At 52.6% G+C, this 44,423-nt stretch carries 48 protein-coding genes and 1 rRNA gene; 31 read left to right on the top strand and 18 right to left on the bottom strand.

What is annotated here, in order from left to right; genetic code table 11:
• Positions 1 to 86: ribosomal RNA gene (rrf, locus tag MOY_RS06545) — 5S ribosomal RNA — on the top strand; the annotation flags it as partial.
• 107 nt (positions 87 to 193) lie between these two features.
• Here the strand turns inward: rrf and MOY_RS06540 are convergent.
• The 4 genes from MOY_RS06540 to flgA all read right to left on the bottom strand — a co-directional run bounded on the left by MOY_RS06540 (position 194) and on the right by flgA (position 2,565).
• Entirely contained in the window at positions 194 to 934 is a 741-nt protein-coding gene (locus tag MOY_RS06540; RefSeq protein ID WP_009097849.1) for an SDR family NAD(P)-dependent oxidoreductase, read from the bottom strand.
• A gap of 87 nt (positions 935 to 1,021) precedes the next feature.
• Positions 1,022 to 1,471 (bottom strand): flagella synthesis protein FlgN, encoded by a 450-nt coding sequence (locus MOY_RS06535; protein ID WP_009097847.1) that lies wholly within the window; start codon positions 1,469 to 1,471, stop codon positions 1,022 to 1,024.
• Between the two features lie 10 nt (positions 1,472 to 1,481).
• The gene (gene flgM / locus MOY_RS06530; RefSeq protein WP_009097845.1) at positions 1,482 to 1,748 is read right to left on the bottom strand and encodes a flagellar biosynthesis anti-sigma factor FlgM; all 267 of its coding nucleotides are present in this window, start codon (positions 1,746 to 1,748) and stop codon (positions 1,482 to 1,484) included.
• A gap of 85 nt (positions 1,749 to 1,833) precedes the next feature.
• Entirely contained in the window at positions 1,834 to 2,565 is a 732-nt protein-coding gene (gene flgA, locus MOY_RS06525; RefSeq protein WP_009097843.1) for a flagellar basal body P-ring formation chaperone FlgA, read from the bottom strand.
• Between the two features lie 194 nt (positions 2,566 to 2,759).
• Here flgA and flgB point away from each other — a divergent pair, with 194 nt between their 5' ends.
• The 11 genes from flgB to flgL all read left to right on the top strand — a co-directional run bounded on the left by flgB (position 2,760) and on the right by flgL (position 13,197).
• Positions 2,760 to 3,188, top strand: a complete 429-nt coding sequence (gene flgB, locus MOY_RS06520; RefSeq protein WP_009097840.1) for a flagellar basal body rod protein FlgB — start codon at positions 2,760 to 2,762, stop codon at positions 3,186 to 3,188.
• 25 nt (positions 3,189 to 3,213) lie between these two features.
• Positions 3,214 to 3,624, top strand: coding sequence for a flagellar basal body rod protein FlgC (flgC, locus tag MOY_RS06515; protein WP_009097838.1), 411 nt, complete (start codon positions 3,214 to 3,216; stop codon positions 3,622 to 3,624).
• Between the two features lie 3 nt (positions 3,625 to 3,627).
• The gene (locus tag MOY_RS06510; protein ID WP_009097836.1) at positions 3,628 to 4,326 is read left to right on the top strand and encodes a flagellar hook assembly protein FlgD; all 699 of its coding nucleotides are present in this window, start codon (positions 3,628 to 3,630) and stop codon (positions 4,324 to 4,326) included.
• A 58-nt stretch (positions 4,327 to 4,384) separates the two neighbouring features.
• The gene (flgE, locus tag MOY_RS06505; protein WP_009097833.1) at positions 4,385 to 5,623 is read left to right on the top strand and encodes a flagellar hook protein FlgE; all 1,239 of its coding nucleotides are present in this window, start codon (positions 4,385 to 4,387) and stop codon (positions 5,621 to 5,623) included.
• 36 nt (positions 5,624 to 5,659) lie between these two features.
• Positions 5,660 to 6,418: a flagellar basal body rod protein FlgF gene (locus MOY_RS06500; protein ID WP_009097831.1), complete on the top strand. Its 759-nt coding sequence runs from the start codon at positions 5,660 to 5,662 to the stop codon at positions 6,416 to 6,418.
• A gap of 30 nt (positions 6,419 to 6,448) precedes the next feature.
• A complete protein-coding gene (gene flgG / locus MOY_RS06495; protein ID WP_009097828.1) occupies positions 6,449 to 7,231 on the top strand; it encodes a flagellar basal-body rod protein FlgG in 783 nt (260 codons plus the stop codon).
• A gap of 36 nt (positions 7,232 to 7,267) precedes the next feature.
• On the top strand, positions 7,268 to 7,957 hold the full coding sequence (locus MOY_RS06490) for a flagellar basal body L-ring protein FlgH (protein WP_035540252.1): 690 nt from the start codon (positions 7,268 to 7,270) through the stop codon (positions 7,955 to 7,957).
• Positions 7,958 to 7,988: 31 nt separating this feature from the next.
• The gene (locus MOY_RS06485) at positions 7,989 to 9,125 is read left to right on the top strand and encodes a flagellar basal body P-ring protein FlgI (protein WP_009097824.1); all 1,137 of its coding nucleotides are present in this window, start codon (positions 7,989 to 7,991) and stop codon (positions 9,123 to 9,125) included.
• Entirely contained in the window at positions 9,125 to 10,162 is a 1,038-nt protein-coding gene (gene flgJ / locus MOY_RS06480; RefSeq protein WP_009097822.1) for a flagellar assembly peptidoglycan hydrolase FlgJ, read from the top strand. Before MOY_RS06485 ends, flgJ begins: the two co-directional genes overlap by 1 nt.
• A 67-nt stretch (positions 10,163 to 10,229) precedes the next feature.
• Complete coding sequence (gene flgK, locus MOY_RS06475; RefSeq protein WP_009097820.1) at positions 10,230 to 11,888, top strand: flagellar hook-associated protein FlgK; 1,659 nt, start codon at positions 10,230 to 10,232, stop codon at positions 11,886 to 11,888.
• Positions 11,889 to 11,907: 19 nt separating this feature from the next.
• Entirely contained in the window at positions 11,908 to 13,197 is a 1,290-nt protein-coding gene (gene flgL / locus MOY_RS06470; RefSeq protein WP_009097817.1) for a flagellar hook-associated protein FlgL, read from the top strand.
• Positions 13,198 to 13,247: 50 nt separating this feature from the next.
• Here the strand turns inward: flgL and fliR are convergent, their stop codons facing one another.
• The 13 genes from fliR to fliF all read right to left on the bottom strand — a co-directional run bounded on the left by fliR (position 13,248) and on the right by fliF (position 24,482).
• Positions 13,248 to 14,039 (bottom strand): flagellar biosynthetic protein FliR, encoded by a 792-nt coding sequence (fliR, locus tag MOY_RS06465; RefSeq protein WP_009097815.1) that lies wholly within the window; start codon positions 14,037 to 14,039, stop codon positions 13,248 to 13,250.
• A gap of 5 nt (positions 14,040 to 14,044) precedes the next feature.
• Positions 14,045 to 14,314: a flagellar biosynthesis protein FliQ gene (fliQ, locus tag MOY_RS06460; RefSeq protein WP_009097813.1), complete on the bottom strand. Its 270-nt coding sequence runs from the start codon at positions 14,312 to 14,314 to the stop codon at positions 14,045 to 14,047.
• Positions 14,315 to 14,343: 29 nt separating this feature from the next.
• The gene (gene fliP, locus MOY_RS06455) at positions 14,344 to 15,048 is read right to left on the bottom strand and encodes a flagellar type III secretion system pore protein FliP (protein ID WP_443134859.1); all 705 of its coding nucleotides are present in this window, start codon (positions 15,046 to 15,048) and stop codon (positions 14,344 to 14,346) included.
• Between the two features lie 74 nt (positions 15,049 to 15,122).
• A complete protein-coding gene (gene fliO / locus MOY_RS16675) occupies positions 15,123 to 15,575 on the bottom strand; it encodes a flagellar biosynthetic protein FliO (RefSeq protein ID WP_009097810.1) in 453 nt (150 codons plus the stop codon).
• Positions 15,572 to 16,150 (bottom strand): flagellar motor switch protein FliN, encoded by a 579-nt coding sequence (gene fliN / locus MOY_RS06445; protein ID WP_009097808.1) that lies wholly within the window; start codon positions 16,148 to 16,150, stop codon positions 15,572 to 15,574. Before fliN ends, fliO begins: the two co-directional genes overlap by 4 nt.
• Positions 16,147 to 17,202, bottom strand: a complete 1,056-nt coding sequence (gene fliM / locus MOY_RS06440; protein ID WP_009097805.1) for a flagellar motor switch protein FliM — start codon at positions 17,200 to 17,202, stop codon at positions 16,147 to 16,149. Before fliM ends, fliN begins: the two co-directional genes overlap by 4 nt.
• Before the next feature lie 21 nt (positions 17,203 to 17,223).
• On the bottom strand, positions 17,224 to 17,697 hold the full coding sequence (fliL, locus tag MOY_RS06435) for a flagellar basal body-associated protein FliL (RefSeq protein ID WP_009097803.1): 474 nt from the start codon (positions 17,695 to 17,697) through the stop codon (positions 17,224 to 17,226).
• 160 nt (positions 17,698 to 17,857) lie between these two features.
• Positions 17,858 to 19,183 (bottom strand): flagellar hook-length control protein FliK, encoded by a 1,326-nt coding sequence (locus MOY_RS16670; RefSeq protein WP_082429672.1) that lies wholly within the window; start codon positions 19,181 to 19,183, stop codon positions 17,858 to 17,860.
• On the bottom strand, positions 19,113 to 19,565 hold the full coding sequence (gene fliJ / locus MOY_RS06425; RefSeq protein WP_009097799.1) for a flagellar export protein FliJ: 453 nt from the start codon (positions 19,563 to 19,565) through the stop codon (positions 19,113 to 19,115). The genes MOY_RS16670 and fliJ overlap by 71 nt, the downstream gene beginning before the upstream one ends.
• A 2-nt stretch (positions 19,566 to 19,567) precedes the next feature.
• On the bottom strand, positions 19,568 to 20,956 hold the full coding sequence (gene fliI / locus MOY_RS06420; RefSeq protein ID WP_009097797.1) for a flagellar protein export ATPase FliI: 1,389 nt from the start codon (positions 20,954 to 20,956) through the stop codon (positions 19,568 to 19,570).
• A gap of 8 nt (positions 20,957 to 20,964) precedes the next feature.
• Entirely contained in the window at positions 20,965 to 21,732 is a 768-nt protein-coding gene (gene fliH / locus MOY_RS06415; protein ID WP_009097795.1) for a flagellar assembly protein FliH, read from the bottom strand.
• The gene (gene fliG, locus MOY_RS06410) at positions 21,725 to 22,732 is read right to left on the bottom strand and encodes a flagellar motor switch protein FliG (protein WP_009097794.1); all 1,008 of its coding nucleotides are present in this window, start codon (positions 22,730 to 22,732) and stop codon (positions 21,725 to 21,727) included. The genes fliH and fliG overlap by 8 nt, the downstream gene beginning before the upstream one ends.
• Positions 22,725 to 24,482, bottom strand: a complete 1,758-nt coding sequence (gene fliF, locus MOY_RS06405; RefSeq protein ID WP_009097792.1) for a flagellar basal-body MS-ring/collar protein FliF — start codon at positions 24,480 to 24,482, stop codon at positions 22,725 to 22,727. The genes fliG and fliF overlap by 8 nt, the downstream gene beginning before the upstream one ends.
• Positions 24,483 to 24,738: 256 nt before the next feature.
• Here fliF and fliE point away from each other — a divergent pair, with 256 nt between their 5' ends.
• Positions 24,739 to 25,065 (top strand): flagellar hook-basal body complex protein FliE, encoded by a 327-nt coding sequence (gene fliE, locus MOY_RS06400; RefSeq protein WP_009097791.1) that lies wholly within the window; start codon positions 24,739 to 24,741, stop codon positions 25,063 to 25,065.
• 131 nt (positions 25,066 to 25,196) lie between these two features.
• On the opposite strand, the gene MOY_RS06395 is transcribed toward fliE, so the two are convergent.
• A complete protein-coding gene (locus MOY_RS06395; RefSeq protein WP_009097788.1) occupies positions 25,197 to 25,556 on the bottom strand; it encodes a flagellar protein FlaG in 360 nt (119 codons plus the stop codon).
• A gap of 307 nt (positions 25,557 to 25,863) precedes the next feature.
• Between MOY_RS06395 and MOY_RS06390 the strand changes: the two genes are divergently transcribed.
• The 18 genes from MOY_RS06390 to cheZ all read left to right on the top strand — a co-directional run bounded on the left by MOY_RS06390 (position 25,864) and on the right by cheZ (position 44,364).
• A complete protein-coding gene (locus MOY_RS06390; RefSeq protein WP_009097786.1) occupies positions 25,864 to 27,555 on the top strand; it encodes an HD domain-containing phosphohydrolase in 1,692 nt (563 codons plus the stop codon).
• A 217-nt stretch (positions 27,556 to 27,772) separates the two neighbouring features.
• The gene (fliS, locus tag MOY_RS06385) at positions 27,773 to 28,189 is read left to right on the top strand and encodes a flagellar export chaperone FliS (RefSeq protein WP_009097785.1); all 417 of its coding nucleotides are present in this window, start codon (positions 27,773 to 27,775) and stop codon (positions 28,187 to 28,189) included.
• A gap of 7 nt (positions 28,190 to 28,196) precedes the next feature.
• Positions 28,197 to 28,604: a flagellar protein FliT gene (gene fliT, locus MOY_RS06380; RefSeq protein ID WP_009097783.1), complete on the top strand. Its 408-nt coding sequence runs from the start codon at positions 28,197 to 28,199 to the stop codon at positions 28,602 to 28,604.
• Positions 28,601 to 29,815 carry a flagellar hook-length control protein FliK gene (locus MOY_RS06375; RefSeq protein ID WP_009097781.1) on the top strand — a complete coding sequence of 405 codons (1,215 nt, stop codon included), beginning with the start codon at positions 28,601 to 28,603 and terminating at the stop codon, positions 29,813 to 29,815. The genes fliT and MOY_RS06375 overlap by 4 nt, the downstream gene beginning before the upstream one ends.
• Positions 29,799 to 30,092 carry an EscU/YscU/HrcU family type III secretion system export apparatus switch protein gene (locus tag MOY_RS06370; protein WP_009097778.1) on the top strand — a complete coding sequence of 98 codons (294 nt, stop codon included), beginning with the start codon at positions 29,799 to 29,801 and terminating at the stop codon, positions 30,090 to 30,092. The genes MOY_RS06375 and MOY_RS06370 overlap by 17 nt, the downstream gene beginning before the upstream one ends.
• A 103-nt stretch (positions 30,093 to 30,195) precedes the next feature.
• A complete protein-coding gene (gene flhD, locus MOY_RS06365) occupies positions 30,196 to 30,528 on the top strand; it encodes a flagellar transcriptional regulator FlhD (RefSeq protein ID WP_009097776.1) in 333 nt (110 codons plus the stop codon).
• The gene (gene flhC / locus MOY_RS06360; protein WP_009097774.1) at positions 30,525 to 31,070 is read left to right on the top strand and encodes a flagellar transcriptional regulator FlhC; all 546 of its coding nucleotides are present in this window, start codon (positions 30,525 to 30,527) and stop codon (positions 31,068 to 31,070) included. Before flhD ends, flhC begins: the two co-directional genes overlap by 4 nt.
• A gap of 219 nt (positions 31,071 to 31,289) precedes the next feature.
• Positions 31,290 to 32,159, top strand: coding sequence for a flagellar motor stator protein MotA (gene motA / locus MOY_RS06355; RefSeq protein ID WP_009097772.1), 870 nt, complete (start codon positions 31,290 to 31,292; stop codon positions 32,157 to 32,159).
• The gene (gene motB / locus MOY_RS06350) at positions 32,156 to 33,073 is read left to right on the top strand and encodes a flagellar motor protein MotB (RefSeq protein ID WP_009097768.1); all 918 of its coding nucleotides are present in this window, start codon (positions 32,156 to 32,158) and stop codon (positions 33,071 to 33,073) included. The genes motA and motB overlap by 4 nt, the downstream gene beginning before the upstream one ends.
• Before the next feature lie 43 nt (positions 33,074 to 33,116).
• Positions 33,117 to 35,228 (top strand): chemotaxis protein CheA, encoded by a 2,112-nt coding sequence (cheA, locus tag MOY_RS06345; RefSeq protein ID WP_009097765.1) that lies wholly within the window; start codon positions 33,117 to 33,119, stop codon positions 35,226 to 35,228.
• Complete coding sequence (gene cheW / locus MOY_RS06340) at positions 35,225 to 35,725, top strand: chemotaxis protein CheW (RefSeq protein ID WP_009097763.1); 501 nt, start codon at positions 35,225 to 35,227, stop codon at positions 35,723 to 35,725. Before cheA ends, cheW begins: the two co-directional genes overlap by 4 nt.
• Before the next feature lie 97 nt (positions 35,726 to 35,822).
• A complete protein-coding gene (locus tag MOY_RS06335) occupies positions 35,823 to 37,118 on the top strand; it encodes a methyl-accepting chemotaxis protein (protein WP_050949557.1) in 1,296 nt (431 codons plus the stop codon).
• Between the two features lie 70 nt (positions 37,119 to 37,188).
• The gene (locus MOY_RS06330) at positions 37,189 to 39,354 is read left to right on the top strand and encodes a methyl-accepting chemotaxis protein (RefSeq protein WP_009097758.1); all 2,166 of its coding nucleotides are present in this window, start codon (positions 37,189 to 37,191) and stop codon (positions 39,352 to 39,354) included.
• Positions 39,351 to 40,223, top strand: coding sequence for a CheR family methyltransferase (locus MOY_RS06325; RefSeq protein WP_009097756.1), 873 nt, complete (start codon positions 39,351 to 39,353; stop codon positions 40,221 to 40,223). Before MOY_RS06330 ends, MOY_RS06325 begins: the two co-directional genes overlap by 4 nt.
• Before the next feature lie 92 nt (positions 40,224 to 40,315).
• The gene (locus tag MOY_RS06320; protein WP_009097754.1) at positions 40,316 to 41,377 is read left to right on the top strand and encodes a protein-glutamate methylesterase/protein-glutamine glutaminase; all 1,062 of its coding nucleotides are present in this window, start codon (positions 40,316 to 40,318) and stop codon (positions 41,375 to 41,377) included.
• Positions 41,378 to 41,482: 105 nt separating this feature from the next.
• Positions 41,483 to 43,171 carry a methyl-accepting chemotaxis protein gene (locus tag MOY_RS06315; RefSeq protein WP_009097749.1) on the top strand — a complete coding sequence of 563 codons (1,689 nt, stop codon included), beginning with the start codon at positions 41,483 to 41,485 and terminating at the stop codon, positions 43,169 to 43,171.
• A 64-nt stretch (positions 43,172 to 43,235) separates the two neighbouring features.
• A complete protein-coding gene (cheY, locus tag MOY_RS06310) occupies positions 43,236 to 43,625 on the top strand; it encodes a chemotaxis response regulator CheY (protein ID WP_009097747.1) in 390 nt (129 codons plus the stop codon).
• A gap of 43 nt (positions 43,626 to 43,668) precedes the next feature.
• Positions 43,669 to 44,364, top strand: coding sequence for a protein phosphatase CheZ (gene cheZ / locus MOY_RS06305; protein ID WP_009097745.1), 696 nt, complete (start codon positions 43,669 to 43,671; stop codon positions 44,362 to 44,364).
• Positions 44,365 to 44,423 lie beyond the last annotated feature (59 nt).

Genomic DNA, 44,423 nt, shown 5'->3' with positions numbered 1-44,423 from the left:
GATCCCTTGCCGAACTCAGCAGTGAAACCGCTTAGCGCCGATGGTAGTGTGGGGTCTCCCCATGCGAGAGTAGGTCATCGTCAGGCACTTATTAAGAAAAATCCCCCAGGGCTGATGCCTTGGGGGATTTTTTTATGCGTGAGGGGTAAAAAAGAAGGGGGAAGGGAGAATCGTGAGCCGGAAATGCCACACCTCACCACTCAATGGCTTCACCCGCCCAATCCCAAAAACTGCCGGTGTCTTCTGGGGTGCGTTGGGAAATAACCTTCAATAGTTGCTCTGCAACGAAGTCAGGCGTGAATAATTTGTCATTGGGTACGCGGGCTTGAAAGGGTTTTGAAAGAGCAGTGTCGGTAGTGCCTGGGTGTAAGCATAGCACTATGGATTGCTTGTTAAGTCTAGTCAGCTCAATTGAGGCCGTTTTCATAAGCATATTATGGGCCGCTTTACTGGCTCGATAGCTATACCAGCCCCCGTAACCGTTATCGGTAATCGAGCCAACACGAGCCGAGAGGCTAGCGATGATCGCTGGATGTGAGCCTTGTAATGATGGCTTAAGAGCTGCAATTAATAGCGCAGGGGTAGCTGCATTAATATGCATTACATGATTAAGAGAAGCTGCATCAAGCTGTTCAAGGCGTTTCTCAGGCTGTAGACCGTGGCTATCGTCGTGAAGAGTACCTATTGCATTGAATAAGAAGTGGACTGGGCGTCCGCTTACTTGCTGGGCAACAACTGACCTGCCGTGCTCGGTAGTTATATCTGCAATAAGTGATTTTAGGCGTGGATGATCAGATGCTAAGAAAGAGCGGCTGATGGCAATGACTTCACCAGTTTTCTCTGATGCCAGCAGCGCATTAACCATTGCGCTACCAATACCACCACTGGCGCCAGTAACAACGGCTATAAAATCTTTTGGAAGATGGGAAAGCATAAATACGCTCCAGAAAGGGAGAACAATATGGTTCTCATTGAAGCGCGTTGTACAGTTGTTGTCTAGGCATTGCTGAGGGTATAAAACTTAAGCAGAGGCATTAATACGTCCTGGTTGAGCATTGTTACGCCCATCAGGCTTATACAGGGTCTTTTCAGCAATTTGCCGAATGTAATCCAGCATTTGCTGGTTGTGTTTCATGCGCAGCGTAAGCATTTGGCCTGTCAGCTCGTTCATACGAGCAACACGCTCACTTTTATCCAGTAGGCTTTCCCAAGCAGCTTTGCAATTAGCGTCAGTCGCCGCTGCAAGGGCGCCAGCCGCACCATCATCATAGCCTAGCCGTTTTTGTACTGAGCGGCGCACTACCTCAATACGCTCCAGCTCGCCAAGCAGCGCTTGTTTGGTGTGCGCAATGTCAGTCAGCGCATCGCCATCAATATCGCCTTTAGTCAGCTGTGCTTGCTCACTAGATAGCAGAGCGACTAGTTCATCAAGGCGGTTTTGCTGGTCATTGAGTAAGCGTACAAGGCTCATGGTTCGCCTCTTAAGACTCGTTTAAATTAGCAATTAAGCCATCAGCGATGCGATCAGCACGTATTTCTAAACGGCCTTCTCGAATAGCGTCGCGAATTTCCTGCACTTTTGCCATATCAATATCTTGAGAGCTATCAACACGAGATTGGCTAAGCTGCGTAGACTCTTTAGCCGCGCTAGCTGCCTCTACCGGTTTGGCTCCACTTACTTTCTGTACGTCATCACGCTGCTGGGCTTGATTTGAGCGAAGCAGCGGATTGATATTGTCAATTTTCACGTTGTTTGCCTCATCGTCAACGTTGGGGCGGCATGCGCTGTGATATTAACTATCGGCCGGTATAGAGAAGACTTTAGGCGCTGCGTTAAAAATCCACTATTAGTACGCCTTGCCCAACCACGCGCGCTGTCACCATTTCGCGGGTATCGAAGCGTACCCTAATACGTTCACCTTGGGCACCATTAGCCATTGCCTCGCCTTCGCGGGATACACGAAAGCCCGACCCTTGTGCGATAACAGTAACGCGCTGTCCCCTTTCAACTAGATGGGGCGCTTGTAGATAGTGGGCATGGAAAGTGCTACCACTACGGATAGGCCGTTGAGCGATCATGCCAATAATATCACTTTGCTCAGTGAGCGCTTGAGCCGCCAAGTCACCAAGATTACCTTCACGCTGGCTCAACATATCGCTGGTAATCAGTGTGCCGCGTTCGATATCGTGCCTAGCGACTGAATAACTACCAATGATATCAATCTGAGCCTGAATATAGCGCACTTGCCGCCGTTCTTCGCCACATCGCACACCTATAGAGACACGCCCAATAGGCGTTTGGTTCGCATTAGGGAAAAAGGGTTCAGGCGCTATACAGGCAGGCAGGTGGGGCGAGGGAGGGGATATGTCGATGACAACTTCTTGACCCAGCGCTTGAGAGTGCTCGTAAAGGAACTGCTGTACTACGTCAGTAAGTGACTGATTAGTAGTGTCTAGGTCGTTAGCCTGCACCTGTAAGGAGGTGCAAAGGGTTAAAAAGCAGACAAACAGAAAGTGTTTGAAAGTTGCCAAGCAGCCCGATGCTGGGCGCGATGGGTAAGGCATGTATAAATCGCTCAATCATAAAGGCTGATGATAAACATCGACGGTGAAGTGTAGTCCAAAAGTGCCCTAGGCATCATGCGAAATGCTGGTGTAAATAGCAGCTGTTCCATGCTTTAGGCTGACGTAGCGGGGCCTATTATTCATCATCAATAATTTCCGACTTATTTTTTGCCTCTCAGCGAGCGAGGGACGGCATGATCGACCAACTTAGTTCCGCCTTTAATTACCACCAGCAGGCACTGAACTTACGGCGCGAACGGCACGATGTGCTTGCTGCTAATATAGCCAATGCCGATACGCCTAATTACAAAGCGCGGGATATCGATTTTGCGGGCGAGCTTAAAAAAGCAGTAGGCAACGGCTCTGCTCAGCAGCAGAGCGGCGGTGTTGCATTGTCACGAACATCCGAACGCCACCTTTCTGGCCAAGGGCCCGCCTGGCGTGGCGCTGGCAGCTCTGACCTGTTGTATCGCATCCCGGATCAGCCAAGTCTAGACGGTAATACGGTCGATATGGATCGAGAGCGTACCCAGTTTGCCGATAATGCCGTTCGTTACCAAGCCGCACTGACGATTACGAACAGCCGCATTCAAGGGCTGAAAAACGCGATGCAGCCTGAATAACCGAGTTACAGGAGAAGAGTAAGCTATGTCGATGTTTTCAGCGTTTGATATTGCGGGTTCCGCTATGAGCGCCCAAGCGCAGCGTATGAATGTTACCGCTAGCAACATGGCCAATGCTGACAGTATTGCTGGGCCAGATGGGGAAACCTACCGGGCCAAGCAAGTCATGTTCCAAGCCCAGGCGCAGAATAACCGCTACGGCGTTGGCGGTGTTCGCGTGACGGAGGTGGTGGAAGACGACTCACCCCTACGCTTGGTATACATGCCGAACCATCCGGCGGCCGATGAAGAGGGCTACGTTGCTAAGCCTAATGTTGAACCCGTGCATGAAATGGTCAATATGATTTCTGCATCGCGTTCGTATCAGGCCAATGTTGAAGTTTTCAACACAACAAAGCAGATGATGATGCAGACACTCTCGCTTGGTGAGGGCTAAGCCATGATGAACAGTATTGATACCTCCACGCTCAGCAATATCAACGGCAGTAGAGGCGGCGCCCAGCTTAGCCAGAGTCAATCTGACGAGCTACGCCAGAGCTTTCTGACCCTGTTGATTACTCAACTTGAAAACCAAGACCCGCTTAATCCGATGGATAACGCTGAGATGACGTCTCAGCTAGCACAGATCAATACGGTCAGTGGAATCGAGCAGCTCAACGATACGCTAAACGGCATTACCGAGCAGATGAACGCCTCTCAAATGATTCAGGCGTCTGGCCTCATTGGTAACGCTGTACTTGTGCCGGGTAACAACGTCAAAGTAAATGTTGACGAAGAAGGCAATAGCTTTGCTACGCCGTTTGGCATTGAGCTTGATAAGCCTGCTGCGAGCGTTGAAATCGTCATTCGCAGTCGCGGTGGTGAGGTAGTGTATCGCAATGAAGTTAGCGGTGTGAGCGCAGGCGTTGAATCCTTCCAGTGGGATGGCAAAACGAACAATGGCGAAGCGCTTCCCGCGGGCGACTACCGCGTTAGCTATAACGCTAAAGATGCTAAAGGTGAAGCGGTAAGCGCTCAGCCGCTGAACTATGCCCTGGTGCAGGGTGTAACGCCGCAAGAGAAGGGTCAAGACGTACGTCTGGATCTAGGCGCCATTTATGGCCAGGTCACCCTCGAACAAATTAAACAAATTCTTTGATTGCGTTGCGCTTAGCGCCCCACATAACGCATCACATTGCTAAATTCAGGGGAATAAAATGAGCTTTTCACAAGCACTGAGTGGCCTCAACGCACAGCAGCAGAAACTAGGCGCTGTTGGTAACAATATCGCTAACTCCCAAACCGTGGGCTTTAAAAGTTCTAGTGTGCAATTTGCCGATGTATTTGCTGAGTCGCGCATTGGTCTAGGTACGCGCACATCAGCTGTGTTGCAAAATTTTAGTCAAGGCAATATCGAGTCTACTAACCGAAATATGGATTTGGCTATTGCCGGCGAGGGGTTTTTCCGCTTTCAGCAGCCCAATGGTGAAGTAGGCTACTCACGCAATGGCCAACTTACCATGACCGCTGATGGACGCATGGTGAATGCGCAAGGGGCGCAAATTATGGGTTACGCCGCTGATGCAGAGGGTAACGTTCAAGCAGGTGGTGATGTTGTAGGCCTTAGAGTTGATGCTGATGATTTAGGTGCAAGTGCGACTACTGAGTTAGACATATCTTTAAACTTAGATGCAGGTGAAGCTGAGTTGGTTGCCCCGACTGAAGCAGAAATATTAGCAGGTTTAGGGTCTAATGATTACTCATACTCAACCAACGCCACAATTTACGACTCACAAGGTAATGCGCGAAATCTAACGCTTTATTTCACTAAAATTGATGCGGCGGAAAATCAGTGGGACGTAGGTCTCAGAATGAGCGGTGGTCCAGAAGGCGCTGGTACCTATACTGTGGAAAGTTTTACCACGCTAGACTTTGATGCCAGCGGTAGGCTTGAGGGTGGCGGCCAGGCAAGCTTTACCTTCGACGATGGTGAGTTTAATGGTGATCAGCTTGAAGAGCTAACAGTAGCGTTGGATTTTGCTGGTGCCACTCAGTTTGCAAATAATTCCACGGTTAACGATATAACGCAAAACGGCTATACGGCAGGCTCGTTAGTGGGTGTCACCATTGAAGATGACGGCACCATTATGCGCAACTACTCCAACGAAGAGTCACGTGCAGCGGGGCAAATTGCGTTGGTTAGCTTCCGTAACCCTGAGGGTTTAAGGCCTGATGGTGACAACCTTTGGAGTGCTACAGGCGCGTCGGGGCAAGAGTTAGTCGGTGCGCCGGGTACGGGGCTGCGTGGTCTGATTGCCCCAAGCGCGATTGAAACCTCTAATGTAGATCTGGCCCGTGAGCTGGTAGATATGATTGTGTCACAACGTGCCTACCAAGCGAACTCGCAAACCATCAGCACCCAGGATGAACTCCTGCAGACCATTATTAATCTTTGATATTTAATAATGGCGTAACGTTGTAAGGAGTTAGTTGTGGATCGCATGCTATATACCGCCATGAGCGGCGCTAAGCACACGATGGATCAGCAGTCGGTGATTAGCCAAAATTTGTCGAATGTATCCACCGCAGGTTTTCGTGCCCAGCTGCAGGCGGCGCGTTCGGTGCCAGTGATGGGGGATGGTGCGCTGGCAACCCGCGTATCGGCGGTGACGACTACGCCTGGTACTGATTTCTCCCAAGGTCCTATCGAGCGGACGGGTCGCTCCCTGGACGTCGCCATGCAGGATAGTGCCTGGATGGCGGTATTGGCGGATGACGGCTCCGAGACTTATACCCGTCGCGGCGACCTACAGCTAGATAACGATGGTGTACTGTTAAGCGTCGGCCGGCCGGTGATGGGCGACGGTGGCCCCATAGCCTTGCCGCAAGGAGCGCAAATATCGATTGGTGCTGATGGCACGATTAGTGCGATCCCCCAAGGCGAAGGGCCAGAGGCGCTGGTGGATGTTGGCCGTATTAAGCTGGTAACGCCGGATGAGCAAGGACTAACACGCGGCGATGACGGTCTCTTTCGCGCGCCTGTTGATGAAGAGGGGGCGCCAGGAGTATTACCGGCAGATGACGAAGCGCGGATAGTCAGCGGTGCGCTAGAGGGCAGCAACGTTAGCGCTGTGGATGCCATGGTGTCGATGATTGACGTGGCGCGCCGTTACGATATGCAGATGAAAATACTTAGTACCGCCGATGAAAATGCTCAGCGGGCTAACAGTATTCTATCGATTCAAGGCTGATTAACGCCTCTCAGTTAAGGGAACACGAATATGATTTCGTCCTTGTGGACCGCTAAGACGGGGCTTGAGTCTCAGCAAACCAAACTCGATGTTATTTCGAATAACTTGGCCAACGTAAGCACTAACGGGTTCAAGCGTTCGCGCCCTGTTTTTGAAGATCTTTTGTACCAAAATATGCGTCAACCGGGTGCCCAGAATAACATTCAGGATCGGCTGCCTTCTGGCATGCAAGTGGGTACTGGTGTGCGTGCTGTGGCCACTGAACGCTTACATACCCAGGGTGGGTTGGAAGAGACTGGTAACTCCCGTGACTTGGCCATCAACGGCGATGGTTTTTTTCAGGTTTTACTACCTGACGGCACGGTGGGTTATACCCGTGATGGTAGTTTTCAGCTCAATGAAAATGGTCAGATGGTGACGGCAAATGGCTATCCGTTAGAGCCAGCCATTTTTATACCTGAAAACGCTTTATCTGTGACTATCGGTGAAGATGGAACAGTGAGCGTTCGTCAGCCGGGCATTGCACAAGATGCAGATATTGGCCAAATCAACGTTGCTTCGTTTATTAACCCTGCGGGCCTGGAAAGCATTGGTGGCAACCTTTATTTAGAAACCGGCGCGTCTGGTGCCCCTAACCAAGATGTACCCGGCAATAACGGTGCCGGTAGGCTATTTCAGGGCTACGTAGAGACGTCCAACGTCAACGTGGTGGAAGAAATGGTGAGTATGATTCAGACCCAGCGCGCCTATGAAATTAATAGCCGGGCTGTCTCCACCAGTGATGAAATGTTGGCGCGCTTAAGCCAGCTCTAAAACGTTAATAAACAGGGCTTTTAAACAGGGCGCACCATGCTGGAGCTGCACGCTATGTCTCGCCGAATAACGCTGATGGGTTTGGCGTTTTTTATCGTACTCGTTGCTGGGTGCGCGCAAATTCCTCGCGCTTCCGTGGTTGGTGAACAAGAGCAAATTACGATTGTTGATCGTCCCCCGCCGGTTGCCAATGGTTCCATTTATCAAGTGCGCCGGGGCTATCAACCGCTGTTTGAAGATCGCCGCCCACGCTCTATCGGTGACATTCTGACTATCGTGTTGGATGAAGAAGTCAGCGCGAGCAAAAGTTCCCAGTCGAACGCCAATCGCAGTGGTTCAGCAGGGCTGGATATAGGGCAAATCCCAGATATTATCGACTTCCTTGAAGATTATGGGTTTGACGTCTCCTCGGACAGTAGCTTTTCAGGTGGCGGTGGCTCCCAGGCGACCAACTCCTTTACTGGAACGATTACTGTCTCCGTACTGGAAGTGATGAATAACGGTAACTTGCGCGTGCGTGGCGAAAAGCAAATTGCGATCAACCAGGGAACAGAATTCATTCGTTTCTCGGGCGTGGTCAACCCCCGGACGATTACCGCACAAAATACCGTGCCATCAACACAGGTAGCGGATGCGCGAATTGAGTATGTGGGCGATGGTTACATCAACGAAGCGCAGCATATGGGCTGGTTGCAGCGCTTCTTCTTAAATGTGTCGCCATTCTAGGCGCAATCAAGGCCGACAATAGAGGCTTAAAATGGCTATGCAGCAACGTAAAGAACAGGCATTGAAACGGTGGGGGCTACGCTTAGTAACGCTGTTGGTGCTAAGCATTATCACTTCTTCCGCGTCTGCAGAGCGCGTGCGAGAATTAGCAGGGTTTGCGGGCGTGCGCGATAACCAGCTGGTGGGCTATGGCTTAGTGGTGGGACTTGATAGCACCGGTGACCAAACCACTCAGGCGCCTTTTACTAGCCAAAGTCTGACCAACATGTTGTCGCAGCTAGGCGTCACCGTACCGCCGGGAACTAATCTTCAACTACGTAACGTAGCGGCGGTAATGGTCACGGCAGACCTGCCCCCCTTTTCTCGCCCTGGCCAGCGCCTGGATGTGGTGGTGTCGTCTATTGCAAACGCCCGCAGCCTTCGCGGTGGCACTCTGTTAATGACCCCTTTAAAAGGGGCTGATGGCGATACCTATGCCATTGCCCAGGGCAATATGCTGGTAGGTGGTGCCGGCGCTCAGGCAGGTGGAAGCAGCGTACAGGTCAATCAGCAAGCATCAGGACGGATCCCTAACGGTGCCCTGGTAGAGCGAGAAGTTGCACTTAATTTAGGTGCTAATGGCGGGCGCCTTGAGCTGCAATTGAATGATTCAGATTTTGGAACGGCACAGCGTGTGGTGACGGCGATTAATAACGAGTTTGGGCAAACGGTTGCCTATGCACTTAATGGCCGGGTGATCGCGCTGGACGGCCCCATGGATGAAAACGCGCGAGTTAACTTTATGGCGCGGGTAGAAAATGTCCAAGTAACGCCGATGGATGCGCCAGCGCGTGTGGTGCTTAATGCGCGTACAGGCTCAGTAGTTATGAATAGCGCGGTCACGTTGCGCCAAGCAGCCGTTGCTCATGGCAATCTCTCTATTATGATTAACACGCAGTTTGGTGTTAGCCAGCCAGCGCCTTTTGGCGGAGGCGAAACGGTGGTCGTGCCTGATACGGATATAGAGATTGAACAGCAAGAGGCCTTTCTACAGATTGTTGAAGGCGCGCAGCTTAACGAAGTGGTCAATGCGCTTAATGCACTGGGTGCGACCCCTCAGGATTTAATGTCTATTTTAGAAGCGCTCAAAGCCTCAGGCTCGCTGCGTGCTGAGCTGGAGGTCATCTGATGAGCATGAACAATATCTCCAGTCAGTTTGCGCTTGATATGAATGGCTTTCAACGCCTGCAGCACAATGCGCGCATTGACCCAGAAGGCGGTGTGCATGGCGCGGCCCAGCAGTTTGAAGCGCTATTTGTGCAAATGATGATGAAAAGCATGCGCGATGCGGTGCCTTCCTCGGACTTGTTCAATAGCACGACGACGGATACCTACCAGCAGATGCTGGATCAGCAGTGGTCGCAAGTGGTCTCATCTAGAGGAATGGGATTGGCGGATATGCTGGTGGAACAGCTACAGCGACAAGGTGCTGTTGGCAGATCTGCAAATGAGGCGGACCAAGAAATTCAGGCGCTGATTGCTGGCATTCCCCGGGGAACGCCACGCGTTTTAGAGGGCGCTTTGCAGCCGTCAGGTGAAAGTGAAACTGGCGGGCGCTTCCTGTCCGAGCTTGAAGCCATCCAGCAGCGCTCCTCTCCTGATGCTCGCGCTGACACAAATGTAGGCACGGGCGGTTCAAAACAGGCCATAGAATTATCTGCCTTCTCTAACGCGCCTGAGCATGTGCAGAGGTTTATGACAAAACTTGCAGCACCTGCTCAGGCTGCGAGCCAAGAAAGCGGCGTGCCCGCTGAGCTGATTTTAGCCCAGGCAGCCCTAGAAACAGGCTGGGGGCGCCATGAGATTGCTACCCGACAAGGCAGCAATAGCCATAACTTATTCGGTATCAAAGCAGGCAGTCACTGGCAGGGTAAAACCACCGATGTGGTGACCCATGAGTACATTAATGGCCGCCGCACGCAGATAGTAGATACGTTCCGCGTATATGATTCGTTCGAACACGCATTTACCGACTACGCCAACCTGATCGGCAATAACCCGCGTTATGCTGGTGTTGTGCAGGCTGGCAGTGCCGAGCAGGCCGCGCGCGAGCTTCAGCAGGGCGGCTATGCGACAGACCCTCGCTATGCGGATAAGCTAGTGGCCATCATGAATACGATGGGGCCGCTGGATCAAGGTCGTAACCTTTTGGCAGACGTACGTTAACGCTATTGGCCACTCAAGTTTTTTTGCTCACTGCCGATAATTAATCATCGGCCTAAGGAAGTGAACCATGAGCATGTTTTCAGTAGGGCTAAGCGGTCTTAATGCTGCACAAAGTGCCCTGAACACGACCAGTAATAATATCAGCAACGTTTATACGCCTGGCTATAACCGGGAAGTGACTAAGCTGGGCGAAGGTTTTGCGTCAACGGGCGGCGTTCAGGTCAATGCAATTGAGCGTCAGTTCAACCAGTACGTAGCTGCTCAGCTGAATAGTGCTAAAACCCAGTCAAGCGCACTTAGCACTTACTACAATCAGGTATCGCAAATTGATAACCTGCTGGCTGACCGAGAAGCAGGCCTTGCGCCACTAATGCAGAACTTCTTCTCTTCGCTTGAAGACCTGGCAAGCGCACCTTCTGATCCTGCCGCCCGCCAGGGCGTGCTAGGTACGGCCAACACATTAAGTGCCCAGTTCCGCTCTTTTGATGGCTACCTGCAGGACATGCAGAGCAACATCAATAATCAGATTAAAGATGAAGTTACCCAGATTAATAACACCACTGAGCAAATAGCGGGCTTGAATCGGGAGATTGCGCTAGCACGGGCGCGCACAGGCGAGGCCCCTAACAGTCTGCTTAACCAGCGCGATCAGCTGGTTTCCGAGCTGAACGAGCGAATGGATCTTCGGCTAAATATTCAGGATGGTAAAACCTATAATATCAGCCTGCCCAATGGCCAGCCATTGGTGACCGGAACCGACTCTTTCAAGTTAGAGGCTGTGGAGTCGCCCAGTGACCCTCAGCGCATTGTAGTAGGTTATAGAGACGGTGGTGGCAACCTATCAGCACTGAATGAAAATGTGATTTCAGGCGGTGCGTTAGGCGGGCTGATGTCCTTCCGCTCAGAAACGCTGGATAAAACGCAGAACCAAATTGGCCAGCTGGCAGTGTCGCTCTCCGTGGCGTTTAACGAGCAGCATAAGCAGGGAGTAGATCTTAACGGTGAGCAGGGCGAGGACTTCTTTAATGTTCGTCCACCCCAGGCATATAGCCATGAAAATAACGTCAATTCTAACGTAGTGCCTTCCGTTGCCTTTGATGCGGAGACGATCGATAAATTACGCGCCACAGACTATACCGTGCGTATTGTAGGTGGTGAGCCTATTGTTACTCGTAATGATAATGGGGCTGAACTAAACAGCTCTGATCCTAACAGCGCCAGCTACGTTGATCTCGCAAACTGGGCCGATGGAGAGATTACGTTTGGCGGTGTGACTGTCACGTTTGATCCAGCAAAACTTCCCCAAGCTGGTGACCGCTTTGAGATTCAGCCCGTCCGTCGTGCCGGTGAAGGTATGGAAGCGAATATAAGCGACTTGGATAAAATCGCGGCGGGGGAAGAAGCTTTTGCTGGCGATAACCGAAATGCCCTAGCGCTTCAGAACTTACAGTCGCAATCAATCGTGGGCGGCAACGCTTCTGTTAGCGGTGCTTATGGCGCGATGGTGAGCGATGTGGGTAATCGCACTAACATTACTCAGGTCAACTTAGATGCCCGCCAGGGGCTGACCGATCAGTTGCGGGCTGTGCAGCAGTCGGAGTCTGGCGTTAATCTCGATGAGGAAGCGGCTAACCTGATTCGCTTCCAGCAGTTTTATCAAGCGAATGCTCGTGTTATTGACACCGCTTCCAACATTTTCGATACGATTTTAGGCTTGCGTAGCTAACGTTTAGGAGTACCGCGACATGCGAATTAGTACCGTCACCATGTTTGAGCAGAGTACCGCGTCTCTTAACCGTCAGCAGGGCGATTTTTTAAAAGTCAGCCAGCAGATTGCTAGCGGCAGGCGAGTCGTTAACCCCTCGGATGACCCGCAGGCGGCCTCGCGCGCAGTGGGTGTTGACCAAGCCAAAGCGGTCACCCAACAGTATGCGGATTCGCGGGTATCTGCCCGTAACTCGCTTGCTCAAACAGAAAGTATTTTAAACAGCGTTAGCGATGCGGTGACTAGTGCTAAAACACTGTTAATTCAGGCATCAAGCGATACCTTGAGTGATGTCGACCGCCAGTCTATCGCGAGCGAGCTCAAGGGCATTTATGAAACGATGATCGGCCAAGCTAACGCGACCGATGGCAACGGCCGCTATCTGTTTGGTGGTTACGCAGACAACGCTCCGCCCTTCGTTAAAGATGCCGATGGTAATGTGCAATATAAGGGTGACAGTAACGCCCGGGAACAGCGCGTGGACGCTTCGCGGCTAATGCCCGTTACGGAAAACGGTAAGTCTATTTTCCAAAGCGTGCCCAGCGGGGCAGGTTACATTGCTGAAGCGGTTAAAACGAATGTAGCCGATGGTGAAAGCGTCAGAAATGCAGGCAGCGTGACGTTTAGCGGGCCGCAGGTTACCGATGTTACTGACGATGACTATGGTGAAAGTTATCGTGTTGTGTTTGCTGACAATCCTGATCTAGCTTCAGAGAATGACTTTATTTATCAGGTTCAGCGTTTTGAAAGCGGTGCTTGGCTTACTGACGACGATGACTTGGTTGCAACGGGTGAATATACAGGTGAGGGTCAGCAGCTATCCTTTGGTGGCATCTCTATTTCGCTGCAGGGTCAACCTGAAGAGGGCGATGAAATTCTCGTCGCGCGCTCAGGCAGCGAGCAGCGCGAGCCAGATCTCTTCCGTACCATGGAAGAGGCGATTCGCGTCCTAGAAAATCCCGCTGATAACGATACTAAAAAAGCCGATTTACGCAACACTCTCAACACGTCGATGCGCGATTTAGACAATGCGTTAGATAACGTGCTGACGGTACGCGCTTCAGCAGGCGCACGCCTGAACGAGCTGGATGTGATTGACGCCGTTGGCGGCAACCGGATGCTGAACTATGAGCAGACGCTGTCGGACTTGGTTGATCTTGATTACGCCTCGGCGATTTCTGAGTACAGTCTGCGCCAAATTGGCCTGCAGGCTTCTCAAAAAGCCTTTGTGGATATAAAAGGCATGTCGCTGTTTGACTTCATGCGCTAGGCTAAGCGCATGAAAACTAAACCCCCTGTGCCATGAGGTGCAGGGGGTTTTTAGCTTAATGGCGCCATGGTTTCGATAAGGCTCTGCATAAATGCTAGCCCCTGGCTGAAGAGGCCTTGTAGGAAACGTCCAATGTCGGTCATCAGCACCATTAGTAGCGTTAGCCCGACGGTGAGAGAAGTGGGAAAGCCGATATTAAACACGGTCAACTGGGGTGCTGAGCGGTTAAGAATACCCAGCGAGAGGCTGATGATAAGCAGCGAGCCGGCAAGCGGTAAGGCGAGCAGCATGCCGGATGCGAAAATGGTGCCTGCATAGCGAGCCAATAGCTCAAAGGCATTGGGGTTCAGCGTGCCGATGCCAATTGGCAGGGTTTGGAAACTCATTACCAGGGTTTCTAACACCATCAAGTGGCCGTTAAGCGCCACAAACATCAGCAACGTAATCATATATAGAATGCGCGATAACACCATAATGTTGGTGCCACTTGAGAGGTCAAAAAAGCTCGCAAATGCTAGCCCCATCTGTAAACCGATAAATTCCCCGGCAGCCTGCACAACCGCAAAAATAATGTGCATCACCAAGCCGATGGCGATGCCAATCAATATTTGCTCCACCATAATGCCTACCCCCGCCCAAGACATCAGGGGAACTGCTGGCATAGCCGGTAAAAGAGGAGCGATTACCACCGCAACCAACGCCGCTAGCACTACCTTCACTTGGTTGGGTATGCTTGAATGCCCCCAAAGGGGAGAAGCTGCCATAAAGGCGGTTATTCGTGCGAATGGCCAAAGAAAGGCCACTAACCAGCCCTGTAGCTGCGCAAAAGTGACTTCAACCATACGGTTTACATCACCATGCTAGGAATGCTGGTGAATAAGCGGTGGGTGAAATCGGTGATTAACCCAAGTAGCCACGGCCCTGCGATGACCAGTACAGCAAAAACGGCCAATACCTTAGGGATAAACGTCAGTGTCATTTCGTTGATTTGTGTAGCGGCCTGAAACAAGCTGATCAGCAGGCCCGTAAAGAGGGCTGCCAGTAGCATCGGGCCTGCAAGAAACAGGGTCACGCGCATGCCCTGGTAAGCGATGCTCATTACCATTTCCGGGGTCATGGTTTGCTCCTAGTCGCCCGTTGCGACAATTAAATCATGTAAAAGCTTTCAGCTAACGAGCCAATAATTAGCTGCCAGCCGTCTACAAGGATGAACAGCATCAGTTTGAAGGGTAACGAAATAGTAATGGGAGGTACCATCATCATCCCTAGTGCCATTAAGGTGCTCGCAACGACAAGGTCAATAATTAAAAATGGGATAAAAATGGTGAAGCCAATCTGAAACGCGGTTTTCAGTTCACTGGTAACAAAAGCGGGTAGTAAGACGCGCATGGGCAGTTCTTCAGGTCCTTGCATGGGGCCGACGTCGGCTAAGCGCACGAACAGTGCCAAATCTGGCTCGCGGGTTTGTGCGAGCATAAATTCGCGAAAAGGCCCTTGGGCAAGAAGCAAAAACTCTTCAAAATCAATTGTTTCTTCTGTGAGAGGCACCCATGCGGTGTCATACACTTGGGCGATGACGGGGGACATAATAAAAAATGTTAAGAAAAGGGCGATGCCTAGTAGCACTTGATTAGGCGGTGTTGCCTGCGTACCCATTGCTGTTCTCAGCAAGCTAAGCACAATGATGATGCGCGTAAAGCTAGTCATCATTAGTAGCATCGCTGGCAGAAACGCCAGCGAGCTTAAAAATAGCAGCGTTTGTAGTGATAGCGACCACTGCTGACCGCCATCTTCCAATGGTTGCGATACTAACCCTGGTAGCTGTTGCGCATGAGCAGGGAAAGCCAGCATTAAGCAGCCGGCAATGACAGCGCTAAAAAGCCACCAGCGGAGCTGGTAAGGCCAGGAGAGGTGCATCACATATCTCATGGTGTTTTCGTTGGGTCAGAAGAGGGAGGGGCTTCACTGCCTCGTTTGTCACGGTAGCTTGCTAGTGCCTGAGCTAGGCGGTGTGAAAAGCGTGCCGGTGGTTCAGGCGAGGTGGGAAGAGGACGGTCGTTAGGAGCATCACGCTCATGTAACTTGGTAATTCGGCCTCCGCTAACGCCTAGCACTAGCCACGTATCTTCGATTTCGACCACAACGATGCGCTCGCGACTGCCAACTGCGGTATTGCCCACAATGCGTAAGTGGGCGCCTTGATGATGACGTCCCGTTTGCCAGCGCTTTAACAGCGCGGTACATAGCAAAATAATCGCTATTACGAGCGCTAGCGCTGCTGCCGTTTTGCCTAGAACCGCCATCCCTATTAAGGCATCACCGCTGCCGCTAAGGGCATCAATGGACGTGTTCTGTGTGGAAGAGGTAGCGACGCTCATCGATTTAGTTTGTGGATGCGCTCAGAGGGGGTGATGATCTCTGTAATACGAATGCCATACTTATCTTCGACGACGACGACTTCGCCTTGAGCAATCAAGTAGCCATTGATCAAGATATCCATTGGTTCGCCAGCTAACCCTTCAAGTTCAATGACCGACCCTTGAGCAAGCTCAAGCAGTTGTTTAATCGTAAGCTTGGTGCGGCCCAGCTCTACGGTAAGCTTAACCGGAATATCCATGATCATTTCAAGATCACGGGATTGAGCGCTGCCACTTTCCGGGCCGAGCGGACGAAACACTTCGTCACTTGCTGATTTTGCTACGGGTGCTGGGGTCTTGTGCTCAGGCTCCTCGGCTTGGGTTTGCTCTTCTGCCTCTTGCTCTGCCATCGCAGCCGCCCAAGGATCCTCTTCGCTGCTAGTGGCGCTTGCCTCTTCTTGTTCCGCCATCGCAGCGGACCATAGATCGTCTTCACCGGTATTATCGGCGTTGGCAGTAGGTTCTTCTTGCTCAGACATGGCGTCCGCCCAATCGTCGTTAGAAATTTTTGGATCGGGTTTGTTAGGATCAGTCATGCTTTTGGTTCCTTGGCTTTCTGTCGCGTTGAACCTTTAATAAAGTCCTTGGACGACACGTTATTCAATGCGGCATGGTCGATCATATGCAGGACACGTAAAGCGCGCTGCTGAAGCTGGCTGCCATACTCACACTCCATGACAGGCACTCCATCCACACTAGCGGTGATGGTTTGTGGAATGTCCATGGGCAGTACGTCGCCTTTTTTCAGCCCCATCACATGGGCAATACGGCTTGGTATTTGAGCAAACTCTGCCACTAGCTCGACCTCAGAATGGCGCAGTTCGCTGGCCATACGCCGCGACCATGTACCGTCGTGGTCATGGTTACTGTCGTTAATAGGATTGACCAGCAAGTCACGCAGCGGCTCAATCATCGCGTAGGGCATGCATATTTGGAAGTTGCTGGAAAGGTTGCCAACCTCGATATTGAACTTTGTGTTGACCACAATCTCATTAGGCGAGTTAGTGATATTGGCAAACTTTGACTGCACTTCAGAGCGTAAAAAATGTGCCTCGATAGGGTAAACCACTTTCCACGCTTCTTGATAGGCTTCAAGCGCGAGGTTCAGAAGCCGTTGAATAATGCGCTGCTCGGTATTGGTGAATTCGCGCCCATCGGATTTTGTGACAAAGCGACCGTCGCCGCCGAACAGATTATCCACCACCATAAAGACAAGATTAGGTGGAAAGACCACCAGCGCTGAGCCACGCAGCGGCTTCAGGGACACCAGGTTCAAGTTGGTGGGCACTGGCACGTTACGTGAAAAATCACTAAAGCTTTGGTAGCGAACTGATTCAACGGTGATATCGGCGCTACGGCGAATCAAGTTAAATAAACTGTTACGGAAATAGCGCGCAAAACGCTCGTTAATAAAGTCAAGCGCGTGCAAGCGTTCGCGTATGACCCTGTGCTGCGTGGCTGGGTCATAGGGGCGAATACGCGCTTCATTCTCAGAGTGGGAGGTCGAAGCCGATGGCTCGTCATCTCCGCTGACGCCCTTAAGAAGGGCATCAATTTCTTCCTGGGACAGTAGATCGTCCTGTGACATGAACGGCTCCAGTTCCCGGGGTTATTGCACAATGAATTCAGTAAATAGCACTTCTCGTAAGTCGAGAGGCGGCTGATTTTCTGTCAAAGGTACGGTGAGCCGGCTGATGATTGCCTGGGCAAGCTCTTCTTTACCTTCCGTAGAGGTAAGCTCACTAGCTTGTTTACCTGACAACAAAATCAGTAGGCGGCTACGTACTTGAGGCATGTGCTCCTCAATAATGGTCTTACTTTGCTCGTTGCCAACGAGTAACGTAATGCCCGTATAAAGAAGGCGTGAGCCGTAGCGGTCATCTGCGAGGTTGACAGTAAAAGGCTCAATGCGCGTGAAAACAGGCGTTTCGCGCTCTGCGACCCGCTGAATTTCACCACCCTCCGTAGTTCCTCGCTGGTCTAACACCATATATATCGCTGCCGCTGCGCCCGCAGACGACAGCACTACTAGAATAATCATTATCCAGAGCAGTTTTTTGGATCCGCTGCTTGTTTCTGCCATTTATTGTTCCCATGATCATGACGCATGACACTAGCCAAGCATTATGCCTAACGCAGGTGCTGATGATGAAATGAACAGACTCCTTTGGAGAGTCTATCTTTTGGTTTAGCTATCTAACCGTAGCGATGTCAGTATTTTCATACGACCACTCAGGCGTGGCTTAAGCATATAGATCGACACGTCCGTCAAGAACTAAAGGGTTACCACCCTCAAGGAGCTTAATTGCGCTGTCGCCTTCTTCTTTGCTTCCGCTGTCACCACTACTGTTGGGGGTGTTAGAGCCTTGTTGAGCAAAGGCCTGCTCGTTAGGGTTGTTATGCTCCCCTACGGATGTTTCACCAAGTGAAATCCCTTGTTCAGCCAAGGCTTCACGTAACTGTGGGATCGCTAGTTCAAGTGCTTGGCGAACTTGGGCGTGGGCTGATAAAAAATGCGCCTGTGTTCCGTGTTCGCTCACTTTAAGGGAAATAGAGAGTGGCCCTAACTCTGCCGGGTGGAGTTGCATTTTAACTTGGTGCTCTCCTCCTCGTTGTGCAAGTTGAATAAGCTGCTGGCCAAGCTGAGAAGGCCATGCGGGGCTGCTAACGGGCGTGCCGATTGACGCTGAGGTCATTAAGCTACCTGTCGCTGGCGTAAGGATGCTGGGCTGAGTTGAAATGGGTGACTCTGCTCCCCTGCCGGTGCTTGGCGTAAGCTCAGCCAGAGCGGTTGCAATGTTTGGCGCATCGCCACCCATGCGTAGCGAACTAGCATTTATATCTACAGGTAGTGCTATGTTGCTGCTTCGATAAGCAGTAAGCGACTGGCTACCTTCTGTGGTATTTGCGCTGGGCAGCAGGTTGGCCACTTGTCGGTGAAGCTCCGTGAGGGTTGTACCCTGCGGTGTGGCGTCACTAAGGGAGTTGAAAGCAGTCAGCAGCTCGGCGGCTTGGCTTTCACTAACAGCCAACTGCTGGGCAATATCTCGTACTTGGGGTGCTGACTGTAGCTCTGGCGCTACTGGTGCTTCGGAGAATGCGGCGACTAACGATAAACGTGCCGCGATCTCATCAAGAGGCGTGAGCGCTGATGCTTCGCTCAGCGAACTCTCATTAACCATTGGATGTGCTGAGTTTAAGTCGACAGCCTGGAGTCGAGTGAGTAAGTCAGCCAACGCGTCCTCATCCAATTCGATATCTAGTGACGTTAGCAGTTGAGCAAAGCTGGCTAGCGGATCTGAAGAGCTAGCCTCTGTTGGCGAGCTGGTTAACCGCTGCAGCTGGGCGCCGCTTGCCTGCGTTAATGCCTGTTGAAAAAGAGCTTGCGGCGTCCCTTTGGAGCCCAGCATCTGTGCTGGAGCGGATGAAAGGGCGCTTTGACCCTGATTCGCTGAAAGCAGCAGCTGAATATTCATAAGTAAGTTCCCCAGCGCGATGCTAGTGCGGTTTATCAGTAAGTTGGCGAGCCAGGCGGCCAGTGACAAAATCATCGCTAGCTTTTTGCTCATGGCGCTCTTGGCGGCGGTGCTCTTCTAATAACCGGCGCGAGGCTAGTGTATCGTAGGAGGAGAGCTTACGCTGCTCTTGCTGCCAATGTTGTTGGCTTTGCTGAACGCGTTTTTGCTGTGCAGCCAGTGCTTGCCTAGCGCGGCTCAGGGCGGCGTCCAGCGAAGCTAAAAATTGTTGATAGTTGTACATAGTAGCTGGGTCAATACCGTCGCGCATGGCCAGCTGTAAACGTTCGGCATACTCGGCGCGGTAGCGGTTGAGCGACTCAAGTTGGGCTTCGGTCTGCTGTTGTGTTTGGCGTTCTTCGGCCAGCAGTTTTCCTGCTTGGTCTCTGGCGTCTCGTGCTAAGCCGGTTAATATGTCGAGCTGCGAATGGCTCATGGTTAGCCTCCCACGGTGGCATGCAGCGCTTGGCGTGATGCTTCAAGCGTTGCGCATTCATCAATATTTTGTTGAAGAAAACGCTCTAGGGCTGGAAAGCGATTCACTGCTTCATCCAGTTTCGGGTCGTGGCCTGGACTATAGGCGCCTACGCTAATCAGGTCACGATTACGCTGATAACGTGAAAAAAGTTGCTTAAACGTTCGTGCAGCTTGCAGTTGCTCAGGCGTTGCAATGGCGGTCATAGCGCGGCTAATAGAGGCTTCAATATCAATGGCAGGGTAGTGACCTGCTTCAGCAAGCCCCCGTGAGAGCACGATATGACCATCCAGAATCGCCCTTGCTGAATCAGCAATAGGATCCTGTTGGTCATCACCTTCGGTGAGCACGGTATAAAAAGCGGTAATGGAGCCACCACCCCGCTCGGCATTGCCTGCTCGCTCCACTAGCCCGGGCAGTTTGGCAAACACCGAGGGTGGATAGCCCTTGGTAGCGGGCGGTTCGCCGATCGCCAGGGCAATCTCGCGTTGTGCCATGGCATAACGCGTTAATGAATCCATGATAAGCAGCACATTGCGGCCCGCATCACGGAACCCTTCTGCTAGCCGTGTTGCATAGGCCGCCCCCTGGAGGCGCTGAAGCGGCGATGTATCAGCAGGGGCTGCAACGACAACAGCGCGCCTTCTGCCTTCTGGGCCTAAAATATTATCGATGAAGTCCTGTACTTCTCGGCCACGCTCACCAATTAGCCCGACAACGATGACATCCGCTTGGGTGTAGCGCGCCATCATGCCAAGCAGAACAGATTTACCCACCCCTGAGCCTGCAAATAACCCCATCCGCTGGCCTCGGCCAACGCTTAGCAGGGCGTTGATGGCGCGGATGCCCACATCAATCGGAGCATCGATAGGCGCGCGGGAGAGTGGGTTAAGCAGCGTGGCTTGGAGTGTCGCGCGGGGAACGTCATCGATGCTTTCCCTGTCATCCAGCGGGTTGCCGTTGCCATCCAGTACACGCCCTAGGAGTTCATCACCAATCGGGAAGCGTCGTGCGCTGTGTCCACTGCCATCGCTAAGGGGTGTTACCCTAGCCCCCGGCATTAAGCCGGTGATTTCTTCTAAGGGCATAAGAAATAGCTTATCGCCTGAGAAGCCAACGACCTCAGCTTCTGCGTGCTTTTCGCTGTCGTTAAGCCTTCCGTCTGCACCGGGTAATTCAATTCGGCATGCACTGCCTACCGCTACTCGCAATCCCACTACCTCGATCACCATGCCCGTGGCGCGAATCACCCTGCCGTTAGTGCGGTAGTGGGGTAAATGACCAACACGCTGCGTGGTGCGGTTCAGCGCTTTACGCCAGCGGTAGTGGTGAGGGCAAGTGGCATCGCTCATAATAGTGCCTACAAAGAGGTCGAAGGGTCGCTGACGTGATGGCGCTTGCGAAGTTGGGCATGTACGGCCTGCCAGCGGCTTTCAAAAGTGGCGTCTAGCTCGCCCTGGGCGCTAGTGACGCGACAGCCGCCGCGGGCAAGCTGGTCATCAGGTTGGAGTTGCCAGTTAGCGGCGCTTAGTTCGCTACCTAGGTGCTCTTTTACTAACGCATGATCTTCTGGGTTAAGCCACAAGCGCTGTTGTCCAACCAGCGGTGGCTCGGTGTGCAGAAGATCGCGCACAATTGTCAGAATTTGCTCAGGGGTCTCTCGGAGAGCATTACCCGCCAGCTGCTTGCCAGTGGCGAGTGCTAGTTCGGTAAGGTCGTGGGCTATCGTTTCATCCATTCGCTCAAGGGCGTCCGAGAACTGTTTAGCGAGAGCTTGAAGCGGAGTGACGGTTTGGCGAACCTGCTGTTTAAGCGTTTCTTCGGCCTGAGCGTGGCCCTCTTGGAGGCCTTGCGCTAGCCCCTCTTGATGGCCACGTGCCAAGCCTGCCTGGTAGCCCTCTTCCTCAGCCTGTTGGCGAATACGCTCATAGAGCGCTTGACGCTCCTGCTCTTCTCGCTGTCGTGCTTGCTCCGCAGCGCGCTGTGCTGCCTCGACTTTGCGTTGTTGCGCGGAGGGAGCAGAGAAGTCGCTCTCTTGGAAGTTGGCGCTCTGCTCATTTAGCTCATCCATCTGCCAGCGCCGCCAGGTGCCATGGCGGTCAAATTCGGGGGAGTGAGTATTAGACATACTCATCATCCCCACCTGACAAGACGACCTCACCAGAATCCGCTAAACGACGAACCACCTGTAGAATGGCCTTTTGCTCCGTCTCTACCTGGGAAACCCGGATAGGGCCGCGGGCTTCCATATCTTCGCGAACCAAATCTGCAGCCCGTTGCGACATATTGCGCAGGAACTTGTCGACCAGTGCATCCTGGGCGCCTTTGAGGGCCACCACCAGGGAGTTGGTTTCGACTTCTTGCAGCACCATTTGAATTGCACGGTTGTCCAGGTCGAGTAGGTTCTCGAATAGGAACATTTCGTCGATAATTTTCTGTGCAAGGTCTTCGCTGTGCGAGCGAACGGTTTCGATGGCGACTTCTTCTTGCGAAGAGTTCATCAGGTTCAAAATTTCGGCGGCTGTTCTTACGCCGCCCATTTTGCTGCGTTTGAGGTTCTGGCCATCCAGCATGCTGGTGAGTACCTCGGTGAGCTCTTGGAGTGCCGCTGGCTGAACGCCGCTAAAGGTGGCTATGCGCAGAACCACATCGTTGCGCAGTTTCTCTTCAAACAGTTCCAGAATGTCGGCAGCCTGGTGACGGTCTAAATGAACCAGGATGGTGGCAATAATCTGCGGGTGCTCATCGCGGATAAGCTCTGACACCATGGAAGCTTCCATAAGGTTCAGTGCATCGATGCCCGAGTTGCCTCCCGTGGTTTCAAGGATATCTTCGATGAGGCTGGTGGCGCGCTCACTGCCAAGAGCCTTAGTAAGTACCGAACGAATATGCTCGCTGGAGTTGAGGTTAAGCGCCACGAACTCTTCGGACTCTTTGTGAAACGCTTCCAAAACGGCCTTCATATCCTCGTGGGAGACTTGGTGCAAGCGTGCCATTTCCGTACTGATCTCTTGAACTTCGCTGGCGCTTAGAAACTTAAACACTTCGGCGGCGCTATCTTCATCAAGGGCAAGCAAGAGGATGGCGCTTTTACGCGATCCGCTCATTTCGGCAATAGAGCTACTCATTAGCATTCATCCAACTACGGATAATCATCGCGACCATACGGGGGTCTTCCTGGGCCATTTCCCGCAGGTCGTTAAGATTGTGTTCGTACAGCGACGTTTTACGGCGACGTTTTGGCTTATTGCTATAGGTGTCATCTTCCTCAGAAGATGCTTCTTCCTCTTGATCATCATTTTCATCGCCGACGCTGGCGCTAAAGGTGCTGCCCGTGCCAGGAATGGCGGGGGCCATGACCGGTGTCTGCGTGTAGCGTTTGATCAGCGGACGAAGTATCAGCAAGTAAAGCAGCAGCGCAGCAATAGCGACAAGTAGGTAGCGCCCCAGCGTGGAGGCAAGCGAGAGCATCTCTGGCCGCTGCCACCATTCGGCTTCCTCTGTCGCCTCATCAGTACTGGCAAAGGGTGTGTTGACGACCTCGACCTGGTCGCCCCGTGCCAACGAGAAGCCCATCGCCTGTTGAACAAGACGCTCAAGCTGAGCCACTTCTTCAGGGCTTAAAGCGACTTGCTCTACTTCGCCTTCATCATTCACAGCGCGGCGAAAATTCACGACAACGGCCGCAGAGAGGCGCTGAACCTGCCCTAGGCGGTGCTGGATATGCTCAATGCTGCGATCAACTTCGTAATTAACGACGTCGTCTTGGCGTAGGTTGCGTAGCGCATTGGCCGGCAGGTCATTCTCACCCTCCTCAGCGTCTGGCTGATTGATAGGGGCAGGTGCTACGCCAGGCGGAGTGTTACTAAGCGCGCCGGGTATTCCCGTTGCTAACGGGTCTTCCCCATCATAAGAAAGACTTAATTGGCGGCTGCGCACGGCCGATTCATTAGGCGCTTGGTTAGGGCCATAACGCTCAGAGGTTTCTTCACGGCGTGAAAAATCGATTTGTGCAGCCACCTGGGCGCGCACGTTTTCGCTGCCCAAGATAGGCGAAAGAATATTCTCGATACGGCGCTGGTAGGAGCGCTCTACTTCGGTGATATACGCCAGTTGGGAACCGTCAAGGTCATTCCCCTGAGAGGTGTTGGCGGTCAATAGGCGACCGTTTTGATCGACTACCGTGACGTCCTCGGTGGACAGTTCAGGCACGCTGCTGGAGACCATGTGCACAATAGCGCTAACCTGGCCTTCACCTAAAACTCGGCCGGGTAGTAGGGTCAGAACGATGGATGCCTTGGCAGGCTCGCGGTCGCGTATAAAGACCGACGGCTTGGCCATGGAAAGGTGAACCCGCACCCGTTCCACTGGGCCAAGTGACTCAATGGAACGGGCCAATTCACCTTCTAGGCCGCGCTGGAAGTTCACCTGTTCAGCAAACTGACTAATACCGAAGGCTTGGTTATCCATAAGCTCCAGGCCAAGGTTGCCGCCGCGAGGCAGGCCTTGCTCAGCAAGCTGAAGCCTAAGCGTGTGAACATGATTGCCAGGCACTAAGAGCGCTTGGCCGCCTTCGCTAAACTGATAGGGAACGCCTCGACTATCGAGTTCGGCGATGATGCGCCCGCCGTCGGCTTCACTAAGGTTGCTGTAGAGCACGCGGTATTCAGGGCTGCTGGCCCACATGAAGAGCGCAGCGACAACAGCAATAGACGCAGCAGCAGCGACCAATAGCACTACCAGAGGGTTGCCACGCAGCTGTTTCAGCATGCGTTCAGCCGTCGGCGTGTTTTTAGTCTCACTCTCTGCCGTTCCACTGCGGGGGGCGTTTTGGGGCGTACTGTTCTGACGGCCTGCCGTAGCACCAGTTTCGCTCATGCATCCCTCCTAGAGGGCAGGCAAAACCGATGACGGCCCAGGCGCATCACCAAAGAAGGCATAGGCTATATCCGTCGATCGCGGTTATCCGCTGAAAGTAGTAAGCGGAATTATGATGAACGCCATTATCCCGAGGCGCGTCGACCATAAATGAACGAAAAGCTTGGCTTTTCGTACCTATTTGTTCGTATGAGTCTTATGCTACCAGTGATAGGCTGCAGGCATTATTTTACTTTCATGCGACTGAGGCATACGTATGAGTTCTCCCCCTATTCAGGCTGCCCTGCAGCAGATGCAGAACATGGCTTCCCAGGCGGCTCAGCCTATTAAAGGCGAGCATGTCTCTACCGCTGTTGGTCAGGGCGGTTTCGGTAGTGAGCTGCAAGCTTCCATACAGCGCATTAACCGTCTTCAGCAGAGCGCTAACGCTAAGGCAATGGCGTTTCAGGCAGGTGAGCCTAATGTTGAGTTAAATGACGTTATGGTAGATATGCAAAAGGCCAGCGTTGCGTTTCAGATGGGGTTGCAGGTGCGTAACCGGCTAGTCTCTGCCTATCGGGACGTGATGAATATGCAGGTCTAACTAGCAAGGCAAAGCTGGGGCTATGGGCGTGGTGTGTGAAAAGTAGCATGGCGAACGCTAACTGAAAGGCTAATCAGTTTTTAAAGTCTTACTGTGTACTGCTAAGCGTTCGCTTGCTAAACACGGTTATTTTACGCTTCCGCTGAGATAAGTCGGCCTTGCATTTCTTCTAGCTGTTCGGCAAGTAAAAGCACTTCTTCAGCCGGTATTTGGCGAATCACATCACCTGTATCTCGGTCGACAACCCGGGTGATGATGCGCGTGGACTGTTCGCTAACATCAAACTCAAGCCCGCGTGGTCGCATAACATCGTTAATACGCTGTATGGGGTCAACCAGCTCTTCTTTTGTGACTGTGTTGCTGGCAGGAGCTTGGCTCTCTTGTGTTGTGAGCTGGCTTAGCTTATTCACAAGCTCTTGGCGCGGCGTAAGCGTTTGCGTTGATGGAGTGGGTAGTGAAGCAGACGAGCTGTCTAATGGCAGTGGGCCCATAAGAGACGTTCCTTCAAAGGCAAGTAAGCCTAACGGCTAGGTGGCGTTGTAATATCAAAGGCTGAGGCGGCTTATTGCTTAATTGCTGAGCCTCGCTATGTTTATCGGCCGGCACATTTTAATCTTTAGAAGTTAGCGCTGGGCCTGTGGTGCTTTTTTTAGATCGACCAAGTTTTATAGATAGGTATCTGTAAAAAGAAAAATAATTAGGCTGGTGGACTCATGTGGCTTGCTGAAAGCTTCTGTTATGCTCTGCCGCTTCGGGTTGGGTGTCAAACAATAACGTGGTAGGGAAGGCGAAACGAGCATGGTCGTTCAGCAAGATGAGTATGAAAGCGTTACCAGTGCCTCAACGATAAGCGATTATTTAAATGCCATGATTGAAAGTGGTGGTGTCTCGCTCTGCTTAGCTGCGTCGGGTGCGCGCCCTGAGCCTATCGTGTTAATGGAGCAGCACTCGGGTGAAGCTCTAGTGATGGATCTCTCTTCCGTTGGTTATTTGCTAGGCCGCCTGCAGCAGGGAGAACAGTTTTTTTTACGTGGTCAGTCTCAGGGCAAGGTGTTGCGTACGCCGCTGCTTTCGTTAACCGAAACGCGACGCACCGGTGGGCGTTTTTTATGCTGTAGCGACTACCCAGTCTCAATAGATGTGCTGCAGCGGCGCGAATCGTTTCGCGCAGAGTTACGCATGGGGATGGTGGTGTCCGCAGCCGTGGTGAGCGCTGATGGTGAGAGCGTCCAAGGTGAGTTGCGCGATCTTTCCCAGGATGGTTGCCAGATAGAGCTACCCTTAACTGCGAGTGGCGTGCTTGCTGAGGCAGATGGCCCCCTTAAGCTTGCCTACACCTTTCCTGATGGTACTTATTTTGAAGTGCTGGGCGTGGCCCGCCACCAGAAAACAGACTCTGAGCGCCATATCTTGCGGGTAGGGTTTCGTTTTGCCAATTGTACGTCGGATCAAGAGCGTCAAATTTGGTACTTCGTGTGTGAAATTGAGCGTGAAGCGGCACGTTATAAGAAAGAGACGCAAGAGGATCGTCAGCCGTCGCCATTGTTTGAGCAGGCAGGTAGGCGCACCGACGGGTCAGAGCTCGTTGGGCGCCGCGATATTAAGCGTTACGCCACCCCGACGGCTCGGCGCCTTGTGAAAGTAGCGGCCTACCTCGATGCTCAATTACTGCTGCTAAAACAGGGTAGTGATATTGACTCTCGGCAGCTTTCACGCAACGCCGACCGTGTGTTAACGCTGCATGAAGAAGACCGCGAGGCCTTGCTATTTGCTTCACGCTGCTTATCCCCCGAGCCGCTCCTCGTGCGCCATGGTATTGCCGTGGCAGTGCACCTGCTGGATTTGGTGGGAAGTAACATGCCGCGCGATGTGCAAAAGGCGATTGTGGCCAGTGGTCTGATCCACGATCTAGGCAAAGCGCTTGTGCCCCAGGTGGTCTTCAAGGCGCCCAGTTTTGAAGCTACCCATCGTCAGGCCATGAGTGAGCATGTGTCCCTTTTAATGGATCGGCTACACAACTGCCAGTGGCTTTCAGCCTCCGTTGCCAAAGCGGTTATTGGGGGTATTAACGAGCGGCTTGATGGCAGTGGCTACCCAGGTGGTTTGTCGGGTAATGACATCAACGAGTTGGCTAAAGCCAGTGCAATTGTGGATGTGGTTGAGGCAATGCGCCGTGATCGGGCCGATCGTCCAGCTCGAACAGCGCAACAAATTTATCGTCATTTATTGCGTCATCCGCATCAATTTGACCCTCGTTGGATCAAGCGCTATGTCGAGCACTTCAAAACGCTTCCTGTTGGCTCGCTTGCCCACTTTTCAAGTGAGCAATTGGCCTGGATCGTGCGTCTTAATAAAGATGGGACGCCAGCGGAAGTAGTGCTGGCCGAGGGGGTTGAGCCGCCACTGCGCGATACGTTGGGAGTATCCGTGCGTGGTGATGTCTTTGAGCGGTTAGGGCGGCCTGTTAGGGAAGTGGCAGTATCCACCTGATATGAGCGTTGCTGCCATTGTCTAGCAGCAACGCTAACGCTCACCTCGTGAACATTACTTTCTAAGCGAAAGTGTGTCTGAGGGTTAAAGTCTGTGGTTGGCGCGCCGATATAACTACTATAGCTGAGCTTGAAAGCTCAAATTTTTGAATCATTAACAGCATGTATTGGCCCTATGGGTTCAGCTGTTGTGTTACCTAATGAAGGAGTGCCCGCTTATGACATACTCTCGCGGTGGCGCCGCCTACGGACGTGGTGCTAAGGCGTATGCTCGTGTCGGCGTGGAAAGCGGTGTGATGTCTGCTGACCCGCACCAGCTTATCGTAATGCTGTTTGACGGCGCCCAAGCGGCTATCCGGGCGGCACGAATTCACATGCAGGCAGGCAACACAGCCGAGAAGGGAAAGTCGATATCCAAGGCGTTGGATATTGTTAATAATGGATTAGCGGCTGCATTGGATCAGGAGCAGGGCGGTGCCATTGCTGAGCGGCTAGCTTCCTTGTACGACTATATTGCTCGCTTACTCTTAGTTGCTAACCTACGTAACGATGAAGAGAGTCTGAGTCAGGCGGAACGGTTACTGGAAGATATCGCTTCAGCTTGGCGTGAAATCGGCCAACAGCAGAGTGCATGAGGCAACTATGTCGGGTTCTGACGCTGTCCACAGCTCTACTCCACAAGCGCTGTTAGAGGCTTATGCCAAACTGCTTGTACGTGCAAGGCATATGCAAGAGCTAGCCAATGCGGAGCAGTGGCCAGAGCTTATTGAGCAGCGTACCCATTACGTTACATTAGTCGAAGAGTTACGTGAGCTTGATAAAAAAGTCGTGTTAGATGCTTCTGCCAAAACTCGTAAGGCTGAGCTGCTGGAAAGTATTCTTGAGCACGACGTCGAAATTCGCCGACGTTTAGTGGCGCGGCGCGAGGAGCTTGGGAAGTTAATTGGCGTATCTCAACGCCAGCGTGATTTGCACCGAGCCTATGCGCCGCAGCAGGGCAGCCATGACATTTATGACCCTGAAGGCACACAAGACCAGGAGGCTCCGTGAGTGGCATCACGCCACTTATTGATACCCTCATGCACCAAGTGCTTGGGCGTCAAGGAGAAGCCTCTTTACAGCGCTCCTTAAATGCTCCTGTGCAGCCTGTTCCGCCCGGAGAAGGTCCGCGAGCCTTACAAGGTGATGCTAGCTTAGACGGGCGACCAATGTCGCTGCCGCTAGGTGACCTCAAGCGCTTACCAACCTCCCCGGATGGGCAGCGCCTAGCTACCCAAGGCGGCGCCAATACAGCCCCAGGCTCCACCCAGACTCATTTAAGTCCTGCGGCACGCACGATTGCGGATGTATTGCTGCGTTTTCCTGCGCCGCCCACCGTTATGCGCCCTGAAGCTCCCCTAATGAGCGCTCTAGACGCGCCGTCAGCTACGACGCTTGCGACGCGTCTAGAGTCGAGCGTACGTGATAGTGGTTTGTTCTACGAGTCTCATTTGAAGCGTTGGTTCCAGGGCGATGTTTCTCGTCAGCAGCTACTGCGTGAGCCTCAGATGCAGCCCGGCCCACGGCCTGTGCTGCCTGCTAGCGTGAATGTGTTGTCGGCGGTTGCTACCTCTTTAGCGCCGGGCTCCTCTGCGCCAACGGGACCTGGCAACTTTTCTATTTTGCCTAATACAGCGCTGGTACCAGTCGCAAGCGATATGCTGATACTTGAGCGCCCCGTGGCCTTCCTCAATACGCCAGCCAGCCCTGCCGCGTTACAGGCAGAGCGGCAAGAATCGGCCCAAGCGAGAGTTGAAACAGTGGGCGCTCGCGAGCTAGCCGACGTAGCTATCCAGCGCGGTGGTCGTGAGATTGTTCATGAAAACCTGCAGAGCCTAGTGCGTCAGCAGCTGGAGATGCTGGTTATGCCTACCATACGTTGGGAGGGAGACGTGTGGGCCGGGATTTTTATGGCGCTAGTGATTAACTTGCCTACACGTGACGAGGGGCGTGAGGGTGCCCAGGACGAGACTGATTCGGGCGAAGGGTGGCGCTCTGAAATGCAGCTCGAAGTGCCCAACATAGGCGCTTTTAGCGTTACTTTATGGCTCTATCAGTCAGTGCTCAGCATCGACCTTACCACCGAAGACCTGGCGACATATCGGCAACTTGAGCAGGGGGTAAGCGCGTTAGAGCAACGTTTAGAAGCCTTGGATTTTCGCAAAGTGCAGGTTAAATCACGGCATATAAGTTTGGAGAGCCACCATGACGACGCCGGGTGAGCGCCGCCGCCAAGCCGTAGCATTGGCTTATCGAGATGGGGAGCAGGCACCCCGGGTAGTGGCGAAAGGGTATGGTGAGTTAGCTGAGAGGATTATGGCAGAGGCGCAGCGCCAGGGGATTTATGTGCACGACGCTCCTGAGTTGGTGGCACTGCTCATGCAGCTGGATTTAGATGCCGAGATACCGGCGAGTTTATATCAGGTCGTTGCTGAGCTTCTGGTGTGGGTGTTTGAGCTTTCTGAAGGTGCGCTAAGTCACCGTGAACAGCTCAAGTAGCCAATGTAGACGTTGTGTGCAACCATGATGCTTATGGAAAAAGTCACCCATGGCGTCATTATAAAGTTTATAAAGTCGCGCCTGTGTCGTCCGGTGGAACACTATGAGCCAATCAAACTTTCTCGATGAAATTGAAGAATTAAACTTAGCGTACCTGCTTCTTGCCCAGCGCCTACTGAGTGAGGATCGAGAGGCCGCCATGTTTCGCCTGAAAGTTGATAGTGAACTGGCAGATTTGCTCGTTTCACTTAATGCTTGGCAGTTAACGAAGCTGGCGCGTACCAATCAATTGGTATGTCGGTTTAGTCAAACTAGCGGGCAGCGCTTACGCCAAATTATGGAAAATCCCAGGGATCAAGGGCTGTCGGGATTGCATGCATCGCTGTTATCAGCCTGCGAACCGTTCGATTCACTACCCAAAGGAGGGGCGGAGTGAGCCAGAAAAGCTTGGTTGATGAAATGCATCAAGTACAGCTGGCAATCGAACTGATTGAGTTAGGTGCACGTTTGCAGGTGTTAGAAACGGAAACGGATCTAAGCCGTACTCGCCTAATTAAGCTGTATAAAGAAGTGCGTGGCATGTCGCCCCCAAAAGGGATGTTGCCTTTTTCGGCCGACTGGTTTGTTACCTGGTTGCCTAATGTGCACTCATCACTTTTTTATAATATTTATGCAAGTTTACAACAAGATACCTGCTGCGAACGTATTGATGCGTTCGTTAAAGCTTACCGACTTTACGAAGAACAAATAGCGCTTGAAGACGTGGAGCCAGTGTTGGGCTTAACGCGAGCGTGGACACTGGTACGTTTTTTTGAAAGTGATCTGCTGCAGCTAAATACGTGTACCCGGTGTGAGGGGCGATTTGTTGCCCATGCACATAGCCCGATTCACGGCTATGTGTGCGGTATTTGCCAGCCGCCTTCACGTGCCGGGAAAACCCGTAAAGCCCAACGCGGAGCGGCGGGTACAGAAACATAGCCATGACCCACTCACAGGACGACGCAATATAATAAAAACAGCCATTAGCGCATAGATAGCGTTAAAAGGCGGTGGTACTTTTCCATTAAACATCGCCTACATCTTAGTATGATATGACTAAGCTCCACTTGAAATGGAACCCTCCAGTGTTATTCATAATGATGAAGCAGTGGTTGGCGCTCCGTTGATACAAAAACTGCTATCGCAAGGACACTGCTTGTGCTGATTCTCCTAGGTTATGTGGTCGTAATATTGTGTGTGTTTGGCGGCTATGTGCTGGCAGGTGGTAGTTTAGGCCCCCTGTATCAACCTTTAGAGCTGTTAATTATTGGCGGTGCGGGCGTAGGCGCGTTTATTGCCGCCAACAACGGTAAAGCGATTAAAGCCACGTTTAGAATACTGCCGCGGCTCAAACGGACCAAAAAATATAACAAAGCCCTATACATGGAGCTAATGGCGCTGCAGTACAAGATTCTCTCCAAAGTGCGCCGTGAGGGGATGCTGGGGATTGAGCGCGATATCGATAACCCTCAGGAAAGCCCGCTGTTTCAAGAGCATCCCACGGTGCTTGCGGACCCGCACATTATGGATTTTTTAACTGATTACCTGCGCCTAATGGTAAGTGGCGGCATGGAGCCGATGGAAATCGACGAGCTGATGCTTCACGAAATCGAAGTATTTGAGCAAGAAGCCCATATTCCCATTGATGCGATTGCTAAAGTAGGTGATGCCATGCCCGCGTTTGGTATCGTGGCGGCAGTCATGGGGGTTATTAAAGCGCTGACCTACGCCGACGCCAGTGCGGAACAGATGGGCCAGATGATTGCTATGGCGCTAGTGGGCACCTTCTTAGGCATTTTGATGGGTTACGGTTTTATCAGCCCCATTGCAAGCTATGCCGATCGACAAGCAAAAGAAGCGGAAAAAATGCTGCAGTGCATCCGCGTCACGCTGTTGGCTAGCTTGCACGGCTATGCGCCTCAGTTAGCCGTTGAGTTTGGCCGTAAAGCACTGCACAGCACCGAACGTCCTAGTTTCTCAGAACTTGAAGAGTACGTGCGTGACGCCAAAAAGGGCGGTAATGCATGAGTCAGGGCGGTGACAAGCGCCCAATAGTCATACGGCGCAAAAAAGTGGTTCATGCTCATCATGGGGGAGCATGGAAAATCGCCTTAGCTGATTTTATGACCGCGCTAATGGCTCTGTTCCTGGTGATGTGGATTTTAAGCGTCTCCAGTGAAGAAACACGGCAGGGCGTGGCGGACTACTTTAGCACGCCGCTGATAACCGCGATGACCGGGGATCGCGGCGGCAGTTCGCGGGTTATCCCAGGCGGCGGGCCTGACCCAGCGCATAGCGATGGAGAGCGCGCCCAGGTAGACATGTCATTGCAGCCGCGGCCCAGCTTGCAAGAACGGCGGTTCTTCTCTGATTTACAAGAACGTATAGAGCGGGCCATTGAGCTAGACCCTGAGCTGCGCCAGCTGCGCAACCAAATGCGTTTTGATCTTACCCGTGAAGGACTGCGCATTCAGCTGCTTGATACAGAGCAGCGGCCCATGTTCCAGCTGGGTAGCGATCAGGTAGCACCTTATATGCGCAACCTTCTGCGCACTATCGCGCCGTTACTCAATGAATTGCCCAATGACCTAAGCATCAGCGGTCATACCGACAGCGTGCCTTTTGCGGGTGGCTATCGAGGCTACAGTAATTGGGAGCTATCCAGTGACCGCGCGAATGCCTCGCGTCGGGAGTTGGTGGTCGGTGGGCTTGATCCAGGTCAACTATTGCGCGTATCGGGCTTTGCTGATCGGGTATCGCTGCCTGACACTTCCTCTTCAGACCCTATTAATCGACGTATTGAGCTTTTAGTACTGTTACCCGAAATTGCTGAGACCATTCGCGACCCAGGTATTCTTAGCACCGGTGTGCTGTTACCTGAAGGCGATTCGCCCGAAGAGGCTTTACTACCAGACATGCCACAGGCCGACGTAGCCGAATGAGCGAAGCTGGTCCAAAAAATATGATGATAATGTGGAGCGGTGCATGGATATAGCGGATTTTTGTGACACCTTTTTTGAAGAGGCGGAAGAGCTGCTAGCAGATATGGAGCAGCACTTATTAGAACTGGATGTCGATGATCCGGATAGCGAGCAGCTAAACGCTATTTTCCGTGCGGCCCACTCTATAAAAGGTGGTGCAGGGACGTTCGGGTTTAGCGTGCTGCAAAAAACCACGCATATTTTCGAAAACCTGCTGGATCATGCGCGCAAAGGGGAACTGACCCTGCGCGCTGACCTCGTTGATACCTTTTTAGAGGCAAAAGACATCATGCATGAGCAACTCGATGCCTATCGCAACGAGGAAGAACCCAACCAGGAAGCCTATGAGCGAATCTGCCAAGTGTTGCAGCAGATCGCTTTAGAGGAGATTGGACAAACCCTCGAAGCTCCTGCAGCGCCTGCGCCGACGGTGACACAGCCTTCCAAGGCAGAATCTAGCAAACGCGAGACGCCGGAAGAAGGCGAGACGCATTTGTTAGTCGCCCTACTGAACGTCAACGATAAAGATCGCACGTTGCTGGTCGAAGAGCTTGAGCAGCTGGGGGATATCCAGTCGCACTCAGGCGATGACAAGCGTTACGAGGTCATTCTCAAAGGTGGCGTCAGTGCCGACGATATTGAAGCCGTGATGTGCTTTATTATCGAGCCTGAGCAAATTAGCATCAGCAGCGTTGCTGCGGGTGACCCAGCACGAGAACCAGAGCCAGCACCTAATGTGCCGGCTCCTGCCTCCTCGCCTGCCGTTGAGGAAGTGGTGAGTACTGCGGATAACGCCCCCGCTGTGCCAAAGCAGAGCGATAAGAGCTCCCCGAAAGCCAATGATAAGCCCGCTAAGGCAGCGCCAAAAAAAGCCGCGAGCGAGTCCTCATCGATACGCGTATCTGTCGACAAAGTTGATCAAATTATCAACTTGGTTGGTGAGCTGATCATTACCCAGTCGATGCTCGATCAAACGGTCAGCGACCTTGACGACCAGTCCGTAGGTAATAGCTCGCTCCAAAACGGCATGAGTCTGCTTCAGCGCAATGCCCGTGATCTTCAAGAAGCGGTGATGTCGATCCGCATGATTCCCATGGAGTTTGTGTTTAGCCGGTTCCCCCGCGTGGTGCGAGATACCGCAGGCAAGCTGAATAAAGAGATCGAACTCGTTACTGAGGGTAAATCCACCGAGCTGGATAAAAGTTTGGTTGAGCGAATCACAGACCCGCTTACGCACCTAGTGCGTAACAGCTTAGACCATGGTATCGAAATGCCCGATGAGCGTGAGGCGCTAGGTAAGCCTCGCGTAGGCAAGCTGGTGCTTTCAGCGCGTCACCAGGGCGGCAATATTCTTATTGAAGTGCGTGACGACGGTGCAGGAATGGATCGTGAGCGCCTACTCGATAAAGCCCGTGAAAATGGGCTCAATGTTTCTGACGCAATGTCCGATGAAGACGTTTTCCAACTGATTTTTGCCCCTGGTTTTTCGACCGCAAAAGAGGTCACTGATGTATCAGGGCGCGGCGTTGGTATGGATGTGGTGAAACGTAATATTCAAGGAATGGGCGGGCGAGTCGAAATACAGTCTAAAAAGGGTGAAGGCACCAACACGCGTATTGTCTTGCCGTTGACCCTCGCAATTCTAGACGGCATGTCAATCAAAGTGGGTGGCGAAACGTTCATCTTGCCGCTCTCTACCGTGCTTGAGTCCCTCCAGCCTGCCAAAGGTGATATGTACGCGATGGCCGGGGATGATGTGGTCATCAAAGTGCGTGATGAATACCTGCCGGTTATCGCGATTCATGAAGTGTTAGACGTCGAAAATGCAATTACTGACCCGACTAAAAGTATCGCCGTTATCGTACAAGGCGAGGGTCGTCGCTATGCCATGTTGGTCGATGAGCTCATTGGCCAGCAGCAGGTGGTTGTCAAAAACTTAGAAGATAACTACCGCAAAGTGCCGGGCGTTTCCGCTGCCACCATCCTGGGGGATGGAAGTGTCGCATTGATTTTGGATATCACGGGCTTACACCGCTTAAGTCGTGCCAAAAAAGAAGCAGGCAAAGTAACCAATCATCCACATCTCGCTTATTACAAGGAGGCTGAGCCGTCATGAGTCAAGCAGCTAATAAGGCGGTGCTAGCCGCTGCAGAGGCAGAAAATCGCGAATTCTTAGTATTCTCTTTAGGAGAAGAGGAGTACGCCATTGATATTTTGAAAGTGCAGGAAATTCGCGGTTACGAAAATGTAACGCGCATTGCCAACGCGCCGGATTTCATAAAAGGCGTGACCAATCTGCGCGGTGTTATTGTGCCGATTGTTGATCTGCGCATTAAATTCCACCTGGAAAATGTGGAGTATGGCGGTCAAACCGTAGTGATCGTGGTCAATGTCGCCGACCGTATCGTGGGGATTGTGGTCGACGGTGTTTCAGACGTAATGACCTTAACCCCAGAGCAGATCAAACCCGCACCTGAGTTCGGGGTTACCCTCTCTTCTGATTTCTTAAGCGGTCTTGGCAGTCTTGATGACCGCATGCTGGTGCTAGTGGATATCGATAAACTGCTGACCAGTGAAGAAATGGCGCTGGTAGATAGCACTAGTAATTCTTAATGCAGAACACTGGGCATAAGGAGTGTGCCTATTTTGAGCTAAACAGCCGAGCCGTGAGCCATGGAGTGCTGCGGCCAATTGGGTTGTGCTTGGAGTAATGCGTGTGACACAGCTAGTGCGTCAAGTGATGGGCAATATGACCGTGCGTTTAAGTTGGGGGTTGGTACTTGCTACGTTTTCACTCCTGATTGTCCTAGCGTGCGGTATGGGTCTCTACGCGCTCCACCATGGTGCTGCCATTGTGCAAGCGACAAGCGACTTACAGTCGCAGCAGACAGCGTTTACGGAATTTTCAGCCCAAGTTCGCTGGGTGCTTATTGGCGTGGTCGTCATGACGGTGCTAACCGTTGTTGTGGTCATTTGGGGGGTGACAGCGAATGTATTGCGCCCGCTAGATAACTTAGTGGGATATTTTGAGCGTATGGCTCAAGGCGATTTAAATCAGCAAATTACCTCGCCGGGTAATAACGAAATTGGTCGACTGTATAACGCGATGGCGCATATGCAAGGCTCACTCTCCGAGACGGTCGGCGTGGTGCGCCAAAGTGGGGCCTCTATTTTTGAGCGTTCTCAACATATTGCTAGCGGTAATAATGACCTCTCTTCACGCACTGAGCAGCAGGCATCTTCATTAGAAGAGACCGCTTCCAGTATGGAGCAGTTGGCCTCCACGGTAGGGCATAACGCAGATAACGCTCGCCAAGCGAGTCAGCTAGCAGGTGATGCGACGTTAACCGCCAGACGCAGCGGTGAAGAGGTTGGCAATATTGTTGAAACAATGCAAGAGATCAGCGCCAGCTCCCATCAGGTCGCCGACATTATAACGGTCATCGATAATATAGCTTTCCAAACTAATATCTTAGCGCTTAATGCCTCTGTTGAGGCGGCACGGGCGGGGGAGCACGGCAAAGGGTTTGCCGTCGTGGCGCAGGAGGTTCGCAGCTTGGCTAGCCGCAGTGCCAATGCAGCAAAAGAAATTCGCACACTTATTGATGCTTCTCTGGGTAAAGTGGATGCCGGTACGCAGCGAGTGAACCATGCAGGACAGACCATGCAAGACCTTGTCGCAGCGGTTCAGCGTGTCAGCGATATTATGGATGAAATTGCCGCCGCCTCAGAAGAGCAGAGCAATGGCATCGGCCAAGTTAATCAAGCGGTTGCCCAAATGGATCAGGTCGTGCAGCAGAATGCCCAGCTGGTTCAGCAGGCCGCCCGCAGTGCCAATGAGTTAGAGAGTGAGGCCGCTCGTCTGCGTGAAGCGGTTGAGCGTTTTCGGGTGTCGGGAGCGAGTACCGCACCATTGACCACTCGCCCCATTCTACCCAGTGCCACGCCACGGCCCGCTAAGGTGGTTACTACTAAAACGCCGGTAGACGAGTGGGAAGCTTTTTGATTCAGCCTTTACGTAGAGTCGCCCAATTTAACTAATAAAAATGTCGCCTCCCCAACAATAAGGCATGTTAATGCGTAACAATCAGCCAGTCTCCCAACGCGAAGTTGAGCTAAAGGGGGACGATTTTCTCGTCTCGCGAACGGATCTTAAAGGTCGCATTACGTATGCTAATCCCGCGTTTATCCAGATTAGTGGCTTTCGCCATGACGAGCTAATTGGGGCGCCGCACAACCTGATCCGCCACCCGGATATGCCGCCCGTGGCGTTTGCAAATTTATGGCAAACCATCGAAACCGGTGAAACGTGGCGTGGGCTGGTTAAAAATCGCTGCAAAAACGGCGACCACTATTGGGTAGACGCTAGCGTGACGCCGATTGTCGAAAATGATCAGGTGGTTGGCTATGCCTCAGTGCGGGTTCAGGCGTCACGGGAGGCAATCGCCCAGGCAGAGCAGGTATACGCAGGTATTCGTGAGGGACGTCTTAAACGGGTCTATTTAGATAAAGGGCATATACGTTATAAGGGGCTAGTGCAGCGCCTTAAACGGGTGCGCCTGCACACCATCCGCGCCAAGCTGGTGGGCATGATTGTGGTAGCGGGCATGCTGCTGTTGATCAGTGGTGGGCTAGGACTGTATGGATTAAATGCCGCGGGTGATCGGTTAGACCGCCTCAATAACGATGGGCTGCGCGATGTTATTCGTCTCCAGCAAATCGACCAAACCATTGCCCATACACGTCAGTCGATGATCGAACCAGAAAGGATGCAGCTCATCAGCCAACGGTTTGAGATGGGCGAAGCGGTGGCGGAAAACGCCGCGGAGGTAGCTGAGGTTTGGCAGGCGTACTACCAGCGTGATGCTAACGCTAGCCAGCTAGCGGATAGTTTTGATCAGCAGCTTCAGGCGTTCTTAGCTAATGGCATGGGGCAAGCGGCAAACGTGCTGCAAGCTGAAGAGACGTATGAAGCGTTTACTGGTTTAGATGCGGTGATACGTGTGATGAATACCGATGGGCGAGCGCTGTCGGAGATGGTGAATCAGCTGATTGCGCAAAAACAGGCTGCAGCGGAAGTTATGGCGGTAGAGGCTGAGCAGGGGCAAACCGCCATGCTGAGCGCTCAGGCGGCGGTGCTGGGGATTGGCTTACTGATGCTCATGATGATAGGCGCGCTTACGCTACGTTCAATCGTTAGACCGTTAAAAAGTGCTTCACGCTTTACCCTGCAAATAGCGGGCGGCAACTTGGCAGCCCCTGTGCCTGCCCGTCGTCGTGATGAAATTGGCCTACTGCTTGATTCGCTAAATACCATGCGTAAAAGCCTGAGCAGTATTATTGGCGAGGTTAAAAGCGGCATTGAGGTAGTGACGCCTGCGGCACAGGGTATTGCCAGTGGTAATGAAGAGCTGTCGTCGCGTACAGAGCAGCAGGCTGCCGCGCTGCAACAAACCGCTTCCAGCATGGAAGAGATAACCACGACCGTGCGCCAAAATAGCGATAACGCTCAAGAAGCTCGGCGTCTGGCCGATAATAATGCTACACGGGTGACGCAAACCGGCGAGCTGATGACACAGCTAGTCGACAACATGCAACGTATCACTCAAAGCTCGCGAAAAATGACCGAGATTATCAACGTCATTGATTCGATTGCGTTTCAAACTAATATTTTGGCGCTTAATGCGTCGGTTGAGGCGGCAAGGGCAGGAGAGCACGGGCGCGGCTTTGCGGTTGTGGCAGAAGAAGTGCGTAATTTGGCGGGGCGCAGTGCCGGCGCGGCCCAAGAGATCCGGGTATTAATTGATGGTTCCAGTCAGGATGTTAGTGCAGGGGCCGGGTTAGTGGAAAAAGCTGAAGCGGCCATGAGTGAGGTTGCTGAAGCGGCACGCAGCGTAACGCAGATTATGCATGAGATCTCTTCAGCGTCAGAAGAGCAGAACAGCGGTATTGCTGAAGTCAACCAGGCCGTTGCGGAAATGGATCAAGCGACCCAGCAAAATGCTGGCCGTGTGCAGGAAACCGCGCGGGCTGCGGCAGCATTGGAACATCAAGCGGGGCTGTTGGCGTTATCCGTAGAGGCGTTTCGGCTAAACCATCAACAGTCGTTACAGGCTATGCCAGCCGCTATCGGGGCACCTGCTGCTGCGCATCAACTTACTGCGAAGCCAAATAGCGCGACATCGCCAGCGCCGCGTGTGAAGCGGCAATCGGTTTCTGCAGAGGAGTGGGAAGAGTTTTGAGCGGACAACGCGAACGGGGAGCCGAAGCCGGCCAATGGGCATCTAGTGGGCAGATCGAGCGCGACTTGCTGCTTACGGATGCCGATTTTTCACGGATTAGAGAACTGATCTACCTGCGTGCCGGTATCGTGCTTGCCGAGCATAAGCGTGAAATGGTTTACAGCCGTTTAGCAAAGCGGCTGCGCCACCATGGCATAACGCACTTTACCGACTACCTGTCACGCTTGGAGCGTCAGCCCGATGCTAAAGAGTGGGAAGCGTTTACTAACGCACTCACCACCAATCTCACGGCATTTTTTCGTGAGGCGCACCACTTTCCGCTGCTGGCTGAACATATCAAGCATAAGCAGGAGCCGGTGACTATTTGGTGTTCAGCGGCTTCCACGGGTGAAGAGCCTTATTCAATAGCCATGACGCTGCTGGAAACGCTAGGCCCCAAAGCCTCCCAAGCGAAAGTCATCGCCACAGATATTGATACTGACGCGCTCGATAGGGCTCGCGCCGGTATTTATCCTCAGGAACAAGTGCGCAAGCTCGATGAAGTTCGGGTGAAACGGTTTTTTCAGAAAGGTACCGGCAACCATATTGGGCTGGCACGCATACGGCCTGAAGTATCCGCGCTGGTGGAGTTTTTGCCGCTTAACCTGCTGGCGCCCCAGTGGCCCGTTAAGGGGCCCTTTGATGCCATTTTTTGCCGCAATATCATGATTTATTTCGATAAAGATACTCAGGCGAAAATTCTAAAGCGGTTTGCGCCGCTCATGAAGCCAGATGGCCTGCTGTTTGCTGGGCACTCTGAAAACTTCTCCTATATTAGCGATGCATTCAAGTTGCGTGGGCAGACGGTCTACACCCCCGCTAAAAAATAACCCGTATTACGTGCGTTTAGCTCCGTTAACAGGTATTTCTCAAGCGGAAGCGCAACAGCACATTAGGTAGCTACCGTAAGAGGAGGCGTGCTTTGAGCGCAGCCAAGATCAAAGTGTTATGTGTCGATGATTCGGCGCTGATTCGCGATTTGTTAACCGAAATCATCAACTCACAGCCAGATATGGAAGTGGTTGCCGTCGCGCCCGACCCCATTGCTGCCAGGGACCTGATTAAGCAGCATAACCCTGATGTACTAACCCTTGACGTGGAAATGCCGCGCATGGATGGGTTGGACTTTCTTGAGCGGTTGATGCGCCTGCGCCCAATGCCGGTGTTAATGGTTTCATCACTCACCCAGAGCGGTTCTGAAATCACCCTGCGAGCGCTGGAACTGGGCGCATTGGACTTTGTGGCTAAGCCCAGCCTAGGTATTCGCAATGGGATGATGGAGTACGCCAACGAAATTGCTGAGAAGCTGCGTGCCGCCGCGCGCTCACGACCCCGTCAGGCCCGCCACAAAAACGCGCCGCCTCCGACGCAGTTGAAAGCACCGCTGGTTACCAGTGAGAAGCTGATCATCATTGGTGCCTCTACTGGCGGAACCGAGGCGATCCGTGCGGTACTGGAGCCCTTGCCGGCTAACGCACCAGCCGTTTTGATTACTCAACACATGCCGGGCGGCTTTACCCGCTCGTTTGCTGAACGGCTGGACCGGCTGTGCCGGATTACCGTCAAAGAGGCCACTGATGGCGAGCGTGTGCTGCCGGGTCATGCCTATATTGCGCCGGGTGATCAACACCTTGAACTCGTCCGCAGCGGTGCAAACTACGTGGCACGCTTGAACGATGGGCCTCCGGTTAATCGCCACCGGCCATCGGTGGATGTGCTGTTTCACTCTGCCTCAAAGCACGCCGGTAAAAATGCGATTGGGGTAATTTTGACTGGCATGGGAAAAGATGGCGCTGCAGGGTTATTAGAAATGCGCCAAGCAGGCGCGCCGACCATTGCGCAAAATGAAGAGAGCTGCGTGGTTTTCGGGATGCCGAGAGAAGCGATTGCTGTTGGGGGAGCGGTTGATGTCGTCGCCCTAGACGATATTCCATCGCGATTGATGGCGCTGGTCGCGGCTTCCGGCCGTGCCCAGAGGGTATAGCGATGCGCCATTAATGTTATGCAGCACTAAAAATAACATGCTACGAAACAGCACATTATTAAAACAAAGCATCATCACAAAAATGACGGCAACGGGGGAAGGGCCATGGCTCGTTTGTTTCGCAATATGAGTATCCATGCGGCGGTAATCGCGGCACTTATCAGCTTTATCGCTTTGGTATTGGTGCTGGCAGGGATCAGCTTTGTATCAGACCGTAACGCCCAGCAAAACATGGCGACGCTTGATCGTATTAGCAGCGATCAGCTAAACGAAATTAACCGTGCGGACTCGTTGCTCAATCAGGCCATGCTTGCCATGGAAACGGCGTCAAACTTTTTAATGGTGGGCCAAACACGCCAGTCTAACGAGCAAATAGCGCTTGCTGCTAACCGTATTGAGCGTGCGGAACGCCGCTTTGAAAACTTTGTGGCGACGCCGCGAACGCCGCAAGGAGAGATGTTGGGCCGTGACCTGATTGAAGATTTTCAAGACGTATTAGCAATAATCAAACAACAGCTGGTGAGTTTTGAAACTATGGATATCACCACGTTTAACCGGCTGCGGGGTGAATTGACCGGTCCGCTTGCCAATTTAGCCGAGAGCACTACAGCCTTTATTGATTATGGTTTCCAGCGTGTGGATGACATCCGTAGTGATGCTAACGCACAGGGTAATTTCTTTACGCTGATTAATGCAGTGGCTACGACGATTGCATTATTAATGACAGCGTTGATCTACATTGGGCTGCGCCGCACGGTCATTGCCCCGCTTAACGATGCGGTGCGCCGCTTGGATAAAATCTCACAGGCTGATTTAACCGAACCACTGCCAGCGGCAGGTAAAAACGAGATAGGCCAGCTGTTTGCTGCAATGGCAACCATGCAGCAAAATCTCACGGGGATTGTTTCAAGAGTTCGCGAGGGCAGCAGCGAAATCCATCACGGCACTCGGGAAATTGCCAGCGGCAATGCGGATCTTTCATCGCGTACCGAGCAGCAGGCCGCCTCTATTGAAGAAACCGCTGCCAGCATGGAGCAGATGACGGCGACAGTGAAGCAGAATGCGGACAACGCGCGCCAAGCCAGCACCCTGGCCGCGGATGCATCTACCACCGCTGAGCAGGGCGGGCAGGTGGTTGAGCAGGTCGTGCAAACAATGCATGGCATCTCAACGAGCTCCCAAAAAGTGGCAGATATTACCAGCGTGATTGACTCGATTGCTTTTCAAACCAATATTCTTGCACTGAATGCTTCTGTCGAAGCGGCGCGCGCTGGCGAGCAAGGGCGTGGCTTTGCCGTGGTAGCAGGTGAGGTGCGCAATCTAGCGAGCCGAAGCGCCGATGCTGCCAAAGAGATCAAAACTCTGATCGATGCGTCGGTTTCACAAATTAAGCAAGGTTCCACCCTGGTAGAGCAGGCCGGTAGCACCATGAGTGAAGTAGTGACCGCTGTGCGTCGGGTCACTGATATTATGGATGAGATATCCGCGGCCTCTCAGGAGCAGAGCGACGGCATTACGCAGGTTAGCCAAGCAGTGGGGCAGATGGATGAAGTGACTCAACAAAACGCTGCGCTGGTTCAGCAAGCCACAGCGGCGGCTGCTTCTTTGGAGGAGCAGGCGAGCCGGTTAGAGGAGGCGGTTGCCGTCTTTAAGCTGCTTGGTGTCCAAGAACACTCTTATGAGTTACCGCGTTCGATAGCGCCTTCGGCGCCAGCACAGCTTGCCTCTACACAGCCTGCTGCACAACGGAGCGCCCGCCAGAACAGCCACCACGACGAGTGGGAAGCGTTTTAACCGTAATAAACCCTGACTGGGTGTCCAGTCACCCTAACCCATGTGTTTGATGAGAGGATGACCAATGGCCGATAAGAATATGAGTTTTCTGGTAGTTGACGATTTTCCTACGATGCGTCGGATCGTCCGTAGCCTGTTAAAAGAGCTGGGCTTTACCAATGTGGATGAGGCGGAAGATGGCCAGGACGCGTTGAATAAGTTGCGGGCAGGCAATTTTGAGTTCGTTGTCTCTGATTGGAATATGCCCAATCTTGATGGTTTAGAGATGCTTAAAGAGATTCGCCAAGACGAAGCGCTCAAAGGCTTACCGGTGCTGATGGTGACCGCCGAAGCGAAAAAAGAGAACATTATTGCGGCCGCACAAGCAGGCGCCAACGGCTACGTCGTTAAGCCGTTCACTGCCGCTACCCTAGAAGAGAAGCTGAATAAAATCTTCGACAAGATGGGTAAATGAAGCGGCTGAGCCTTTGTGGCTCGGTTAGCAAGGAGATACGACAATGAGCCAGAGTGAGCAGGGAAATACTGCCCAACTGCCCGATGAAGCCGCTGAAGAACTCATCCATCGCATTGGTAAACTTACCCGCATGCTGCGCGACAATATGCGCGAGCTGGGGTTAGATAAAGAGATTGAAAAAGCGGCGGAAGCGATACCTGACGCACGTGACCGTTTGCACTATGTTGCGACCATGACCGAGCAGGCGGCTGATCGTGCGCTAAACGCTATCGACCGAGCACAGCCGCTTCAGGATCAGCTGTCTGACCGTGCTGAAGCGCTGGATAAGCGTTGGGATGCATGGTTTGAAGCGCCCCAAGAGCTAGATGATGCTAAAGCCTTAGTTAAAGAGACCCGCACCTATTTAAGCGATGTGCCCACTATGGCCGCAGCCACCAATAAAGAGCTGTTGGAAATCATGATGGCGCAAGATTTCCAGGATCTGACCGGCCAAGTCATCAAGAAGATGATGGATGTGATTCGCGAGATCGAACATCAGCTCGTACAGGTGCTGATTGATAACGTGCAGGGTGCTCAGGCGCGGGAAAGCATGCAGCGCAAGGCGGAAGATCAGTGGAAAAACGAAACCGCGCGACGTAAAGAAGACCTACTTAATGGTCCTCAGGTGAAGGAGAATGCCCCGGATATCGTGACGGGCCAAGACCAGGTAGATGACTTATTGGATGAATTAGGCTTTTAATGCGTTGTTATTAAGACATTGTAACAAGCCGCATCTGGCACTATAGGCTTTTTGTTCAG

The sequence above is a fragment of the Halomonas sp. GFAJ-1 genome (genome assembly GCF_000236625.2).
In the GTDB taxonomy this organism is placed as follows: Bacteria; Pseudomonadota; Gammaproteobacteria; order Pseudomonadales; family Halomonadaceae; genus Vreelandella.
This window is presented reverse-complemented; position numbering and strand designations above follow the sequence as displayed.

Bases quoted from the DNA above. Each gene is read 5' to 3' on its own strand.
- MOY_RS06540 (WP_009097849.1), bottom strand. From the start codon at position 934: ATGCTTTCCCATCTTCCAAAAGATTTTATAGCCGTTGTTACTGGCGCC.
- MOY_RS06535 (WP_009097847.1), bottom strand. From the start codon at position 1,471: ATGAGCCTTGTACGCTTACTCAATGACCAGCAAAACCGCCTTGATGAA.
- flgA (WP_009097843.1), bottom strand. From the start codon at position 2,565: ATGCCTTACCCATCGCGCCCAGCATCGGGCTGCTTGGCAACTTTCAAA.
- flgB (WP_009097840.1), top strand. From the start codon at position 2,760: ATGATCGACCAACTTAGTTCCGCCTTTAATTACCACCAGCAGGCACTG.
- flgC (WP_009097838.1), top strand. From the start codon at position 3,214: ATGTCGATGTTTTCAGCGTTTGATATTGCGGGTTCCGCTATGAGCGCC.
- MOY_RS06510 (WP_009097836.1), top strand. From the start codon at position 3,628: ATGATGAACAGTATTGATACCTCCACGCTCAGCAATATCAACGGCAGT.
- flgE (WP_009097833.1), top strand. From the start codon at position 4,385: ATGAGCTTTTCACAAGCACTGAGTGGCCTCAACGCACAGCAGCAGAAA.
- flgG (WP_009097828.1), top strand. From the start codon at position 6,449: ATGATTTCGTCCTTGTGGACCGCTAAGACGGGGCTTGAGTCTCAGCAA.
- MOY_RS06490 (WP_035540252.1), top strand. From the start codon at position 7,268: ATGCTGGAGCTGCACGCTATGTCTCGCCGAATAACGCTGATGGGTTTG.
- MOY_RS06485 (WP_009097824.1), top strand. From the start codon at position 7,989: ATGGCTATGCAGCAACGTAAAGAACAGGCATTGAAACGGTGGGGGCTA.
- flgJ (WP_009097822.1), top strand. From the start codon at position 9,125: ATGAGCATGAACAATATCTCCAGTCAGTTTGCGCTTGATATGAATGGC.
- flgK (WP_009097820.1), top strand. From the start codon at position 10,230: ATGAGCATGTTTTCAGTAGGGCTAAGCGGTCTTAATGCTGCACAAAGT.
- flgL (WP_009097817.1), top strand. From the start codon at position 11,908: ATGCGAATTAGTACCGTCACCATGTTTGAGCAGAGTACCGCGTCTCTT.
- fliR (WP_009097815.1), bottom strand. From the start codon at position 14,039: ATGGTTGAAGTCACTTTTGCGCAGCTACAGGGCTGGTTAGTGGCCTTT.
- fliQ (WP_009097813.1), bottom strand. From the start codon at position 14,314: ATGACCCCGGAAATGGTAATGAGCATCGCTTACCAGGGCATGCGCGTG.
- fliP (WP_443134859.1), bottom strand. From the start codon at position 15,048: ATGCTGGCTTTCCCTGCTCATGCGCAACAGCTACCAGGGTTAGTATCG.
- fliO (WP_009097810.1), bottom strand. From the start codon at position 15,575: ATGAGCGTCGCTACCTCTTCCACACAGAACACGTCCATTGATGCCCTT.
- fliN (WP_009097808.1), bottom strand. From the start codon at position 16,150: ATGACTGATCCTAACAAACCCGATCCAAAAATTTCTAACGACGATTGG.
- fliM (WP_009097805.1), bottom strand. From the start codon at position 17,202: ATGTCACAGGACGATCTACTGTCCCAGGAAGAAATTGATGCCCTTCTT.
- fliL (WP_009097803.1), bottom strand. From the start codon at position 17,697: ATGGCAGAAACAAGCAGCGGATCCAAAAAACTGCTCTGGATAATGATT.
- MOY_RS16670 (WP_082429672.1), bottom strand. From the start codon at position 19,183: ATGAGCAAAAAGCTAGCGATGATTTTGTCACTGGCCGCCTGGCTCGCC.
- fliJ (WP_009097799.1), bottom strand. From the start codon at position 19,565: ATGAGCCATTCGCAGCTCGACATATTAACCGGCTTAGCACGAGACGCC.
- fliI (WP_009097797.1), bottom strand. From the start codon at position 20,956: ATGAGCGATGCCACTTGCCCTCACCACTACCGCTGGCGTAAAGCGCTG.
- fliH (WP_009097795.1), bottom strand. From the start codon at position 21,732: ATGTCTAATACTCACTCCCCCGAATTTGACCGCCATGGCACCTGGCGG.
- fliG (WP_009097794.1), bottom strand. From the start codon at position 22,732: ATGAGTAGCTCTATTGCCGAAATGAGCGGATCGCGTAAAAGCGCCATC.
- fliF (WP_009097792.1), bottom strand. From the start codon at position 24,482: ATGAGCGAAACTGGTGCTACGGCAGGCCGTCAGAACAGTACGCCCCAA.
- fliE (WP_009097791.1), top strand. From the start codon at position 24,739: ATGAGTTCTCCCCCTATTCAGGCTGCCCTGCAGCAGATGCAGAACATG.
- MOY_RS06395 (WP_009097788.1), bottom strand. From the start codon at position 25,556: ATGGGCCCACTGCCATTAGACAGCTCGTCTGCTTCACTACCCACTCCA.
- MOY_RS06390 (WP_009097786.1), top strand. From the start codon at position 25,864: ATGGTCGTTCAGCAAGATGAGTATGAAAGCGTTACCAGTGCCTCAACG.
- fliS (WP_009097785.1), top strand. From the start codon at position 27,773: ATGACATACTCTCGCGGTGGCGCCGCCTACGGACGTGGTGCTAAGGCG.
- fliT (WP_009097783.1), top strand. From the start codon at position 28,197: ATGTCGGGTTCTGACGCTGTCCACAGCTCTACTCCACAAGCGCTGTTA.
- MOY_RS06370 (WP_009097778.1), top strand. From the start codon at position 29,799: ATGACGACGCCGGGTGAGCGCCGCCGCCAAGCCGTAGCATTGGCTTAT.
- flhD (WP_009097776.1), top strand. From the start codon at position 30,196: ATGAGCCAATCAAACTTTCTCGATGAAATTGAAGAATTAAACTTAGCG.
- motB (WP_009097768.1), top strand. From the start codon at position 32,156: ATGAGTCAGGGCGGTGACAAGCGCCCAATAGTCATACGGCGCAAAAAA.
- cheA (WP_009097765.1), top strand. From the start codon at position 33,117: ATGGATATAGCGGATTTTTGTGACACCTTTTTTGAAGAGGCGGAAGAG.
- cheW (WP_009097763.1), top strand. From the start codon at position 35,225: ATGAGTCAAGCAGCTAATAAGGCGGTGCTAGCCGCTGCAGAGGCAGAA.
- MOY_RS06335 (WP_050949557.1), top strand. From the start codon at position 35,823: ATGCGTGTGACACAGCTAGTGCGTCAAGTGATGGGCAATATGACCGTG.
- MOY_RS06330 (WP_009097758.1), top strand. From the start codon at position 37,189: ATGCGTAACAATCAGCCAGTCTCCCAACGCGAAGTTGAGCTAAAGGGG.
- MOY_RS06315 (WP_009097749.1), top strand. From the start codon at position 41,483: ATGGCTCGTTTGTTTCGCAATATGAGTATCCATGCGGCGGTAATCGCG.
- cheY (WP_009097747.1), top strand. From the start codon at position 43,236: ATGGCCGATAAGAATATGAGTTTTCTGGTAGTTGACGATTTTCCTACG.
- cheZ (WP_009097745.1), top strand. From the start codon at position 43,669: ATGAGCCAGAGTGAGCAGGGAAATACTGCCCAACTGCCCGATGAAGCC.